Origin of the sequence: Bartonella sp. AU16XJBT (genome assembly GCF_028618665.1) — a bacterium.
Taxonomy (GTDB): domain Bacteria; phylum Pseudomonadota; class Alphaproteobacteria; order Rhizobiales; family Rhizobiaceae; genus Bartonella.
Genome location: NZ_JAQITF010000003.1, coordinates 1 through 57,671, shown reverse-complemented (window position 1 = coordinate 57,671; position 57,671 = coordinate 1). Strand labels below are relative to the sequence as shown.

Here is a 57,671-nt window from a genome sequence, read left to right as displayed (position 1 = left end):
CGTCTTAATCGAATGACGGCTGGGACTTTTGAAATGGGATCGATCATTAAAAGTTTTACGACAGCCATGGCCCTTGATTCCGATATTTTTCATTTAAACAGTATTATTGATGCTTCAAAGCCCATAAAAGCAAGTAGTGGCTATACGATTCATGATTTTCACGGAAAAAATCGTCCCTTAACGTTATGGGAGGTTTTTATTTATTCTTCCAACATTGGTTCTGCTAAAGAGGCATTAGCGATAGGGATTGATAAACATCGTGGTTTTTTGCAAAAACTTGGGCTTTTGGATCGTCTCACAACAGAGTTGCCTGAAGTTGCCCATCCTATTGTGCCACGTCATTGGAAGGATATCCATTCTATGACAATTTCTTTTGGGCATGGTATGGCAACAACCCCCTTGCAAACAGCTGTTGGGGCTGCTGCTTTAATGAATGGTGGTTGGTTGATTGAGCCAACATTTTTAAAACGGACAAAAGAACAAACTTTACACCATGCAAAACAGGTTTTGCAGGCTAAAACAAGTCAAAATATGCGTTACCTTTATAAATTAAATAGTGATATTGGTTCTGGGCGTAATGCAAAAGTAGAAGGTTATCGGGTGGGTGGAAAGACAGGAACAGCTGAGAAAGTTGAAAATGGAAAATATTCTAAGACAAAAAATTTCAATAGTTTTCTGGCTGCTTTTCCGATTGATGATCCTGCTTATGTTGTTTTAACAATTATTGATGAACCTAAGCCAGAGGAGGGGAAACATTCTGCAACAGCAGGGATGAATGCTGGACCAATGCTTGCTAATATTGTTCGTCGCTCAGCGAGTTTTCTTGGTGTAAAGCCCGATTTTAAAAAAGAATATGAGCCTCTTTTAGGTAAAAAGAGCCATTCAAGTTTCGTTAAACAACGGTAAAATGAATATAAAGGTGCGTCGTTATGTTGTTTGGAACAGTTTTTACAGAATGTCTTGAAGATCAGAAGCTTTCTTCAATGGAAATAACAGGAATCAGTGCAGATTCCCGACAAGTCTTGCCGGGCTATGTTTTTGTCGCTGTTCAAGGAAAACAAGGGGATGGAAGACACTATATCAATGATGCGATAAAGCGTGGAGCACGCGCAATCGTTACAGATTGTCAGGCTGTTCTTGAGGATTTATCTGTTCCAATTTTACGTGTTTTGAATGTTCGTCATAGTCTCGCGTTGGCAGCTGCCCGTTTTTATGGTTCTCAGCCTGAAACGGTTGTTGCTGTGACGGGTACAAGCGGAAAAACATCTGTTGTCTCTTTTATTCGGCAAATTTGGACTCATGTTGGATTGTGTGCTGCGAGTATAGGAACAGTTGGTGTTGTTTCTCCTAAACGGAATGATTATGGTTCTCTCACAACACCTGATCCAGTCGTCTTGCACCGTCTTCTTTGTGAAATTTCTCATGAAGGTGTGACCCATGCAGCTCTTGAAGCCTCTTCACATGGGCTTGATCAAGGACGACTTGATGGAGTCCGTTTAACGGCTGGGGCTTTTACCAATTTAGGGCGAGATCACATGGATTATCACAGGTGCGTAGAGGATTATTTGCGGGCTAAAATGAGGTTGTTTGATACACTTTTGCCTGTATCTGCTCCTGCTCTGATTTTTGCTGATGATGTCTATTCACAAAAAGTTATTGATGTAGTTACACAAGCGCGCCGCCGTGTCTTGACAATTGGACGTAAGGGGCAATTTATCACGATTAATCGTGTTGAACATCAACGCTCAAAACAGTGTATTGAGTGTCGTGTGGAAAACAAGATTTATACATTTGATTTGCCTTTAGCTGGAGATTTTCAGGTGGCCAATGCGCTTGTGGCAGCAGGACTAGCCATTGCAACAGGTATTTCACCTCGTAAGGTTTTTTCTGCGCTTGAAACTTTGCAGGGAGCACCTGGGCGGTTAGAGCTTGTTGGAAAGACAGAAAAGAATGCGCCTGTTTATATTGATTATGCGCATAAACCAGAAGCTTTGGAGCAGGTTTTGCTTTCTGTTCGTCCCTTTACGCAAGGGCGTTTGGTTGTTGTTTTTGGTTGTGGAGGGGATCGAGATCAAGGAAAAAGAGCTTTGATGGGAAAAATTGCAGCGGATAAAGCGGATATTGTTATTGTAACGGATGATAATCCTCGCACAGAAATGCCAGAAAAAATACGCAAGGATATTTTACAGGCGGTACCAAAAGCAATAGAGATAGCAGATCGTGGTGAGGCTATTTCTTATGGGGTGGGGCTTTTGAAAGCTGGTGATACACTCATTATTGCTGGAAAAGGTCATGAAGATGGCCAAATTATAGGGCAAACAACTTATCCTTTTTCAGATCGTCTGAAAGCAATAGAAGCTCTAGAGGACCGGAGGAGATGACAGCTTTATGGGATAAACAAGCACTTGTTACTGCAATTGATGGTGTCGTAATTGGAAGCGTGCCAGAAACTTTTCCTGGAGTCTCCATTGATAGTCGTACTCTTGCAGAAGGCGATATTTTTTTCTGCATTAAGGGACATTATCTTGATGGTCATGATTTTGCTCTGCAAGCTTATGCACAAGGTGCAGGCGTTCTTATTGTTGCGGAACACCGTTTGAGAGATATGGAAAAGATATCTGCTCCACTCATTGTTGTTTCTGATGTTTTGCAAGCCTTAGAAAAACTTGGGAAAGCCGCACGCAAACGTTCAAGAGCTAAAATTATTGCGATAACAGGTTCGGTTGGAAAAACAACAACAAAAGAAGCTTTGAAACAAGTACTGGCAACGGTTGGCAACGTTCATGCGAATCTTGCTTCTTTAAATAATTGCTGGGGGGTCCCGCTTACTTTAGCGCGGATGCCTATGGAGAGTGATTATGGTATCTTTGAAATTGGCATGAATCATAAAGATGAAATTCGCCCATTGGTCCAACTGGTTTGTCCGCATGTTGCTCTCATTACACATATTTGTGCAGGGCATATGGGTTTTTTCAAAGATCTTGAAGAAATAGCAGAGGCAAAAGCTGAAATTTTTGAAGGATTGGATGAGGAAGGTACTGCCATTTTAAATGCGGATAGTGCTTTTTTTTCTTATCTCGTTCAAAAAGCAAGGCAATGCGGTGTGAAAAAGATCTTAAGCTTTGGTGAGACTGAAAATGCTGATTATCAGGCGCGGGATATACATCTTTTAACCGATCGTTCTTCTATGATGGTGCGTATTGGAGGACAAGATAGGGAGGTCAAAATTGGTGCTCCTGGACGCCATATTGTGCAAAATAGTTTAGGAGTTATCGCGGCTTGTGATGCTATTGGTGTTGATTTGGATTCTGTTGTGTTTTCTTTGAGCCATTTTTCTTCTCAAAGGGGGCGGGGTATTCGTTATCGGTTGTCTTTACCAAATGGGGGTGAATTTTATCTCATTGATGAAAGCTATAATGCTAATCCCGCATCTATGCGTGCTGCTCTTGAGCTTCTTGCTACAGGACCAGTAGGAGAGGAGGGGCGGCGAATTGCTGTTTTAGGGGATATGCTAGAGTTAGGAGAGTATAGTGAAAAACTTCATCGTGATTTAATAAAGCCAATACGTCTTTGTGGTGCTAATCCCGTTTTTTTATTTGGTGAGGCGATGAAATCTTTAGTCAGTGATTTGTCTGCTGATGTTAAGGTGCATTATGCTGAAAATATTGAGAAAATTTTACCGCTTCTTTTGGCAGAAATTTCTCCTGGGGATCTGCTTATGATTAAATCATCCAATAGCCTTTGTTCATCAAATATTGTTACTGTATTGCTTGATCGCTATAAAGCGGTTTCTTCATAGTTTTAAGAGGTTTTTTGTCCCATGATGCTGTTTTTTTCTTCGTTTAGTGATTGGCTTCCGGGTGTGAATGTTTTCCGCTACATTACTTTTCGCACGATAGCAGCAATGCTGACTTCGGGACTCATTGTTTTTTTGTTTGGGCCTAGCATCATTGCTTCTCTTAAATTGCGCCAGGGAAAAGGGCAACCAATTCGTGCCGATGGACCTCAAACACATTTTAAAAAGGCTGGGACGCCTACAATGGGTGGATTGATGATTTTAACGGGTATTGTCGTATCGGCATTGTTGTGGTGTAATTTATCGAACATTTATTTTTGGGTATCGCTCTTGGTTATGCTTTCTTTTGGGGCAATTGGGTTTTATGACGATTATCTTAAGGTTACAAAACAAACAGACAAAGGATTTTCTGGGAAAGCACGGTTAAGCTTGGAGTTTATTGTTGCAGCAATTGCTGCTTTTGTCATCCTGCAAATTGGCTCATCTGGATTCGCTTTGCCTTTTTTGAAAGATTATCTTATCAATTTGGGTTGGTTTTTCATTCCTTTTTCTGCTTTTGTCATTGTCGCGACGGGGAATGCGGTTAATTTGACAGATGGACTTGATGGGCTTGCTATTGTTCCTGTGATGGTTGCAGCCTTATCTTTTGCTTTGATTGCTTATCTTTGTGGTAATATGAATTTTGCTGATTATCTCCAAATACACTATGTATCGGGAACAGGTGAACTTGCTGTTTTATTGGGAGCTGTTGTTGGGGCAGGGCTTGGCTTTTTATGGTTTAATGCACCGCCTGCTGCTATCTTTATGGGAGATACTGGCTCGTTGGCTCTTGGAGGATTATTGGGGACTGTTGCGGTCTCTACGAAGCATGAGATTGTTTTGGCTCTTATTGGCGGGCTGTTTGTTGTGGAAGCTTTTTCGGTCGTTATTCAAGTTGGTTATTTCAAATTGACAAGAAAACGCGTGTTTCTTATGGCACCGATCCATCATCATTTTGAGAAAAAAGGCTGGACTGAAAGCCAAGTGGTGATACGCTTCTGGATTATTTCAATTGTTCTTGCTCTCATTGGTCTTTCAACACTTAAATTGCGGTGAGATTTTGATTTCTGTTGCGTGTTATAAAGGTCAAAAAGTTGCTCTGTTTGGATTAGGGGCGTCTGGATTAGCAACGGCACAAGCATTGATGCATGGCGGTGCGGAAGTGGTGGCATGGGATGATAATCCTGTAAGCGTGCAAGCAGCTTTTGAGAAAAATATTCCAACAAGCGATCTTCATGATGAAGACTGGTCAGAATTTGTTGCATTGATTCTCGCCCCTGGAGTTCCTTTAAATTATCCTCAACCCCATTGGGTTGTTGAAAAAGCGCGAAAAAAAAATATAGAAATTATCGGTGATATTGAATTATTTGTTCGTGCGCGCCATCATTTTTTACAGCATTCTGGTTTTTGTGATGAGGATGTTCCTTTCATTGCGATTACGGGAACGAATGGAAAGTCGACAACAACGGCTTTGCTTGCGCATTTGTTGGAAAAAATGGGCTATGATGTGCAGATGGGGGGAAATATTGGACAGGCAATATTGACGCTTAAGCCTTTTGTTAAAAAACGTATCTATGTGATTGAATGTTCATCGTTTCAAATTGATCTTACTCCCTCTCTGCAGCCAACCATTGGGCTTTTATTGAATTTGACACCTGATCATATTGATCGCCATGGGAGTTTTTCCCGTTATATGCAAACCAAAAGGCATTTGGTTGCTCAGGCTTCTCAGGCTTTTATTTCAGTTGATGATGCAGCTTGTGAGATTTTGTATCAACAATTGCTTCACGAGGGGCATCAAATTGAGGCAATTTCCAAGGATCATTTTGTTGAAAATGGTTTTTATGCAGATGGAACTAAGCTCTTTTCTGTTCGTCAAGGACAGCGACATATGCTTGCAGATCTTGATTCTATGGCTGCTTTGCGTGGAGGTCATAATGCGCAAAATGCTCTTATGGCCTTGGCAACATTGCAGGCTTTAAAAATAACCGATCACTCTATGAACAAGCATTTGGCAAGCTATAAAGGGTTGCCTCACCGTATGCAGCAGGTACGTAAGATGGGGTCGGTGTTGTTTATCAATGATAGCAAGGCGACGAATGCAGATGCAACAGCGCCTGCACTTTGCGCCTTTAATGATATTTTTTGGATTGTTGGGGGACAAGCAAAAAAGGGAGGGATTGAGTCTCTTAGAGAATTTTTTCCTAAAATTCGTAAAGCCTATTTGATTGGGAGTGCGGCGGAAGAATTTGCGCGCATTATTGGTTCTGCTTTTCCTTTTTCAATGAGTTTAACTTTGGAGAATGCGGTGCGTGAAGCGACCATTGATGCAATGCATTGCAAGGCAAAGGAGGTGGTGGTTCTTTTGTCACCGGCTTGTGCAAGTTATGACCAATTTAAAAATTATGAGGTGCGGGGCGAAGCATTTGTCTCTTTGGTGATGCAGTTACAATAAAAAGAAACATCAATTATAAAAAAATATTTTTGCGTTAAGACTCCAGAATCTTTTTTTGTGTAATTTAGTTTTTAAAGTGTTTGTTAAACAGGTTGGGGAACCTTATCACTTTGAGATAATTTATAAAACGGATAAGGTGGATATAAATGATTACGCGTGCAGATAGAGACCCCATTGCGAATTGGTGGTGGACGATTGATCGCTCTATCTTTGCAGCTTGTTTAATTTTAATGGGAATTGGCATTATGCTGTCCTTTGCAGCCAGCCCCACTATTGCAAAAAAAATCGGAATTGCTGATAGTTTTTATTTTGTTCGGTGGCATATCATTTTTAGCATTTCAGCTTTTTTTATGATGGTTACCATTTCTTTTTTTTCGCTTCCTAATATTCGTCGTTTATGTGCTCTTTTGCTCATTGTAACGCTTGCTCTTATGGTTGTAACCTTATTTTGGGGTCCTGAATTAAAGGGAGCACGGCGGTGGATTTTGCTCTTTGGTTTTTCTGTACAAGCTTCAGAGTTTATGAAGCCAGCTTTTGTGGTGATGTCCGCTTGGCTTTTTTCAGAACAGATACGCAGGAGGGGAATTCCGGGTTACATGTTAGCAACTCTACTTTATGCCATTTGTTGTGTTCTTCTGGTGTTACAACCTGATATTGGACAAACAATTTTAATAAGTGCAACATGGGGGGGGCTGTTTTTTATTGCTGGCGTGTCTCTTACGGTTATTTTTTTCTTTCTCATTTTAGGCGTTGTAGGAATTGTTTTAGCTTATCTTTTTCTGCCTCATGTGCGTGATCGTATCAATGGTTTTTTGACAGGAGAAGGAGATACCTTTCAAGTGGATGTAGGACGTGAGGCTATTTTGAATGGTGGTTGGTTTGGACAAGGTCCCGGAGAGGGAACAGTAAAACGTATCATTCCTGATAGCCATACAGATTTTGTATTTTCTGTTGCTGCTGAAGAATATGGTATTATCCTTTGTTTGTTAATTATGATGCTTTTTGGCTTTATCGTTATGCGTTCGTTGTATATAGCTATGAATACACGTGATTCCTTTATACGTCTTGGTATTACGGGTATAGCCATGATGATAGGCTTTCAATCAGCTATTAATATGGCCGTTAATCTTCACTTAATCCCTCCCAAAGGCATGACATTGCCGTTTATTTCTTATGGTGGTTCATCAATGGTGGCAATTGCATTTTCAATGGGAATTTTACTCAGTTTAACACGCCGTTGGCCAGAAGCACGTCTTTCAGCTTTTTCTTCTTCTGTTTTGGATACCTCTTCATGAATGATAAAAAAGTTATTATTTTGGCGGCAGGTGGTACAGGTGGACATCTTTTTCCTGCTGAAGCACTTGCCGTTGAATTAAGACGGCGTGGATATGATGTCCATTTGATAACAGATGAAAGAGCGCGATCTTTTGTACGCAGCTTTGATGAAGAGCATACACATATCGTTTCATCAGCAACATTTACACGACGCCATCCTTTTGCTTTGATAAAAACGTTGTGGTCTTTGCTCAGGGGTATGGGACAATCGTTGGCGTTATTTTATAAATTACGTCCTGTTCTGGTTGGTGGTTTTGGCGGGTATCCGAGTTTTCCTCCTCTTTTTATTGCGGCCTTAATGCGGCGTGTAACATTTATTCATGAGCAAAATGCTGTTATGGGACGTGCCAATCGGGTGTTGGCGATTTTTGTGCGTGCCATCGCTGGCGGTTTGTTGTCGCCACATGGCGCTTATGCTCATAAAACGCTTTTGACGGGGAATCCTGTGCGTGAGGCTGTGTTGAAGGCGGCCAAAATTCCTTATCATTCTCCAGTGGGGGAAGAGCCATTTAATTTTTTAATTTTTGGGGGTAGCCAAGGGGCTTCTTTTTTTTCACATATTGTTCCAGAAGCGATTGCTTTACTCGATGATCAAAACCGTAGACGCTTACGAATTGTACAGCAAGTTCGTGGTGAAGCTGGAGAGTTAATCAAAACCTATCGTAATATGGGCGTACAAGCTGAGGTCGCTCCTTTCTTTGATGATATGGCTGAACGTATGGCACATGCTCATTTTATCTTGTCGCGTGCTGGGGCTTCATCGGTTTGTGAGATAGCGGTGATTGGTAGACCTGCTTTGCTTATTCCTTATCCCTATGCTTTGGATCATGATCAGGCAGCCAATGCTGCCCTTCTTGCACGTGTGGGTGGTGCGCAAATTATATCAGAAAAGGATTTGAACGCACAAAGGCTTGCTGCTCTTTTAAAGCAGGCTTGTTGTGCACCCCATTTATTGGAAAAACAAGCGCTTGCTGCAAAAAAAGTTGGGCAACCTCATGCAACTTGTTGCCTTGCTGATATGGCTGAAGCCTTAATTGCGGGGCGATTGTTGTCAGATATAAAAGAGGAGCTTTTTGATGAAAATGCCACTTGATATAGGCGTTATCCATTTTATTGGAATCGGGGGGATCGGCATGAGTGGAATTGCTGAGGTTTTTTATAATCTTGGCTATAAAGTTCAAGGGTCCGATCAAGTTGAGAGTGCAAATGTTGAACGTTTGCGGAGAAAAGGAATTAACATTCATATTGGTCATTGTGCTGAAAATTTAGGGAATGCAGAGGTTGTTGTTTTTTCTACTGCCGTTAAAAAAACAAATCCTGAGTATATTGCTGCAAAAGAAAGACATTTGCCGCTTGTTAGACGTGCTGAAATGCTTGCGGAGCTGATGCGATTTCGGCGTGCAATTGCGGTGGGTGGTACACATGGTAAAACAACGACCACCTCAATGGTTGCAGCGCTTCTTGATGCTGGTCGTTTTGATCCTGTGGTGATTAATGGTGGTATTATTAATGCTTATGGTACGAATTCTCGTACAGGTGAGGGCGATTGGATGATTGTTGAAGCCGATGAAAGCGATGGTACATTTTTAAAGCTGCCTGCTGATATTGCTGTTATTACCAATATTGATGCTGAGCATTTGGATCATTATGGAAGTTTTGATGCTGTCCGCGCAGCTTTTCGGCAATTCGTAGAAAATGTTCCTTTTTATGGCTTTGCTGTTTTGTGTCTTGATCATCCAGAGGTTCAATCATTGGCGGGTCGTATTGATGATCGTTGGGTGATTACTTATGGTGCAAATCCACAAGCGGATGTTCGTTTTCTTAATCTTTCGATGGATGGTCAAAAAACGCATTTTGATGTTCTTGTTCGTTCACGCAAGACAGGAAGAAAGATTGAGTTGAAAAATTTGCTTTTGCCCATGGCAGGACAGCATAATGTTGCCAATGCAACAGCAGCGATCGCTATTGCGCATGAACTTGGCATTTCAAATGAATTGATAAAGAAGGGCTTAGCGGAATTTGGTGGCGTAAAACGGCGTTTTACGCGAACAGGAAGTTGGCGTGGCATTGAAATATTTGATGATTATGGACATCACCCTGTTGAAATAAAGGCTGTTTTGCGTGCGGCACGTGAGAGTGCAAAAGGGCGTGTCATTGCAATTGCACAACCCCATCGTTATTCGCGTTTGTATCATTTATTTGATGATTTTGCTGCTTGTTTTAATGATGCAGATACAGTGTTGATTACCCCCGTTTATGCGGCTGGTGAAGAGCCTATCGTAGGGTTTGGTTCGCAAGAATTGGTAGAGCATATTAAAATGGCTGGTCATCGTGATGTGCGCTTGATACATGGCCTGGAAGATGTTGTGTCTCTTGTCTCAAAATTTGCTCAGGCAGAGGATTATGTTGTTTTTCTTGGTGCTGGCAATATCACACAATGGGCTTGTGCGTTGCCTCATCAGTTGTCGGGGCTTGATGGTCATGATGAATTTTCAGCACATTGATGGTGAGGCGCTATTGGCGCAATTGCAACCGCTGTTGGGTAATGTCAGAGGCAAGCTTACCCCTAATGTTGAGATGCGTAAGGTGACATGGTTTCGCACGGGCGGGTTGGCAGAGCTTTTTTATCAGCCTGTTGATGAAGAAGATTTGGCTCTCTTTCTTCAAAATTTGCCTGAATGTGTTCCTATAACAATTGTAGGTATCGGTTCTAATCTTCTGGTGCGTGATGGCGGCGTTCCTGGGATTGTGATTCGTCTTTCGCCAAAAAATTTTGGGCAAGTGCAGCAAGTTTCTTCAAAAGGCTTTTTAGTTGGTGCTGGTACGGCGGATAAACATTTAGCGGCTGCCGCTTTAAAGGCAGAAATTGCAGGGTTTCATTTTTATCATGGTGTTCCTGGTGGTCTTGGCGGGGCTCTCAAAATGAATGCGGGTGCGAATGGTGTTGAAACCGCAGCGCGTGTTGTTGAGGTCTATGCGCTGGATCGCAAAGGACAACGTCATATCTTGAGTTTGAAAGATATGCATTATTCCTATCGCCATTGTGATATTCCTAAAGATTTTATTTTTACGGCTGCTTTATTGGAAGGGGAACCCGGTAATAAAGAGGCTATTCGTGCTGCTATGGATGAAGTTGCCCTCCACAGAGAAACAGTGCAACCTATTCGCGAAAAGACAGGGGGGTCAACTTTCAAAAATCCTGCGAATACATCCGCATGGCGCGTGATTGATGAAGCTGGGTGTCGTGGTTTACGGATTGGTGGTGCTCAAATGAGTGAAATGCACTGTAATTTTATGATTAATACAGGGCAAGCAACAGGATATGATCTTGAAGCATTGGGAGAAACAGTGCGTGCGCGTGTTTTTGCACATTCAGCTCACCTTTTACAATGGGAAATAGAGCGTATTGGTCAATTTGAGCAAGGTCGAAGTGTCTCTCCTTTTGATCCATTTCATTGATTTATTGTTCACTAAAAAAGTATCAATAAAAAATTGAGTCATTTCAAAGAGATAATAAAAAAATACCATTAAGAATCAATAAATTAACAAAGAATCTCTTGCATCAGGCTTTTGAGTCTGATTCATTATGCAAAATGCTAGGTTATTGATTCGCAAGGATAAACCTTGTTTTTCCTGTATGTGGTGCTGATGTCCTTTATATAGACTACATATAGTATGCGAAAGAGGGTGATTTATTATGAAAGATAAACATATAGCTGTGTTAATGGGAGGTTTTTCTTCTGAACGGTCTATTAGTTTATCTTCAGGGGCGGCTTGTGCTGATGTTCTTGAGGAGCTGGGGTATCGCGTGAGCCGCGTGGACGTTGATGCTCATATTGCTTCTGTTCTTGAACAGTTGCAGCCCGATATTGCCTTCAATGCATTGCATGGTCCATTTGGTGAAGATGGTCGGATTCAGGGAATTCTTGAATATTTAAAAATTCCTTATACCCATTCTGGCGTGATGGCATCCGCTTTGGCTATGGATAAGGGACGTGCAAAAATTATTGTTGCAAGTGTTGGGGTTTGTGTTGCTCCTTCTCGTATTATGAACCGCTTTGCTGTTGGACAAACGCATCCCATGGAGCCTCCTTATGTCATTAAACCTGTGTGTGAAGGCTCAAGTTTTGGTGTTGTCATTGTTCAGGAAAATGAAGTTGCACCGCCGCATAATATTGGGGGAGCTGAGTGGGGATATGCCGATGAGGTGATGGTTGAAAAATATATTCCTGGTCGTGAATTGACTTGTGCTGTTTTGGGTAATGAAGTTCTTGATGTATGTGAAATTCTTCCCGATCAACACTTTCCATTCTACGATTATGACTCAAAATATAAAATGGGGGGGTCTATTCACATTTGTCCTGCACAACTTTCACTAAATATTTACCAAAGTGTGCAAAGAATGTCCTTAGCAGCCCATCAGGCGATAGGGTGTCGAGGTGTTAGCCGTTCTGATTTTCGTTTCGATGAGAAAACAGGAGAATTGGTTTGGCTTGAAATTAATACGCAACCCGGTATGACATCGACGTCTCTTCTTCCTGATATTGCAAAAGCGAGCGGCCGTACTTACGGTGATATTGTTCAATGGATGGTGGAGGACGCATCATGTATGCGTTGAATGTTAATAAAACAAATGTTCCGATGGAGGTGCTTTCAGTGCCGACTTTGCCACGTCTTTATCGTCGTTTTCTGCGGTTTATGTTTGAGTTTGTTTTTGTCAATATTCATATTCCACGTCATTTCGGATCTTTTGCTGTTGTCTGGTTTTTCTTTGTTACGGCTTTTTATGGACTTTCATCAAGTGGTCAGATGGCTGTGATTGTAAACTCGATCATATTGGATAGTGGTTTTGTGGTCGTCGATGTCGATATAAGCGGTAATAAGCGCTTAGCAAAGCAGGATATTTTTAAAATTTTACAACTTGATGTTGCACCCTCTATATTCACTTTTGATGTTGAAAGAGCCCGCTCTCTTTTGGAAAAACAGGCTTGGGTTCAATCGGCGAATGTTCAGAAGATTTATCCTAATAGAATGCGTATTTCCATCGTGGAGCGTGAACCTTATGCTATTTGGCAACATGATAGCGTAATGGATATTGTTGATCATACGGGGCGTGTCATTGTGCCCTTTAAAGGGGAGATTATTCGGGATTTGCCTCTTGTGGTTGGGCAGGGTGCGCAAAATGCAGCTAAAGGATTTATTGAAGCACTGTCAGTCTATCGGCAAGTGTATGATCGTGTTCGTGCTTTTGTGCGGGTGGGTGATCGGCGTTGGGATCTGGTTTTGGATAATGGAATGCGCGTTATGCTTCCTGAAAATGGTGCCCTTGAAAGGCTTTCTTCTCTTGTTTCGTCCGGTACAATGCAAGATCTTTTATCGCGCGATATCTTTAGTATTGATTTACGTCTTGCTGATCGAATTACTGTTTCTTTATCCGATGAAACGTTGGAGCGTTATAATGCTGATGTCGCAGAAGAAGAACGTATTTTAAAGGCGCGAAAGGCAGGAAACCCATGATGTTGCTCAGATCACATCATCGGGGGGGGCGTAAGACACGTTTTTTAACGGTTCTTGATGTCGGCTCAAGTAAGATTGTTTGTCTTATTGCTTGTTTGCGTCCTTTAAAGCATGCACACTATTTACATGGACGTACACATTCTATGGAAATTCTAGGCTTTGGAGTACAGCGTTCACGCGGTATTAAATCTGGTGTTATCATGGATATGTTTGCAGCAGAACAATCAATAAGATTGGCTGTTGATGCGGCAGAAAAAATGGCTGGTTTGGTGGTGGATTCAGTGATTGTGAATTTTTCCTCAAGTCGATTACAAAGTGCTTTGATTCATGGAAAGGTTCATTTGAATGGTCGTGAAGTCACCAAGCGTGATATGCGTATGGCCTTTTCAGATGTTTCGCGTAAAGCTTTTGATGCTGAACGTCATGTTATGCACTCAGTTCCAGTTTCTTATGTATTGGATGGAGATAAAGGAATTTCTGATCCTGTTGGAATGGCAGGCGAAATATTTGGTGTCGACGTGCATGTGGTAACAGCAGAAACAGCCTCTTTGCGTAATTTAGAAACTTGTATTAATCGTGCACATTTGAGTGTTGAAGCAATGGTTGCTACTCCCTTTGCAAGTGGCCTTGCTGTCTTGATGAATGATGAGGCGCATTTGGGGGCTGCATGTATTGATTTTGGTGGTGGAACAACAACATTTTCAGTGTTTTTTGAGGGGAAATTTGTCCATGCGGATGCTCTTGCTGTTGGGGGGCATCATGTCACTCTTGATGTTGCGCGTGGATTTTCTATGTCTCTAACAGAGGCCGAACGCTTAAAAGTTGTTTATGGTTCAGCACTTTTAACAAGTGCTGATGAGCGGCAAATGATTAATGTTGCGGAAATTGGGAATGAAAAACGTGAAACTCAATATCCTCGCGCGGTTCTTGGGCGCATCATTCGTGCGCGTGTTGAAGAAATTTTAGAAATGGTCCGTGATTGTTTAAATCGTTCTGGTTTTGGTCACATCATTGGTAAGCGTGTTATTTTGACTGGGGGAGCAAGCCAGTTAACAGGATTGCCGGAAATGGCACGTACTATATTAGGAAGAAATGTTCGTATCGGGCGGCCTTTAGGTATTTCGAGGCTTCCTTCTCTTGCAAAAGGGGCGGCGTTTACATCTGCTGTTGGGTTGTTAATTTATCCGCAATTGGTAGGGTTTGAAGAAAAAACAATGCAGGTGGCAGGAAATCATTTATCGATGGGCACGCGTGGGTATTTTCAGCGTGTTGGTCAGTGGTTGCGTGAGAGTTTTTAGTTAAGTCTAGTTGGATAAATTTCATCGCTTTGGCTTGCGGTGTCTTATGAGAAGGAAAAGAAAATGACGATTAATCTGCATCGGCCAGATATCGCGGAATTGAAGCCACGCATTACCGTTTTTGGTGTTGGAGGTGGTGGCGGGAATGCCGTGAATAATATGATTAATGCTGGTCTTCAGGGAGTTGACTTTGTTGTTGCAAATACGGATGCACAAGCTTTGGCTATGTCAAAGGCTGAACGTGTTATCCAGCTTGGTGCAGCTGTGACAGAAGGTTTGGGTGCTGGGGCTTTACCAGAAGTTGGACAAGCGGCGGCAGAGGAATGTATTGATGAAATTATCGATCATCTTGCAGACTCTCATATGGTTTTTATTACTGCTGGTATGGGCGGAGGAACTGGAACAGGGGCTGCTCCCGTTGTTGCTCGCGCAGCGCGTGAAAAGGGTATTTTGACCGTTGGTGTTGTGACAAAGCCATTTCAGTTTGAAGGGGCTCGTCGTATGAAAACGGCAGAGACTGGTATTGAAGAATTACAAAAGTCTGTCGATACATTGATTGTTATTCCCAATCAAAATCTTTTCCGTATTGCAAATGATAAGACAACATTTGCTGATGCTTTTGCTATGGCTGACCAAGTGCTTTATTCTGGTGTTGCTTCTATTACGGATTTGATGATTAAAGAGGGCTTGATTAACCTCGATTTTGCTGATGTTCGTTCTGTTATGCACGAAATGGGTCGAGCCATGATGGGTACGGGTGAAGCATCTGGTGAAGGGCGTGCTTTGGCGGCTGCTGAAGCTGCTATTGCCAACCCATTGTTGGATGATACCTCTATGCGTGGAGCACGTGGTTTATTGATTTCTATTACGGGGGGGCGTGATATGACTCTCTTTGAAGTTGATGAAGCTGCTAATCGTATTCGTGAAGAAGTGGATGCTGATGCGAATGTGATCTTTGGGGCTATTGATGATGAGTCATTGGAAGGTGTTATTCGTGTATCCGTGGTTGCCACCGGTATTGATCGTGAGGTTAATGATGTGGTTCAGTCTTCGCAGCCTCAGCTTCAAAGGCCGACTTCTTCAATACGCAAGAGTGATCCTGGAACGCCAAACAGTTCTTTTCATGTTCAGTCATCGCCCTTGCGTTCTGAATCAATGGTGGAAGTCATCGAATCACTTGAAATAGAAAAGAGAAAGCCAGCAGGAGAACAGTTTCGTCCCAAAAGTCAAATTTTTGCACAGCCTGTAGAAGCAATGACGACACGAAGTGCGACAAAAACTGTTGCTTATGGTTCAAATACTATACAGGATCAGATATCAAATGGTCCACGGATGCAAGTAAGCCGTGGTTCTCAACAAGCTACTATGACGGCTCCTGTGAGTATGGAGGCAACAGCGCATGTTCTTGATGAGATGACAGGAATCGTGAAGCAAAAAGAAAAGCCAGTGCAACCAAAACAAATGCAACAGATGCAAGCACGCGCTCCAATGCGTATGCCTGAGTTAAAGGATTTTCCTCCTGTTGCTCATGCACAAAGTCAAAGAACATCTGTGACTGATCAAAATCCTCGTAATCTTTGGCAGCGTTTGAAACAGAGTTTGACACATCGTGAGGAAGCAGAGCCAGAAGCAAGGTTAGAACCTGCTGTGAGATCGTCACAGCAGCAAGAGTCTCACGTTTACAATAAAAATTCTCAGGCGCTTTCTCAAGATGCTTCTGTTTATGTTCCACGCCGTTCTGGTGAGTTGCATCCTCAGGTTCCACAAGATCAGCGTACTTTTATTAGTGAAGAAGATCAGTTAGAAATACCGGCGTTTTTACGTCGTCAGGCGAATTAATTGATAAAAAATGAGGGAAAGTAAGGAATTTTACGATTTTTTTTACGGTGAGTCAGAGATTATGAAGTAAAATACACTATTATTTTGAATAAAATACTTTGTTTTTAAAAACCGCTTATATTAAGCGGTTTTTTTATTATTTACTATGAATATTTTTTTAATGGTTTTATAAATTTTGTTAAAAGATGTAAAAGAAATGCAATAAAATAATATGATGAACTTGGTGCCAAAATATCAGTCTACTCTTAAAAAAGCGGTGACATTTAAGGGGATTGGCGTTCACAGTGGCTGTTTGTCAGTGGTAAAGGTCTGTCCAGCCGATGTTGGGTGTGGTATTCTTTTTAAGCGTTGTGGATTAGACGGAACAGAGAAAATATTTCAAGCCCATGCATCACAAATGGGAGAAACTGAGTTATCAACCATGCTTGGAGATGGAGAGGTAAGGGTTGAAACAATTGAACATTTGATGGCAGCCATTGCTGCTTATAATTTGGATAATCTTGTCATTGAAGTGTCGCATAATGAGATCCCTATTTTAGATGGTTCTGCATGGCAATATTGCCAAGCTTTTGAAGATGCCGGCATTGTCCAGCAAAATGCATACCGTTCTTATTTCATTATAAAAAAACCGTTGCGGGTTGAAGGAGCTCATGGTTTTGCAGAGCTTTTGCCATTTGATGGGCGTCGTTTTGATGTAACGATCTCTTTTCCTTCTTCTGCTATTGGTAAACAACATTTTAGTTTTGATCTTACTACACGAGGATTTCGAGATGATTTGTCCCGTGCACGTACTTTTGGTTTTCTCAAAGACGTGGAAAAGTTACGGGCTTTGGGAAAGGCGAGAGGCGCTTCTTTGGAAAATTCTCTTGTTATTAGCCTTAATGACAAAATTTTAAATTCCGATGGTCCTTATTGGGAAAATGAATGTGTTCGGCACAAGATGCTTGATGCGATTGGTGATACTGCTTTGCTCGGGAGCCCTTTTATCGGATTATTCCGTTCTTATTGTAGTGGACATAGAATTAATGCACAATTGGTGAAAGCTGTGTTGGCAGACGAATCATATTATGAAAAAAGCTCTTTAGAGAAAGAATAAAAGAAAATTGACAAGACTTTTTGGTCGTTTATTTGATTTTTAAGGGGATGATTGACCTAAACTGCTAAATTGGTTATGTGCATTTAAAAGTGATATGGTATAAAAACTTTTAACAAATTGTTTTTTCTACAAGGTGATATTCTCTGGAGGCCGGAAAAACTATGAAAAAATCTCATGTGTGCATTAGAAATATGGCATATAAAAAATCTAATATTGTGCGCAAGATATTGGGGGTGGTGCTTTTGGGAAGCACTTGTATGTTAGCGGGATGTCTCTTTAAAGAGAAAAATACCCTTGATCCATCTGCTTATGTTTTGAAAATAGATCCCCCCGATGTTCTCTATAACCAGGGGCTTGCTAGCCTTGAGAGTGGGCGGCTTGGGGATGCAGCGAAGAAGTTTTTGAAGATTGAAAAACAGTACGCTTATACAGATTGGGGCCGTAAATCTTTAGTCATGGGTGCTTTTACAAATTATCGACTCGGAAAGTATGATGATTCAATTAGTATGGCTCAACGCTATATTACTCTTTATCCAGGGTCTACTGACTCGGCTTATGCGTACTATATTATTGGTCTTTCTTCTTTCCGTCGGATTCCTGACGTTACGCGTGATCAACGTGATACAAAACGTGCTATTGCTGCGATGCAGCTCCTTATAGAGCGTTATCCGAATTCTGAATATGTCAAAGATGCTAAGGATAAAATACGTTTCGGGCGCGAACAGCTGGCTGGTAAAGAAATGCAGATTGGCCGTTATTATGAAGAGGGGCGGCGTTATCTTGCTGCAAGTAGACGGTTTCGTACCGTTGTTGAAGAGTATTCTGATACAAATCAAATTGAAGAAGCGCTTTTCCGTTTAACGGAAGTTAATCTTGCTCTTGGTTTAACGGCGGAAGCACAGACGGCAGCAGCTATTTTAGGACGTAATTATCCCAAAAGTGAATGGTATAAATTTTCTTATAATCTCTTACAGAAGAATAAAATATCGCCACATGAGCATAAATCTTCTTGGATCTCAAATGCTTTAGGTAGTGATAAGAAGAGAGCACGTTGATTCTCTATGCTGGTACAGCTTTCGATTCATAATATTGTTTTGATCGAAACGCTCGATATTCATTTTACGGCGGGATTGACGGTTTTAACTGGTGAAACAGGGGCGGGAAAGTCTATTCTCCTTGATGCTTTGTCCCTTGCTCTTGGAGGACGGGGGGATGCTTCGCTTGTGCGTCATGGTACTGAACGCGGGCAAGTTACAGCTGTTTTTGATGTCCCTATTTCACATCCTGCGCGTCAGCTTATTCGTGAGAATGGTCTTGATGAGGAAGGCGATATCATTTTACGGCGTGTGCAATCGAGTGATGGGCGGAGTCGTGTTTTTATCAATGATCAGGTGGCGAGTGTTGCATTGATGCGGAGTGTTGGCCGTCAGTTGGTTGAAATCCATGGACAGCATGATGATCGTGCGCTTGTTGATGTTGCTACACATCGCCAACTATTAGATGCTTTTGGCGGGCTTGAAGATGAAGTAGAAAATTTGCGCCAGTGTTATCGGGTATGGCATGAATGTGAAGAGCGTTTGCAAAAACAGCGTTTTAAAGTGGAAAATGCAACGCGTGAGATGGACTATCTTCGTGCGTGTGTGCAAGAACTTGAAAAGCTTGATTTTCAAGTTGGTGAAGAGGAGGCTCTTTCTCTTCGCCGAGCTGATATGCTTAAATTAGAAAAAATAGCGACGGATATTAAAGAAGCGGATGATCTTTTAAGTGGTCAAAAATCGCCAATTCCGGTGCTTTCTAATTTGGTGAGGCGTTTGGAGCGGAAAACTCCTGAGGCAGAAGAACTCATTGCACCAGTCGTGAAGTCTATTGATGAGGCATTGTGTGCACTTGCGACAGCACAGGAAGGGATTGAGGCGGCAATGCGGGCATTGGATTTTGAACCTGATGAATTGGAACGGATAGAAGAACGTCTTTTTACTCTTCGGGGGTTTGCTCGTAAATATCAAGTCTCTGCGGATGAATTGGTTCAGTTGCGCGATAAAATGGATGCTGAACTTACTGATTTTGAGGAGGCTCAGAACACGTTAACACGTTTTGAAGATGAGGCAAGGGAGGCACAGAAAAATTATGATACATTGGCAGAAGTCTTAACGATAAAGCGTCGAGAAACAGCAAAGCATTTATCTGAAAGTGTTATGGCTGAGTTGCCGGCATTAAAATTAGAAAAGGCAGAATTTATTGTTGAAATGCAGACTGATGTTGAAAGGCGAAGTGCAGAGGGGTGTGATCGTATTGAATATTGGGTGCGGACCAATCCTGGAACACGGGCTGGACCTATGCTGAGTGTTGCTTCTGGTGGTGAATTGTCTCGTTTTTTATTGGCATTAAAGGTTGTGTTATCTGATCGAGGATCTGCTCCCACACTGATTTTTGATGAAATTGATACAGGCGTTGGGGGCGCTGTTGCGGCGGCTATTGGACAACGGTTGCAACGTTTGTCAGAACATGTTCAGGTTTTTGCAATTACGCATGCACCGCAGGTTGCATCGAAAGCGCATAGTCATTTTCTTATTTCAAAGATTGAAAGTGATGATAAAGGACGCTTTGTTACGGCTATTCATAAAATGGAAGAGCATGAACGTGCAGAAGAAATTGCTCGTATGTTGGCAGGAGAACAGATTACTGAGGAGGCACGGGCTGCTGCTCAAAAGCTTCTTGCCTCGTCATCATTGGAAAAAGACAAAAAGACTGACGAGCATGTGTTCATTTAAACTCACTTCATGATGAAAGAGTTGATATTTTTATGGCTATAGCCCATCATTTGGAATAGATTTTATGAACAAGGACGGAATTAAAAACCTCACTGCTCTTGAAGCAGAAAGTGAATTAGAGTGGCTAGCAAAAGAGATTGCACGTCATGATGTGCTTTATAATCGTGATGACCAGCCTGAAATTTCTGACGCAGAATATGATGCTCTTCGCCGGCGTAACGCAGAAATTGAAGCTCTCTTTCCAGAGCTTATTCGTGCCGATTCTCCTTCACATAAAATTGGAGCATCGGTTTCAGAAAAGTTTGAAAAATCTGTTCATGCACAGCCTATGCTTTCCCTTGATAATGCTTTTAGTGCTGCAGATGTTACTGAATTTGTTGAGCGTGTGCGTCGTTTTTTACTGCTTCCAGAAACACAAATATTGGAAATAACAGCGGAGCCAAAAATTGACGGTTTATCGTTGTCTTTGCGTTACGAAAAGGGGCGGCTTGTATGTGCGGCAACGCGGGGTGATGGGACTGTTGGTGAAAATGTGACGGCGAATGCTCGAACAATTGCTGATATTCCACAAGTTTTGCAAGGTGATGTTCCTGATATCATTGAGGTTCGCGGTGAAGTTTATATGGGGCGGGAAGATTTCCAAGCACTTAATATCAACCAACAAGAGAACGGAAAGTTAACCTTTGCTAATCCTCGAAATGCCGCTGCCGGTTCACTCCGTCAACTTGATTCACGGATAACTGCCAGCAGAAAGCTTCAATTTTTTGCTTATGCTTGTGGTGAAGTGAGTGAAATATTTGCACAAAGTCAAATGGAGATGATGAAAAAGCTAAAAGAATATGGCTTTATTATCAATCCATTAATAAAAGTTTTTAAGACAATAGAAGAAATTATTTCCTATTATCGTGATATCGAAGAACGCCGTCATTCTTTAAACTATGATATTGATGGTATTGTTTATAAGGTTAATGATTTGATGCTCCAAAAGCGCTTGGGGTTTGTTTCTCGTTCACCGCGTTGGGCAATAGCGCATAAATTTCCAGCAGAAAAAGCGATAGCGCTTTTGGAAGCTATTGACATTCAAGTCGGTCGTACGGGAGCTTTGACGCCTGTTGCACGTCTTACGCCTATTACTGTTGGTGGGGTGGTGGTGACCAATGCTAGTTTGCATAATGAGGATTATATTAAGGGAATTGGTCATAAAGGAGAACTCATTCGTGAAGGGCGCGATATTCGTATAGGGGATAGTGTGATTGTACAACGTGCTGGTGATGTCATTCCTCAAGTTATTGATGTTATCATTGAAAAGCGCTCCAAAAATGCTGCTGTTTTTATTTTTCCTCATCTCTGTCCTGCTTGTGGCAGCCATGCTGTTCGTGAAGTGGGAGAAGCAGTGCGTCGTTGTACGGGGGGGCTTATTTGTCCTGCACAGGCGATTGAGCGTATTCGTCATTTTGTTGCACGCAATGCTTTTGATATTGAGGGCTTAGGTAAAAAACAGGTAGAGTTTTTTTTTCATGCTCAAGATGAGGCGCTTTGTATTCATACACCAGCCGATATTTTTACTTTAGAACGGCGCCAAGAAAAGTCTCTGATACGTTTGGAAAGTATGGAAGGTTTTGGGACTGTTTCAGTTCGGAAATTGTATGATGCCATTAATGCTCGCCGCGAAATTCCTTTAAGCCGTTTTTTGTTTGCATTGGGAATTCGTCATGTTGGAGAGGTGAATGCACGTCGCCTTGCACGGGCTTATCAAACTTATACAGCTTTTGAAACTGCGGCGATGGAAGCACTTATGCCATGTGAGCAGGAAAATAATGAAGGCAATGAAGCTTGGCTGGAGCTTACCAATATCGAAGGAATTGGACCACAGGTGGGGAGCGCAATTGTTGATTTTTATAAGGAAGCACATAACCGTGAGGTTTTGTCTGTTTTGCTTGAAGAAGTAACCCCTCTTGATGAGGCGCCTATCATGATAGATTCTTCACCAATAGCGGAGAAGATTATTGTTTTTACAGGAACTTTAGCGCATATGTCACGCGATGAAGCAAAAGCATTGGCAGAACGATTAGGGGCAAAGACTTCAGGTTCACTTTCTAAAAAAACAGATATTCTTGTTGCAGGGCCTGGAGCGGGATCAAAATTGACTAAAGCACAAGAATTAGGTGTTGAGGTTATCGATGAAGAAACTTGGCTACAGCTGATTGAGGAACATAATGTTTAGGGAGATGACCCTCAAGCATGAAGAATACGCATGTCTTTATTTTTCTCATTAGATGCAATTTATTGGTATTGAAAGTTCATTTATAATTATTTTTTTATGCTGTAAAATCTTGTCTTATCAAGATAATAAGCTAATGAGGAGATGTTTTGAAGAGTTCCTCGTGTTCAGTGCACATTTTTGCTTGGAAAAAAGCAGGGATGTGCGTGTTAGAAAGCGTTAAAAAATATTTTTGTGCTTTTTACTTAAAGGGGCATTGTTGCTTCTTTCGCCCATTCCTTTTCTTCTTCATTAAGGTAGGGTGCATTCATCTGATAAACACGCGCATGGTAATCATTAAGCCATTGCTGCTCTTCTTGTGTCAAAAGCTCTGGGAGGATGAGCTTTCGATCAATGGGGCAATGGGTGAGTGTTTCAAATGAGAGCATTTCTATCTCTCCACCAGTAATTTTTTGTTCTGGTTTCACAATGAGTAAATTTTCAATACGAATACCAAAAGCACCTTCGCGATAATATCCAGGTTCATTAGAAACAATCATTCCAGGGATCAATTCTTGGCTCCCTCTACATGAAATATTTTGTGGTCCTTCATGAACAGAGAGATAAGAACCAACACCATGCCCCGTGCCATGGGCGTAATCAAAACCGGCTTTCCATAAGGCAATGCGTGCTAGAACATCAATATCTTGTCCGCGTGTTCCTTTTGGAAAGCAAGCGGTTGAAAGAGCAATCATGCCTTTAAGGACCAGAGTAAAACAGCGTTTTTCTTCTTCTCCAATATTCCCAATTGCTACTGTGCGTGTGACATCTGTGGTGCCATCACGGTATTGTCCACCTGAATCCACAAGATAAAGTTCTCCAGACTTGAGTTGTTTATTGGTTTCATTCGTTACACGGTAATGGATGATTGCGCCATTTGCGCCTGCTGCTGATATTGTATCAAAAGAGAGATCTTCAAGTTTTTTTCCCATATCTTTTGCTGTATTTATGCGAAATTCTTCTAATTTCTGAGCAGCAGAAATTTCACTTATTGTGCCTGATGTTTGTTTGTCTAACCAAGCAAAAAAACGGGTAAGAGCGACACCATCGCACAGATGTGCTCTCCGCGCCCCTTCTAGTTCTGTGTTATTTTTAATGGCACGGGGTAGAGCAGCAGGGTCGGTCAGTGTTATGAAAGATTTTTCATCTTCTTCAAGTACAATGCGTAACTTTTCGCATGTTAACTGTGGATCTAAGGCAAAAATCATGCCTTTTTGATTATAATCTTTGATCTTTACAATAAACTGTTCTGGTTCATATAATTTTGCATAACGTTCCAGATATTGTTTTTCTTCTATGCCAAGCTTTTTGCTGTCAATGAATAAGGCTGGTGTTTCTTCTACGGGTATTAGGGCAAAACAAAGAGAAAAAGGTGTATTGGAAACGTCATTGCCACGTATATTGAATATCCATGCAATAGAGGAGGGATCTGTAAAAATAAAAGCATCTGCACGGGCTTGTTGTACGTCTTTGCAAATTAAAGATAGCTTTTCATCACTCTCCCATCCTGCATATTGAAGAGGATGAAGTGATAAGGCAGATTGTGGTGATGGTGGTTGATCATGCCAAATAAGGTCAATGGGATTTTGTTGGACTGCTATAAGCTTTCCACCTGCTTTTATCTCTAAGGATTTTCTCAATGCATCTGTCGCGGCGACCGTGTGGAGCCATGGATCAAAACCAATAGAAAGTTGTTTTCCATTTCTTTTAAGCCATTGTGAGGGAGGACACTTTACGAGATCTTCATATTCAAAAATATGAGGATCAGTTTGTTGACGAACTTGGAGTTTATAGCGTCCATCTGTAAAAATAATGGCTTTATTCTTTAAAATGAGAGCGATCCCTGCTGAGCCAGTAAAACCAGTAAGCCAACTTAGGCGTTGAGCATGGGGGGGGACATATTCTCCTTGATGTTCATCACTTCGTGGAACAAGAAAACCATCAAGTCCAAGCCGATCGAGTTCTTTACGAAGAGAGGTAATACGTCCCAGGGCATGGGTGGGGTTTGTTGTTGCTTCAAAAGATTGATACATAACCACGTCCTTTTTATTTAAGATGTATCGTAACCCATTCTTGACGGTGGTATGTTTCAATGTGTTTCAGCCCCTGTTTTACATAAGCTTCCAAGACAAGATCATGTTGTTCTTCAAGAATTCCAGAGAGTATAAGTGATCCACCTTTTTGAAGGACTTGAACCATTTCTGCTGCAAGTTCAATAAGCGGATTGGCAAGGATATTGGCAATGATGAGATCAAAGGGCGCACGTGATGCAATTTCATCATGGGTAAAACCTGTTGCTGTAATTGCCGTAATATATTTTTCTACACCATTGAGTGCGATATTGTGTTGTGCAACGTTGATAGCGATTGGATCAATATCAGTTGCAAGTATAGTAATAGGTTTGAGCTTTGCTATGGCAATGGCTAAGATTCCACTGCCTGTTCCAAGATCAAGGGCATTTTGTGGATTTTCGTGTTTTATGGCTTTGGCAATCATTTCCAAACAACCGGCTGTTGTTCCATGATGTCCAGTGCCAAAAGCTTGATTCGCGTCAATTTCAATAGGAAAAACACCTTGTGGGATGTCATTACGGTTGTGACTTCCATGAAGGAAAAAAGGACCGGCATGTACTGGTTTTAGTCCTTCTAGACTTTTTTGTACCCAATCAATATTAGGCAAAACTTCATGGTTAATTTTATGAGGATCTATAGAAAGGATCTGTGCAAAACGTTTCGAAATACGCTCTTGATTATCTTGATCGATATACAGAGAAAGCTCATATACAGCATTTTTTTCGTCTATCTCTACAAGAGCCAAAGGATACCCTTCTTCTTCAAAAGCTGTTTCTATAAGCGTATAAAATCGTTCTGCTTCACTTTTAGGAGCAGTATAATACAGACGAATTTGCTGTGACATCTTGTTCTTTCTTTATAATCAGCTTTTTATTTAGTTTGAGACAAGTTTTTTGAGTCGTTCAATGGCGATTTCGTCTTTTAATTCATTATCGTCTTCTTTGGGTTCATAACGGATAACACCTGCTAACTTCCCACCTTTTTTGAGTAAAAAAATTGCTGCCGTATGGTCGTAAGTATAGTTTCCATCTGTCCCAGGCATTTTTTCAGCAACGATGTTGAAAGAATTGACCATTTTATGAACTTTTTCAGGATCTCCACTAATGCCAACAATTTTATTGGAAAAATTACTGAGATATTCATGAAGTATTTCCGGTGTGTCTCGTTCAGGATCAACAGTCACGAACCATTTTCCTAATTTATCACTCTCAGTTCCAAGGGCTGTAAGCCATCGATCAAGATTCATCAATGTCGTAGGACAGATTTCAGGGCACATCGTAAAACCGAAGAAAATAATTGAAGGCTTACTGCGAACATCAGCTTGGGTAACAGTTTGTCCATTTGAATCGGTGAGAGTGAAGTCATCACCTAAAGGCTTATTTATCAATGTATCATAAATAAAAATCCCCCCAAGAAATATAACTGTTAGGCTGAAGATGCGGATTACATTTTTCATCGCTTTTCTCTCTTAAAAGTGCCAAAAAATTCTAGCATTGGCTGATTTCTTTTGCAATGTTTGTTTCACGGTTGATTTTATGGGTTTGGTTGGTATGTCTTTCCATATTTCTTGATGAAACAATTGATGGAAGGCAATATGAATATTGAGAATGATCTTCGATTCCATGAAAGTAAACCGCGTATTCATACGACGGCACGGCTGCATGGTTGTAAATTAGGGCGCTATGTGGAAATTAATGAGCGGGTGATTTTCGGGATGTAACCGTTGGGGATTTTTCTTATTTAGAACGTAACAGTGAGGCTATTTATAGCGATATTGGGCGTTTTTGTTCTATTGCATCTCATGTACGGATGAATGCATTGGAGCATCCCATGGAGCGCATTTCAACGCATAAAATAACCTATCGTCCAAACGAATATTTTCGTTATAGAGCACTCGATCGTTCTTTTCGTGAAAGGCGTTGTGCAAAACGCGTTATCATTGGGCATGATGTGTGGATTGGGCACGGAGCGGTTATTATGCCTGGGATAACAGTGGGACATGGGGCAGTTATTGGAGCTAATGCTGTTATAACAAAAAATGTGATGCCTTATACGATTGTTGTTGGAGTTCCGGCTAAACGCTTGCGGATGCGTTTTTCCACTCATCTGATAGAAGATCTTTTAGATATGGCTTGGTGGGATTGGCCGCTTGATAAAATTCACAACGCATTGCCTGATATGCAAAATTTACCCATTGAAGCTTTTGTTCGCAAATGGAAAGGACATTCAGAATAAAATAAAGTGGTCTTTTGAAAAAACTGATTGTGGTTTTTTTCGTTAAGCTTTGTCTACAAAATTATCCAGTACACGCTTTTCTCCAGCTTTTTCAAACATTATTGTCAATTTATGATCATCTATTGCAGTGATATGACCATAACCGAACTTTATATGAAAAATTCGATCATTGATTGCAAAATTTGATGGTGCGTCAGAGACTGATTGAGCGATAACTTTGCCTTCAATATTTTTGTTTTTTTGTGCACGTTTTTGTCTTGGTGTTGCATAGTCATTATAAAAGGAGTCTTGATGTTGAAAGGAGTATTTTCCATAACCACCATAAGATGTGTCCATGGCTACGGCTTCTACATGTTCTGCTGGTAATTCATCTAGAAAACGGGAAGGAAGAGCAGGTTGCCAAAGTCCGTGAACTCTGCGGTTGGATACAAACCATATATGCAGATATTTTTTTGCTCTTGTAAGCCCCACATAAGCAAGACGCCGTTCTTCTTCTAACCCTGAACGTCCACCTTCATCTAATGAGCGCTGATGGGGAAAGAGTCCTTCTTCCCAACCTGGAAGAAAAACTGTTTCAAATTCAAGCCCTTTAGCGGAATGAAGTGTCATGATGTTGACGGCATCCATGTTTTCATTATTTTCCGTTTCCATAACCAGTGCAACATGTTCTAAAAAGCTTTGAAGATTTTCAAATTGTTCCATGGAACGGATCATTTCTTTAAGGTTCTCTAGTCGTGTGGGCGCTTCTGGTGAGCGATCTTCTAACCACATGGTTGTATAACCAGAATCATCAAGAATGATCTCGGCAAGCTCTCTGTGAGGAGTGCATTGCAGCATATTTTGCCAGCGGCGGAAGTTTTCAATGAGGCTTCGTAAAGCACTGCGTGCTTTAGGTTTTAACTCGTCTGTTTCAATGATATCAGCGGCAGCGGAAAAAAGAGAAACAGCACGTGCGCGCGCACTCTCATAAAGAATGCGCAGGGTTGCATCGCCTATGCCGCGTTTAGGTGTATTAATAATACGCTCAAAAGCTAAATCATCAGCAGGGTGGACAACAACGCGTAAATAAGCCATGGCATCACGTATTTCCATTCGCTCATAAAAACGAGGACCACCAATGACGCGATAGTTAAGGCCAAGCGTTACAAAGCGATCTTCAAATTCACGCATTTGAAATGATGCACGTACCAATATAGCCATATGATTTAATGCATGACCGCTTTGTTGGGCGCGCTCGATTTCTTCTCCGATTGCTCGCGCTTCTTCTGTCGAATCCCATGCTGAATGAATTTTTACTTTTTCTTCCTCACTCTTTATTTGAGCAGAAAAAAGGACTTTGCCCAGTCTTTCTTCATTATGAGCAATCAGATGGGAGGCGGCTTTAAGAATATGGGATGTTGAGCGATAATTGCGTTCTAGACGAATAATTTTGGCAGAAGGAAAATCTTTTTCAAATCGTAATATGTTCTCGACTTTTGCACCACGCCATCCATAAATGGATTGATCATCATCGCCAACACAACAAAGATTAACATTTTGACCTTGAGGATGTTGTGCCAAAAGGCGAAGCCAAAGATATTGTGCTGTATTTGTATCTTGATATTCATCGACAAGAATATAGCGAAATTGAGAATGATATTCGCGAAGAATATCTGGATTGTGTTGGAAGATAGAGATAGAATGAAGCAGAAGATCGCCAAAATCACAAGCATTAAGATCTTTTAATCGATTTTGATAACTGCGATAAAGTTCGCGTCCCATACCGTTGCCAAAGGAATGCGCATCACTTTTTGAGATATGTTCTGGTGAAAGCCCTTGATTTTTCCAAGAATCAATCATCATGGCAAGATTTCGTGCAGGCCAACGCTTATCGTCTAAGCCTTCAGCTTGAATAAGCTGTTTTAAAAGTCGAAGAACATCATCGCTATCGAGAATTATAAAGTTTCTTTTTAAATCAACAAGCTCTGCATGGCGGCGTAAAATTTTAGCACCAGTGGAATGAAAAGTTCCAAGCCACGGCATCCCTTCAACAACTTCACCAATGAGTTCACCAATACGTATTTTCATTTCACGGGCTGCTTTGTTGGTGAAAGTGACAGCGAGTATTTGTTGAGGAGAGGAAAGCCCAGAGCGCAGAATATGAGAAATACGGGTTGTTAAAACGCGTGTTTTTCCAGTACCAGCACCTGCAAGAACTAAAAGAGGTCCCTCAGTATTTATAACAGCTTGTTGCTGTTCTGGATTGAGTTGTCCTAAATAGTCTGTGTTATATGATTTTTTTTCTCTTAGAACATGGGAAGAAATCCCAGAGTGTTTCTCATCATGGTCTGGGGGGGCATCTTCTTCAAAGAAAGGTATGTGATCGGAAAAATTATTCATTATACCTTTTTTGTAATCTTTTTTTCATTAAAGTGCTAGGTTTAAAAAACTTTTCTTTTAAAAGCTACAATAGTCTTCATTGAACGAGAGATGTTAAAACAAAAGCAAGTATTAAAGACGTTTTGTCAGAATACTTTGAAGGGCGTAAATGCGTAACGAGGCCGAAAGATTGACTTGTTGAGGTCTTTGGCTATCAATATCAGTGATAATAAAGGCTAAAGATTGTCCTTTTTTGCGGGCTATATCTTTGAGAATATCTAAAAATGGCGGTTCTAAAGAGACACTTGTTGCGTGTCCATCAACGCGAACAGATATCTTTTGTGGCGTGACTTTTGACCAATCGATAGAATTACGTTCGTTCATTTCCCCGCCTCTTTATTCGTCGTTTCGTAAACGATTTTGATCAAGAAATTTTTGCATTTTGAAAGATTTTTGTTGCTCGAAAAGTTTTTCAGTTTTTGTTCGTCCAAAACGATAGCGATTCTCCTCAGCATGAAGCGCTTTTTCTGCACGCTTTTTTTGTTTTCGAAATTGGCGAAGATTTATCGGTTCAGTCATGAGAAAATTTATTTTTTCCGAAAAGAATCTAAAGAGACAACATCAGCACTTTGTTTTGTATCGTTATTTGAAGGTTCTTTATTGGTACTGAGATTTTGTTCTTTTGTGAGTGTATTTTCTTTTTTTTGTTTGTTTGATAGGGACATGGGCGCAGAAGGGGTATTTTCTGAATTTTCACTTTCTCCAGAGGGAAGTTTTGAGGGCAGATCAAATGCTGCTTCAAATGCTGCTACAGGGTCATAAAAGACTTGAATGGAAGTAAAAGGAATCACTAGTTTTTCGGTAATTTCTCTGAAAGAGAGGGTTACTTCGAAGGCTGTTTCTGAAACACTGAGATCTCTAAACTGATGTTGCAAGACGATTGTCATTTGCTCAGGATAGCGATTTTTTAGCCGAGGAGAAATTTTAACGCCTGGGGCATTTGTAAAAAAAGTTATAAAAAAATGATGATTTCCCGGAAGTCCTGCTTTAGCAACTTCCGATAAAACTTTACGGATAACTCCACGAAGCGCATCCTGAACGAGAATATCGTAACGGATTTGATCTTTAACCATCGAAGTTTATTCCTTTTATTTCACGTAGCAGAATGATCGTATTGATATTGTGTAAGAGAATGTATTTAAAAATGAGCAGTATTTTGTCTACGAGGCACCTCTTTGAATCGAAAAAACACGAAAAATAATGTCTGATAATGTCTCAAAGATCAATCAATAACATTTTAAAAAGTGAAGGCTTCTGTTGCCAGGTGCCTTCCAACCCCGCTTAAACCTGCGACGGTTTAAGAGTCAATTTGAAGCATTCACACTACCTTAAGCAGCGAGACGTGCTTCCGCATAGTTGTCATTTGCAACTACTCATTTAGCCCGATAACGGTGGTACAATGCCGAGTAAAAGAGCGATATTTACACCCTTGTCGATCCTATTTCGCCCCCACCAAAATATAATTTTTGTTGCTTATATTTTGGTGGAGGCGCCGGGTACCGCCCCCGGGTCCAATAGGTTTATTTCACCGTCCATTTATTACCATAGCTGGAAAGCCAGCTCTCTAAATATAGATGAAGAACAGTCTTAGGAAAAGGGGGGGTTGTTAATATTTTTAATCCTCTAATTATTTATGAAGCTATATGAGGCGGCTGTAAAGTATAGCCGCTCATTTTTGGAGAGGAGATGATGTAAAATGACAAATAATCTAGCAGATATTAAAGTATATGATTCAAACCCCGATGCAGCAGCCGTTGAACGACTTGAGCATCGTTTAGCTTTGGTGATGAAAAAGCAGGATGCAGCACTTGTTGCGACATCAGATCCAAAAGAGTTAGAACGTGTTGAAAAATGGGTTCAAGATGTTTTAGAAGCTGATGAGCAGAGTGCTAAAATGGCGGTTTCAAAAGTTGCAGAGATGATGGCTGGAGAGCGTCGAAAAAGTCGTATAACTTTTTATTATTTAGTTGCTAAGCAACTCAATGCACTTCATAAAATTTAAACAATATTAAATTTGTGATAATGATAAAAAAGCCCAATTTCTTGGGCTTTTTTGTTTATAGAGGGCGTTAATGTTTTTCATCGTCTTGGAGGTAGCCTCCTTTACGCATACTCGGGACAAAGAGAAGCGCAATGAAAGTCATGATCATCACGACGGTTATATAAAAATAAAACAGTGATTCATGACCATACTTTTTTAATCCAAGCGCAACGTATTCAGCAGAACCCCCAAATAAGGCGTTACCAATGGCATGAGAGATGCTAACGCCTAATGCACGTATGGAAGAGGGAAACATGGCTGATTTTACGACACCAGAGATGGATGTATACATGCTCATAATGAAGAGCAAGCCAATAATAACGCATACAGCAATCCATATACTATGGGTATTCCCGATTATCCAGAGTCCAGGAAAGGTAAAGATGGCAGAGAGTATACTCCAAATGATGAGTAAAGTTTTTGTTCCAATTTTATCGGCGATGATACCCGCTATGGGTTGGAAGAGGATGAAGATAAATAGTACAGCCGTCATAATCGTTGTGGCGGTATGTTTATCAAAGCCGGTGGTTGTGATCAAATATTTCTGCATATAAGTCGTAAAGGTGTAAAATGTGAGTGATCCTCCTGATGCAAAGCAGGCAATTACGACAACGGCTTTTGTATGTTTGGTGAGAAGTTCCTTAAGACTACCAGAGTGTTTGTGAGAGCGGCTTTCTTTCGTGGTCGTTTCGTGGAGCGAACGACGTAGATAAATCGCAATGAGTGCTCCACATCCACCAATCACAAAAGGAATACGCCATCCCCATGCTTTTAACTGATCTTCAGAGAGATAAGAGGCTAGAATAAATATAATAAAGCTGGCAAGAAGCTGACCTGTAATAAGGGTGGCTGATTGGAAAGAAGCAAAAAGCCCGCGATGCTTTTTGAGGGCAACTTCACTCATGTAAGTGGCTGCTGTACCATATTCTCCCCCCGCTGAAAGTCCTTGCATCATCCGAGCTAAAAGGAGAAGGATTGCTGATGTTATTCCCAATGTTTCATAGGTGGGAAGTATGGCAATGAAAAAAGAGCCACCACACATCATAAAAATGGATACAAGCATTGAGCGTTTACGTCCATAACGATCGGCGACAAATCCTAAAAACCAAGCTCCAATAGGGCGCATAAGAAAGCCAATAAAAAAGACACCGGCAGTTTTCAACAATGGCGTAATCGTATCACCATCTGAAGGAAAAAATTGTGATGCAAAATAAATCGATGCAAATGAGTAAACGTAAAAATCATACCATTCTACGAGATTTCCGGATGCGCTTGCTATAATAGCAAAAACGCGTTTTCTTGCATCCTGTGATGCTGAAGTTGTTCCATTTTCCATTAATTGTTCCCCTTTTGGATTTATATCCATATTTTCTAGACTTAATTTTTTACGATTTCCAGAAAAATTCAATTGTATAATGGTTATTTTTTATGAAAAATATTTAAAATAATATTTTGTAAATTTTATCTATTTATTATATAGTATAAAGAGTTTTATTAATGTTGTAAATCATATTTAACAATGTATAAAATAAATATTAAAGTTATTTTAAGAAGAGTTAATGAAATTTTATTGTATTAATAATCCGACTTTATTATTATAAATTATCACTTATAAATTATTTATAAAAATAAATTCAATTTTTAATTTAAATAATTCATAAATATGCGATTTTATTAATTTATTAAAATAATTTTTACCCATAGACTAATTCTTCTTATGCGTTGCAAGAGGTATCGTTGTGAGGGTGGGAAAAAGGGTAGAAATGAGAAAATCTTGCGGTATTTAGGTTTTTTATTTGATATACAAAACGATAAACAACAATTATAACTCAATATGTTATGAAAATGATTACCTGAAGATCATAGAAAGTGTTCGATAACTTTTCCTTATTGAGAGTAAGATAATGAAATAGATTTTATAATATAAAAAATTAAGTTTTTGGGTAAATAATTATAAAAAAGCCCAATTTCTTGGGCTTTTTGATCCAGTAAATAAGTTTAATGAAGTTTGTCTTTATCGAGATATCCCCCTTTATCGATATCGGGCATCATGAGAATGGAGATGAGGGCAATGATCATCATTCCAACGATGTAAAAAAAGAAAACAGATTCGTATCCCATATTTTTTAATCCAAGCGCTACATATTCAGCAGAACCGCCAAAGAGTGCATTCCCGATGGCAAAAGCAAATCCAACACCAATTGCTCGGATTGAAGCGGGAAACAATTCTGCTTTTATGATACCGGCGATGGACGTATAAAAACTCATAATACAGAGTATGCCAATAATGATGAAGAGTGCTGTCCATGCGTTATGGGTATTTCCAATCATTTTAAGGACAGGAATGGTGCAGATAATGGATAAGACACTCCAACTGATGAGTGAAAATCGTGCTCCAACTTTGTCGGCGAAGGCACCTAAAAGGGGTTGAAATAACACAAAAATAAAGAGTGCGGCAGTCATTATCGTTGTTGCGGTTTGTTTATCAAAACCAGTGGTTGTGATCAGATATTTTTGCATGTAAGTGGTATATGTATAAAATGTGAGTGATCCGCCAGCTGTAAAGCCAACAACCAAAAAGAACGCTTTTTTATGATTGCGGAAAAGTTCTTTAAGACTACCAGCGTGTTGTTCAGAGCGACTTTTGATGGTTGTTGTTTCATGAAGCAAGCTGCGTAGATAGATTGAAACAATTGCTCCAAAGCCACCAATGGCAAAAGGAATACGCCATCCCCACGCTTTTAACTGATCTTCGTTAAGGTAAATGGCTAAAATAAATATTATAAAACTCGCGAGAAGTTGACCTGAGATCGTTGTTGCATATTGGAAAGAAGCAAAAAGCCCACGACGATTTTTGGGCGCAACTTCGCTCATATAAGTGGCTGCCGTACCATATTCACCGCCAACAGAAAGTCCTTGAAACATACGGACTAAAAGGAGAAGAAATGCTGCTGTTATTCCTAAGGTTTTATAGGTGGGAAGTATAGCAATGAGAAAAGAACCTCCACACATCATAAAAACAGAAATAAGCATTGAGCGTTTACGTCCATAGCGGTCAGCAATGAAGCCAAAGAGCCATGCTCCAATAGGACGCATAAGAAAGCCAATAAAAAAGATTCCTGCAGTTTTTAACAGTTGTGTAACAATATCTTCATCTTCAGGAAAAAATTGTGATGCAAAATAAACCGATGCAAAAGAGTAAGCATAAAAGTCATACCATTCTACCAGATTTCCTGATGCACTGGATATGATAGCAAAAATACGTTTTCTTGTATCATATGGATCTAAAGTTGTTTGGTTATTCATGAAGTATTCCCCTTTTAGATTGATAACTTTTCTGCGCGTTAAAGTTGTTGACGATGTATATCATAAAAACGCCATTGTATCATGATAATTTCTGAGAAAAATACTTTAAGATCGTTTGTTATACTTTTAGTGTTTTTAAGGGATTTTATTTGGAATTTAAATAGAATAAATAATATTTATATTAATATAGATTATGTTTATATATCTTTGATGTTATCAATAAATAAAGAAAGTAAATTTGAATTGTGGTAGGAAGTATGAATTAATTTTTACTGTTGGTAATCAATAAATAGTCTTTTATTTCATGATTATATCCTTTTGTAGAGGCTAAAAATTTGAGATAGTAAAAGAATGAGCTTACCCACTTAGCGTTCAGTGGTTTCACTGTAAGATTTTTCTAGAGCGATCAATGTTGTTTTGGGCTTATGGTGTATTGATTAAATCATGCGCTTTTGGCGATCTTTTAGGGAAATATTGTTTTTTGTTTCATCGTGAATTATTTGCATATGAGAGTGTTTGTGAGGATATGATACTCTTAGTTTATAGGCTTGATGTTGTGTCGTAAAATGGCGTTATTGGCGATTACATGCGAGGTTGGTGTGTGCGTAAAATCTTTTTATGAACTATCTTAAGTATCAAGGGAGAACGCAATATTAAGGGCTAGAGAATAGTATAGAGCTAACAAATAGTATAAATGATGGTGGCTTTCACTTTTATTAAGTGTAAAGATGGTGGTGTATAATGTTAAATGTTACGCAGCTCTTAAAACTTAAGACGGTTCATAAGAGGTATTTTTAGTTCTTTCTTGTACAGCTTTATCCGCATGGCTTTTCCCCCACTTGTAATGTGCAAGCAAGTGGTTTTGATTGATTCAACATAAAACAAACTTGAAATGAGAGAATCCTACGCTGTGCGGGGTTTTAATTCAAGTTGAATGACACTAGATATATCATTATAAATCAATATCTTGTTCAATATTTACACTTTGCGGGGGCTTTCCCTTTATGCTATTCCCAGACGCCATTGTGAAATGGACTTGGGTATATTTGAGAAATGTTTCTTAAAAAAGTGCCGGAATTCATAACATAATGGTATTTTCTATTTTTCATGGGGCTTTGTTTCGCATATGGGGTCCATTAAAGAGCGTATTAAACAATAGCATGAGACAATGTATCATTTATTATTGATAAAATTTCTTGAAAGATGATCGTTTGGCTTCGGTTTTGATGAGGAATAGAAGTATTAAAATAAATCAAACGTTTCTTATCTTCAGTGAACTAAATTCAGCTAAAGAAGCATCTCTTTGATAACAATGCAGAGCCGTTTGATAACAATGCGGAGCCGTTTGTTTTTATAAGCTACCTATGCGGGAGGAGAGAAAATTTCTTCTTTAGAGTGTTTGAAGGGATAAAAATAAAAAAGTGTAAGCTTTAAATTTCCGTAGCACAAATATAAAAAAGCCCAGAATCCTGGGCTTTTTTGTTAATATCAAAAGTTAATGAATATCGTCTCCTTGTAAATATCCCTTTTTGCGAGCATCTGGCATTAAGAAAATTGCGATGAAGGCAATGATCATCATGCCGACTATATAAAAATGGAAGTATGATTCATATCCATGCTTTTTAAATTCTAGTGCTACAGCTTCAGCAGAACCACCGAAGATCGCATTAGCAATAGCATAAGAGAGTCCAACGCCCATAGCGCGTACTGAAGCAGGAAACATCTCTGCTTTTACGATACCAGAGACGGATGTATAAAAACTCAAAATACACAGCATTCCTATAACGATTAAAAGTGCAATCCACGTGTCATGGGTGCTCCCTATGAATCTAAGCCCTGGAACGATAAAAATGATGGAAAGAGTACTCCAAATAAGCAGTGAAGTTTTTGTACCAATTTTGTCCGCTAGAGAACCAAAAAGGGGTTGGAGTAACATAAAAACGAACAGTGCAGCCGTCATTATTGTATTCGCAGTGTGTTTATCAAATTCGCTCGTTGTGATCAGATATTTTTGCATATAGGTTGTGCTGGTATAAAATATGAGCGATCCACCAGCTGTAAAACCAATAACTAAAAGGAACGCTTTTCCGTGATTGCGTAGAAGCTCTTTAAGACTGCCCGTATGTTTTTGAGAACGGCTTTCTTTTGTGGTTGTTTCATGAAGAGAACGACGCAGATAAATTGCTACAATTGCGCCACAGCCACCAATCACAAAAGGAATACGCCAGCCCCATGCCTTTAACTGATCTTCTGTGAGATAGAGGGCGAGAATAAACATAACCAGACTTGCAAGAAGCTGACCGCCAATGAGTGTGGCATATTGAAAGGAGCTAAAGAAACCACGACGTTTTTTAAGAGCAACTTCGCTCATATAAGTTGCTGTTGTGCCATATTCTCCGCCAACGGACAATCCTTGGATCATACGAAGTAAAACAAGTAAAACGGCTGCTGTTGTTCCAATTGTTTCATAGGTAGGAAGGAGGGCAATAAGGAATGAGCCGCCACACATCATAAAAACAGAAATAAGTAAAGAGCGTTTACGACCATAACGATCGGCAATAAAACCAAAGAGCCAACCACCGATTGGGCGCATAAGAAAGCCGATAAAAAAGACAATGGAAGATTTTAAAAGTTCGGTAACAACATCACCATCAGAAGGAAAAAACTGTGAGGCAAAATAAATAGATGTAAAAGAATAAACATAAAAATCATACCATTCCACCAGATTACCTGATGCGCTCGATATGATTGAAAGAACACGTTTTCTTGTGTCATGTAATGCTAAAGATTCTTGTTTTTCCATAGTCGATCCCTTCATTTTACGTTCATCCATCTTTATTCATTATCCCTCTATGTTATTTTCTTAGAAGCTGTCTATAGTATTTTATTTTTTACATCAAAATTTTAGTCAGATCATGATAATTTCTTGTGTAAGATGTTTTCGGAAAAAGATTTAAATTAAGTTTGTACGGATTTTACAGTTTTTATTTTCTATAATGAAAAGAATCGGACATAATAGTCCTATGAAATCATATCTTGCTCTTTTATCTCATGTTTTAAATCAGGGTATTGATCGGACAGATCGAACGGGTGTTGGAACACGATCTATTTTTGGGTATCAGATGCGCTTTGATTTACAAGCGGGGTTTCCGTTGTTAACAACAAAGAAATTACACTTACGTTCAATTATTTATGAGCTTTTGTGGTTTCTTAAAGGCGATACAAATATTGCATGGTTGAAAGAGCATGGTGTATCTATTTGGGACGAATGGGCTGATAAACAAGGAAATCTTGGTCCGGTGTATGGGTATCAGTGGCGTTCTTGGCCAGCGCCGGATGGACGCCATATTGATCAAATTGACAATCTTTTAACGATGATTAAGGAAAAGCCAGATTCTCGTCGCTTGATTGTATCAGCTTGGAACCCTGCATTAATAGAAGAAATGGCTTTGCCTCCGTGCCATTGTCTTTTTCAATTTTACATTGCTGAGGGTAAATTATCCTGTCAGCTTTACCAGCGCTCGGCAGATATTTTTTTAGGAGTTCCGTTTAATATTGCGTCCTATGCATTATTAACGATGATGATCGCGCAAGTCAGTGGCCTTAAAGTTGGTGATTTTATTCATACGCTGGGGGACGCTCATCTTTATGCTAATCATTTTGAACAGGCAAAATATCAATTGTCTCGTATACCGAATTCTTTGCCATGTATGCGCATAAATCCAGTGGTAACAGATCTTTTTTCTTTTAAATTTGAGGATTTTGAATTGCTTAATTATGAAGCACACCCCCATATTAAAGCGCCGGTAGCAATATGACGATTTCTATTTGTTTAATTGCTGCTGTTGCAGAAAATGGTGTTATCGGTCGTGAAGGTGCAATGCCTTGGCATTTATCGACAGATTTGCAACGCTTTAAAGCGTTGACGTTGGGTAAGCCCATTATAATGGGGCGAAAAACTTGGGATTCTATCGGAAAACCTTTGCCAGGGCGCACAAATATCGTCATTACGCGCGATTGTACCTTCAGCGCTGAAGAGGCTGTTGTTGCGCACTCTTTATCACAGGCTTGTTCTCTTGCAACAAGTATTGCTTCTCAAAATAATGTAGAGGAAATTTTTATTATTGGTGGGGGTGAAATTTTTCAACAAGGATTTAGTCTTGCTGATAAAATATTCCTTACAGAAGTTTTAGCTTCTATAGAAGGTGATCGTTTTTTTCCTGTTTTTGATAAAGAAAAGTGGACTATTGTGCAAACACAAGATATTCCAAAAGGGGATAAAGATAGTCATCCGACACGTTTTGTTGTTTATGAGCGGGAATAATTTTTTGTAATATGAAGTGGAAAGGGTTTATCAGTTGCGTAATTGAGATGAGAGGAACCCTATAAGCTTTAAGTGAAGGGTTTGTATTTGAATGAATAATAGTCAGTTAAAGAGGTGACAATGCCCTGGACAAATCAAAATGGTGGTGGCCCGTGGAGTGGCGATAAAAACAAGAGCAGTGGTGACAAAAAAACATCGGCTAAGAATCTTTTTGGTTCTGGTGGCAATAATGGAAATGGTCCCAATCTTGATGATATTTTGCGTAAAGGACAGGATCAGTTTAAACAATTTAGTCGAGGGGGAGTTTTTGTTTTGTTCCTTCTGCTTGCTGTGTGTTTTTTCCTTTACCAGTCACTTTATATTGTTCAACAAAATGAGCAAGCAGTAGAATTGCGTTTCGGTGTGCCTAAGGCAGGAATTATCGGTGATGGTTTGCATTTTCATTTTTGGCCAATTGAGACTTATATGAAAGTGCCTTTAACAGAAAAAACAATTGCAATTGGTGGACAGCCTGGACAGAGACAACAAAGTGAAGGTTTGATGCTGTCGAGTGATCAAAATATTGTGAATGTCAATTTTTCTGTTTACTATCGCATTTCAAATCCAGGACAATTTTTATTCAATGTGAATGATCAAGAAGGAACTGTTCGTCAGGTTGCTGAAAGTGCAATGCGAGAAGTCATTGGTTCAAGACCAGTTGATGATGTTTTACGCGATAAAAAAGAAGAAGTTGCTGACGATGTGAGAAAGATTACCCAGTTGACTGTAGATAAATATCAACTCGGGGTTGAAATAAGCCGTGTATCGATCAGTGAAGCAGCTCCTCCTACCAAAGTTGCTGCAGCGTTTAATTCTGTTCAGCAGGCAGAGCAAGAACGGGGACGAATGATTGAAGAAGGAAATCGTGTGCGTTTTACGAAGATTGGTTTAGCAAATGGTGAAGCTTCACGGACACGGGAAATCGCAAAAGGTGAAAAAGCCCAAATGGTTGAAGAGGCAACAGGGCGTGCTGAACGTTTTCAGTCCATAGCCCGTGAGGCTGCAATTTCACCAGAGGCTGCGCGTTATCGTCTTTATATGGAGACGATGGGGCGTATTTTTTCTTCACCAAATAAATTGGTTCTCGATCAAATGAATTCTCCTGCGGTGCCTTATCTTCCTTTGAATGAATTGCTGCGTGATAATTTACCAGAAAAAGCAAAAATAAAATCAGCACATTCTACTTCTACATCGCTCTTGGATTATCAGATTTCTGGAGGATGTTAATAATGCAGCAGTCACGTTTTTTGTTTGTTTTTAGTAGCATAATAATTCTTTTGATTGTTTTGGGGATGTCATTTTTTATTGTTTATCCTCGTCAACAAGTCGCCATTAAGCGTTTTGGACAAATCGTTAAGGTAGAATCTAATCCTGGAATTTATTGGAAAATGCCTTTTGTGGATAAGATGATTGTGGTGGATAATCGGTTGTTGCGTTATGATGTTCCTACGCAATCTGTGCAAGTTCGTGGGGGGGCTTATTATGAAGTGGATGCGTTCTTTATTTATCGTATTACGGATCCTAAATTATTTTTACAGCGTATTGCTTCAGGGCGCCCGCAAATTGCAGCACGTGAAAATCTTGCACCACGCTTTATTGACGCTTTGCGGGCTGTTTATGGTAAGCGAGAGTTTAAAGCAGCCTTATCGGATGAACGAGGCGCGATGATGGCTGAGGTTCAAAAGCAATTTTCTATAGATGCAGGTTCGTTGGGTATTAGGATTGTTGATGTGCGTATTCGAAAAACCGATTTAACGGATGCTGTTTCAGAAGATGTTTATCGGCAAATGGCTGCTGAACGGGAAGCAGTTGCGGAAAATATTCGGGCTCGTGGTCAACAAGAGCGAGATCGTATTGTCGCAGAGGCAAATCGTGAATATGAAGAAATTGTGGCGGCTGCAAAGCGTGATGCTGAAATTACGCGCGGTGAAGGACAGGCTGAAAGTATTCGCATTTTATTAAATGCCCGGGAAGCTAATCCTTCTTTTTACGATTTTTGGTTAGCGATGGAACAGTATAAGAATTTAGAGAGAATACCGATGGTGATTTCACCAAATGAGGATTTCTTTTTTTATTTTCGGAATTCCCTGCAAGCAAAGAAAAAACTTTCATCAACAATGAGTCCTAGTTTGAGTAAAACTGATTCAAAGACCGGTGGAGAATAGGTGAAATAATGTATAGAGGATACTGTTTCGTATGAGAAGTATCCTCTATCGCTGCTTGTTTTATGATGAATGTAAGTGAATGCTAAGCCATACTGATTTTGCATAATAAATTGAGTAAGGATCTTTGCAGCTTTGATTTAAAGGCATGTCATGGGTAGAAGTGTCGTGAGTAAAAGTAGGTTTTTGAAGTCTTTTATCACAAGAGTTGTTTTTTGTGTGATTTTGTTTTTATCAGGATCCATGAGTTTGTCTTGGGGTGGTGAGACAGACAAGACATTGCTTTCTGTTCCTGATTTAGCTTCTGAACTTTTGGAGACGGTTGTGAATATTTCTACGGCACAGACTGTTGAAGGAACGGAACAGGATGAAAATACTTCAGTACCCGTTATTCCCAAAGATTCATTGCTGGAGGAATATTTTAATGATTTTTTTACCCCCAAAGAGGGGGAAAAAAATAGTCAATTTCAAAAGGTGCGTTCTTTAGGGTCTGGTTTTGTAATTGATGCGCAAAAAGGGATTATTGTTACAAATTATCATGTTATCGTTGATGCTGATGATATTGAAGTGAATTTTACGGATGGTACAAAACTCAAGGCAAAGCTCCTTGGCAAGGATAGCAAAACGGATTTAGCGTTGCTTCAAGTAGATGTGGGACGTAAAAAATTAAAAGCTGTGCGTTTTGGTGACTCAGAAAAAGCACGTATTGGTGATTGGGTTATGGCTATTGGTAACCCTTATGGCTTTGGTGGGAGTGTGACGGTTGGTATTATTTCAGCACGTAACCGTGATCTTAATGCTGGTCCCTATGATAATTTTATTCAAACAGATGCAGCGATTAATCGAGGCAATTCTGGTGGCCCGTTATTTGATAGAAATGGTGAAGTCATTGGCATTAATACAGCAATTGTTTCACCTTCGGGCGGATCTATTGGTATTGGGTTTGCTATTCCGTCGGATATGGCACTTTCTGTTATTAATCAATTGCGCGATTTTGGAGAAATAAGACGTGGTTGGTTGGCTATTCGTATTCAGCCCGTGACAGAGGATATTGCAAAAAGTTTAAAACTAGACAGTGCTGTAGGAGCGTTGGTGGCTGGTAAAATAGAACAGACGGAAGAAAATAATGTCGATAATAGCCAGTTGCAAACTGGAGATGTTATTCTTTCTTTTGGGAATTCCAAAATTAAGCATGCACGTGATTTGCCGCGTTTAGTCGCGGAGAGTTCAGAAGGAAGAGTTGTGGATGTTATTATTTTACGGAATGGGCAAGAGAAAACAGTAAGAGTTAAGCTTGGGCGTTTGATTGAAACCGATGCCAATGAAGATACAGAAGAAGAAGTTGATGATAAAAAAAATAATGATCTGCCGAAAGGTGTGACAATGCAATTGATGGGAATGACGTTATCTGAGCTGACAGAGGATTTGCGTCATCGTTATTCGATTTCAGATAAACTTCGAGGACTCGTGGTGATATCTGTTGCACAAAATAGTGCTGCGGATAAAAAACGTATTCGCGTTGGTGAAGTGATTGTTGATATTAATCAGAGTGCAGTCACAACAATTGATGAAGCTAAAAAACGTCTTCATAAATTACGTGAAGCTGGACGCAAAAATGCTCTATTCATCGTAGCACATCCAGATGGAGAGTTACGGTTTGTAACGATCCCAATGGATTGATGCCTCATGGGTTGATGTTTGAAGAATTCGTTTTTTTGTTTTTTATTAGCCTTAGTATATGGATATTTAGGTAACTTACTCATGAGGCATCTACCATTTTTAAGAGCCAATTTCAGGATGAAGAGTGTGGATTATATAACATAAAATCCATTGGACGGTTTTATTTTTGCGCTGAATAAAAGTGCAAGTTGGCAATAGTATTTGCCGGTTTTCAATATTGCAAAAGCTTTTTCTTTAAAATGTTATAGGTGAGATATTCGCCGTCTTTCTTATGGTGATTTTTATATCTTTAGATTGCGCAGCTGAATGGTATTGATATGATGCTTTATGAGAGAGGAGGCGAAATGAGTAAATCTTATAATATTGGGGGCATGCAAATTGCAAAATGCTTAACTGTTATAAATAATGTTTTATGTGAGTGGGGCTTTTAGCGCTTTGTAATTATACTTTTTGTGCTGTAGAGTTTTTTTCTCTTCAGTTTGAAAAAAGTCATTCCATATAAAAATCGTATGAGAATCAATCGCTTATCGGTATATTGATATCTTTCTTTATGATGAATGAAAAAATAGTGATAAAAAAGTGTGAAGAAGAAAGTTTCTGAGTCTCTTGTGATAAGCCAGAGCAGTATGCTATTTTTATAGAAAAAAATAAATCTATTTGATTGTATAGGTTTAGCTTAGTATTATTTTCATACATGAAGAAAAAAGGCTATTTTAAATGGCCTAATGGACAAGAATGATTATGGCTATGGTTTGTTATTGAAGTATGATAGCAAAAGATGCTTGGAAAATCCCTTTGATGTTGTTATTAAGCCCGTTTTTTCTTTTTTATAATTTTCATAAGGGTTTTCTTTATCTTGAAGGAGAATTCTTGTTCGTGTTTTTGTTTAAAGTTTTTACTTTATGATAATGGAGAGAAAATATAGGGGCTTTGCGGGCAGTTGTGCATATTGCAATAAGTTGATGCTTGGTAGGGATTGCTGTTCATGACACAGAGAACAATTACATTGATAGCAGGGCCCACAGCAAGTGGGAAATCAGAACTTGCTTTGCAAATGGCTCAAGAAAAAAATGCTCTCATTATTAATACGGATTCAATGCAGGTTTATGACGTTTTAAATATTTTAACGGCACGGCCGAGGGAGGCTGATACCGCAATTGTTCCCCATTATCTTTATGGTCATGTGAGTCCTACTTTGAATTATTCAGTAGGACAATGGTTGTGTGATGTTGAGAAGCTGTTGGTTACTTTTACGTCGAGATCCGTTATTTTTGTTGGTGGAACAGGACTTTATTTTCGTGCTCTTTTGGAGGGTATTTCGCAAATTCCTCATGTTCCAGATGTTGTGCGGCAGAAATGGCGTTTGCTGCTTGATAAAGAGGGAGCTGAAAATCTTTATCGTCAGTTGTTACAGATTGATGCTGTGGTTGCTGAAAAGATTTCCTCGCAAGATGGACAGCGTATTGTCCGTGCTTTGGAAGTTCATGATGCAACCGGTGAGAAGCTTAGTTGGTGGCAGAAGCAAAAAACAACGCCTCTCATTGCGCCTCATTGTGCTGAAAAAATTCTTCTCATGCTTCCACGTCCTCTGCTTTATGAACGCATTCATAAACGCTTGGACTCTATGATTGAAAGAGGTGCTTTAGAAGAGGTGGTGGCGTTGAAGAAGCTTATGCTTTCCCCTTCGTTACCAGTGATGAAAGCGATAGGTGTATCTGAATTTATGGCTTATTTGGATGGATATAGAAGCTTTGAAAATGCTCTTGAAGCGGTGAAAACTCAAACGAGGAGATATGCAAAAAGACAAATGACTTGGTTTCGTCATCAATTTGATGAAGAATGGATGCTTACTTCTTGATGAAAAAGCTAAAGCTTTATAGAAGAATTTGCAAAAGATAATTTGTAAAGAATAAATTTTTTATTGACGAATGATATCAATGGAATTAAAAATCCTTCTATAAGGAATTTTTTTATATATTTTATGCGTTGGAATAATGGGGGGTGATCATACAATATGTGTTGTGTAATAGACTCCTTAGGGGTCTTTTTTTATAGGCTCCTTTAGGGGCTTTTTTTATTGTCCTATCAAAGTAGGTGAGTGGGAAAAATGCGAAATGATCCAAAACAGCAAGAGAGTTTAGATGGAAAAATAATGTCGGGCGCTGAAATAGTGGTTCAGGCTCTTATAGATCAAGGCGTTAAACATATTTTTGGTTATCCTGGTGGGGCTGTTTTGCCTATTTTTGATGTTCTTTATCACCAAGATACACTCCAGCATATTTTGGTGCGCCATGAACAAGCCGCAGGGCATGCGGCGGAAGGCTATGCACGCAGTACTGGAAAGGTCGGTGTTATGCTTGTGACTTCTGGTCCAGGGGCAACGAATGCTGTGACACCTTTGCAAGATGCACTCATGGATTCTATCCCTCTTGTTTGTTTTTCTGGCCAGGTAGCGACAACGCTGATTGGAACAAATGCTTTTCAAGAGGCTGATACAGTTGGAATTACAAAGCCTTGTACGAAGGGCAATTGGCTGGTTAAAAATGTTGATGAGCTTGCGGACATTATTCATGAAGCTTTCTCTCTTGCTCAATCTGGGCGTCCAGGACCGGTTTTGATTGATATTCCTAAGGATATTCAATTTGCTTCAGGATTTTATAGAGCGCCTCAAGTTCAGAAATCATTACATTCTTTTCCATCGCTGAAAGGGAATAAAGGGAATAATTGTGAAGCTATCAAATCGGCTGTTTCTCTTTTAATGGAGGCAAAACGCCCTGTTGTTTATTCTGGTGGTGGTGTGATTTCATCGGGAGGGGAAGCTGTCCAGCTCTTGCGTAATTTAGTGCAATTGGGGGATTTTCCGATTACTTCAACACTTATGGGACTTGGTGCTTATCCTGCTTCTGGAAAAAATTGGCTCGGAATGCTGGGAATGCATGGAACCTATGAGGCGAATATGGCCATGCATGATTGTGATGTCATGTTAGCTGTTGGAGCACGATTTGATGATCGTATCACGGGGCGTCTTGATGCATTTGCGCCTCATGCGCGTATTATTCATATTGATATTGATCCTTCTTCCATCAATAAAATTGTCAAAGCAGAAGTGCCACTTATTGGCGATGTGGCACATGTTTTGGCAGATATAATGCAACATTTGCATGAGCATCAATTAAAGTTTGATCAAGAAAGTCGTAAAACATGGTGGCTGCAAATTAATTGCTGGAGATCACGCAAGTCATTGGCATATATGGAAAAAAAAGATGTTATCATGCCACAATATGCTCTTGAACGGCTTTATACTTTGACCAAAGATGCCCGTGCTTATATTACGACGGATGTCGGACAGCATCAGATGTGGGCAGCGCAGTATTATCATTTTGATGAACCAAAACATTGGATGACTTCTGGTGGTCTTGGAACGATGGGGTATGGTCTGCCTGCCGCGATTGGTGTTCAAATAGCCCATCCTGATGCACTTGTTGTATGTATTTCTGGTGATGCCTCCATTCAGATGAATATTCAAGAACTTGCAACAGCCATTCAGCATGACACACCTGTGAAAATTTTCATTTTAAATAATCAGTACATGGGGATGGTTCGCCAGTGGCAGCAATTATTGCATGGTAATCGTCTTTCTCATTCTTATACGGAATCGATGCCGGATTTTGTTAAATTGGCACAAGCTTATGGAGCGGTGGGAATTTATTGTTCAAAACCCGATGAACTTGATGATAAAATTCAGCAGATGATTGACTGTGATAAGCCTGTTCTTTTTGATTGTCGTGTTTATCATTTAGAAAATTGTTTTCCTATGATCCCATCGGGATGTGCCCATAATGAAATGTTATTACCCGATGAGGCAAGCGAGGAAGCTGTTGCAAATGCTGTTTCTTCTGAGGGGAAAATTCTTGTATAAAATAAATATGTTAGAAAAATTGTGAAGGATGGTGATGATGAAGTCTTTGGAGTCTTCATCTCCGTCTCTATCTTTGTGAAGAGTCTTTATTAGCCTTAGAGCTTATTTTATGATTTTTATTCTTTGTTTAAAGACATGGGCTATCTTATTATTTGTTCATCTAAAAATGTTATAAGTCGTGTCCAATTATGTTTGAATTTATTTGTACGCGCTGTTTGTTTTTTAAATTCATATGCTCACATTAATAGCTATTTCATTGCATTTTTTAGATAATACATTGAATTATCTTTTATAAATTAATTTATGTTGTCTCATATGTGAAAGATTCCGTCGTGCAAGAAAAAAGCCACCGTGCTTGAAGGGGGAAACCATGCAAACCGTCATGCTTGTGAAAACAATAGAAAAGTTTGTCACTATGTTTTGGTTTCACATTATGAAATGACTCCAAAATCGCTCTTGCAAGAGTTTGATCGGAGAATCCCCCTAGCGGCTTGAAAGGAAGGGCAAAAATAACAAAGATCAAATGCAATCATAAGAAAATCAATTGGCTACCATCGCTTATAATCAGGTCGTAACCTCACCTGATTATGCAGGAAAAATCTGTACATATGAGATATGTCGTCAATATATATAATACTCAACATCATATCATCATCAAGACATTAACATTGAAAGTCAAAGACTCTTTCTTTTATTTGTTCTACATATCTATGATTCCATAAATCTGCAGACACAAATACTCTTTGAATCCACCGCATTGGATTTTTATAACGATCAAATGATCCAGAAAATTTATCTCTAGAGTGTAGAGTCATTCTGTTATCAGTGTATAATAATCTTCCTGGTTGTACATCAATCCCAAAAGATACAGCCTTAATAGCTTCATAAAAACGATCTAAAGCGTCCTTGGCTTTTTCTGACTGTGGTTCTAACATGCCCGGATAAAAAACAGCGCTGATATCTGGGAATTCACCGTCTCCTTGAACGAGGGGTACTTTACTTGTAGAGGTTGTCCCATTTTTTCTCCATCTATAGGGAACATTGATTATATATAAATCATCTCTTAAGCTCCTCAAATCCTCCTCACTTAAAAGTTTTAAAGCGAGACGTGCATCAGATATTCTCGTTAACGGGCCATCAACATCATTGTGAACACCAGTTAAAAGTATCCCTTTAGGAGATAAATTTAAACCTTTTATAAATTTTAGTGCAGCATTTTCTATATGAAAATCTAACTCAACTTCAGATCCTAATCCTGTATAATCCTTTTTATTATCCTCTAAAGGAACTAGGTTATTTACTATATGTTCGCCTTCAAACTTAATTGAATAAGACTCTCCGATTAATAAAGAAAACATCATAATTAAATTTTCGCTTATATAACCGCTTTTACAAGACGAATCTAAATTATAAGGATTAGGTGACGTATTAATTTTTCTATCAATAGGAAGGTTTTCAAAGACTAAATATGGTCTAGGGGTAATAGACATCTTTTGATTCATAAGAATTGCCAAGATTCTATGGGGTAGTAGCGAAAATGCTATTTTTTAAGCTCAACCGAATATTCAATACCTAACGTATGGATCATACATAACATGGTCTAAAGCCTCTCAAAGTTTGTCGCTTTCGACATTGCTCAACTCAAAAGTATTTTCATTGATCATTATAATTTCCTCCCCAATTATATTTCCCTACTTTTTTATTAAGAAAAGTGAAAAAACAATAATTAAAATCAGCCATGTTCGTAAATAACTGTTTGTAAAATCTTGGATTAATCCAAATAATGGTGGAGCAGTAATAATTGCGATTTGATTTACAGACATGGCTAACCCCAGAGAAAAGCCAATGTTTTCTTTCGGGGAAGAGTCTACAATATAAGCAACTCACGGGCCATACTATCCCATTCCAAAAAAAACTAACCAGGCAGATAAAATAGTTCAATAAATTATGGATCCATTCATGCCCAAAATTAATATTAAAAATCCAAAAACGACTGCAATCATGCAAAACAAGGCAGGAAAAAATCGTCCTTTTCTACAATGATCACTCCACGCTGCTAAAATAATTCTTCCCAAAGCACCAGAAGCCTGTGAAACAGAAAACAAATAAGCACTTTTATCTAAAGCCAGGTGATAGATTCTATAAAAATAAATCGTTATAAAAATGGTTAAAACATATTGAACGATCACAAGTGAAACGCCTGAAAAAATAATATTCTTCATATGCGGTGCAGCCAACATTGCAAGACGAGATCTTACTTTGTATAGAACGAAACTCTTGCTGCTTTCTGGAACGATAGCGATACCTTTTGCTGGTGAGTGATAAAAAAATAATAAATATACATCCGCTTAAAAAAGAAACTATGGCTCCGACCAAAAACGCACCTTGTGTGCCATAGACAAGCACACTAGCTGGAAGAACTATCCCAGCTAATGCTTCACCTAATGGGAGTCACGCTTGCCTTATTCCCATTGCAAATCTGCGCTGCGGTTGTGAAAACCGATTGAGCGTCACCGGGTTGAGCAGAACTATAAAATCCCTCTACAATGAGAAACAAACCAAAAGGAAAAAATAGTTATCTGCGATTGCTCCAAACAAAAGAGCGATAGAAACGCCAACCGCGCCAACGCCAACATATGACGCTCGTTAAACTTGTCTCGTAATTCACCAGCTACAAGTAACCCAATAATAGGTAAAAACTGTGCTGCTGAAGACAGCAAACCTATCTGAGAGTGATTAAGCGAGAAATCCTTCTTAAAAAATTCAGCTAAAGGACCAATCCCTTGAACAAAGAAGCAGGCTGATGCTTGAGCGATGGTGGCAACAAGCAATACAATCCATTTATAATATTTTTCTATAAATTTATTATTGCGCGCGATGCCCCCTTCCAATTAACGTGTATTCCAATAAAGCGGCCTTTTTAAATAATGATTGCAACAATAAATGAGGGATTTTATGCTGATGACATAAAAATCTGTCAATACGATTGGTATTAATATGAAAGCTAAGAGAGATGCTTAATTTAAGGAAATAAGCTATTATGTGTCGTGCAAATTTAATACGCTAGCGCTATAAGATAAACTTTAAAATATTGGCTCAGCCGGCATTAAGCGTTCTTCATAAAAGACGCTATATTTTGGCAAGCTTTTTCAATATAATTCTCAAAGCTTTCTCCAGTCACATAGCCCAGATGCGGTGTGCAAAGAACTCTATCTGATTGCAATAATTTGCACTCATATACTGGCTCGCTGTCATAAACATCCAGTGCAAAGTAAATTGAATTTTCCAAACTTAGTATTTTTTCTATCGCCCCTTTTTCAACCAAAGCTGAACGCGCTGTGTTGACAAAAATAGCATGAGGTTTCATGTTCAATAGATCATCTAATTGAATGATTTCTCTGGTTTTATCGCTTAAACGTAAATGGATGGATATAATGTCAGGACGTGTAAAAAATTCATCTTTTGAATGCGTAAAATGATAACCTAAATCTTTTGCTTCTTGCATTGCACGCTGGCTTCCATAAACCAAAATGGACATGCCAAAAGCTTCAGCATATTGAGCAACCATTTTACCAATACGCCCAAACCCGTATATTCCAAGAGTAGCCCCTTTCATTTGGTTGCCAAATGTTGTTTGCCATCGTCCTTTTTGCATATCAGATACGGATTTACACAGTTTTCTACGCGCAGACATCATTAAGAGCCACGCAAATTCAGCAGCAGAAGTTGGATCTCCACCACCATCTAATATTTCAATTCCTAAGTCTCTACACGCTTTTATATCAATATGTGAACCTATAGGGCCGGTTTGACAGATTAATTTTAAATTTGGCAGTTTCAGGAGAAGATTTCTATCAACTCTAGTCCGCTCTCTGATTAAGATAAGAATATCGATCTCTTTGAGCTTATCTTCTAAATCACATTCTTTAGCTAAATTATTTATAACCAGCACTTCATGCGATTTCATTAATTTTGTAATAGACTGTAATGTTAGGGTGGCTTTTTGATAATCATCTGGAATTAATATTTTCAATTTAAACCTCCCGTTTCATTCATCAATATTGGCGCTCATTATTTCATTGCTAAAACAACCAAAAAGCAATCTCACCGCTGATATTTTGACATAAAGTCTATTAAAAAATTATCCCCCTTGATTCCATTATTATTTCTAGCAATAAGAATAGCATTAATCAGTTCGTTTTTATAAACTTTAAAACATTGAGACAAAAAGAAAAAGTTTGACTCAGTCGATGGAAAATTGCGCTTTTTTCATATTCTAGAGGACAAACCTGAAGTGCTACGCTGGACATGAAACCATGTCCCAGTTTTCTTATCATAGACTACCAAGAAGGCCATATTTACGAACCAGATTTTATTGTCGAAACAGAAAAAGCGACATATTTGTGCGAGATAAAGCGTGTTTCATATAAGCGTGATGTCTCTCTTTATTCGTTGAAATATAACTTATTTGTAGCATGAAGAGTAAATTTATTAAAATCATGATAAGAGGGAGATAGGATCTTTATAGGTATATTATCATAGGATTAAGTCGTTTTGTTGAGAGCTATTTCTATTTCTGCCAAAAGGTTTTTGATATATTTAATTATTATTTTTCCATAGTGGATGTACTTTATTTTTATGTGCAAGAAAGCTGATTGATTATGTAAAATAGTATTCGTAAAATTACATTATTCTTATCCTGTTAAGGACATTTTTTCTAGCGAGGGTTTTGCAATTGCAATGCTCTTTTTCTTATTCTAAATTTTGGTTAGAAAAAGCGTGTATAGGTGTTATTTTAAATTTAAGATATGCATATTCCATTGTTGGTGTTACTGTTGTAAAAATTGTTATAATAATTCGAAAAAGCAATGGGTAAATAATTGATAATTGTGCTACGAAAGTTGTTAGATGGGCGTGTGTCAGCAATTCTTAATAAAAAAGTTTTTCTTGATTGTCGTTTTTTTTCAAAATACTGCTCTTTTTATTTATGCAAATCTTAAGTTGGTAAACTATGCAGTTTTCACAGGAACAGGATAATGCATTGAAGGCTGTTGCCGCGTGGTTGAGGGAAGGGCGTTCTCCTCTTTTTCGCCTTTTTGGTTATGCGGGAACCGGTAAGACAACGCTTGCGCGCTATTTTGCAGAAACAGTTGATGGTTCTGTTCAGTTTGCTGCGTTTACGGGCAAAGCAGCGCAGGTTTTACGTTCTAAAGGTGCAAGCAATGCTTGTACGATTCATTCGTTGATTTATTGTCCCCGTGGAGAAGAGGAAATTTCCGATGAAATTACGGGAAAAAAGTCTATTGCTCCAACATTTACATTAAATCGAAGAAGTGCTGCCGCACAAGCTAAACTCATTATTGTTGATGAGTGCTCGATGGTCGATGAACAATTGGCACGTGATTTAATGAGCTTTCGGACACCAATTCTTGTTCTTGGTGATCCAGGTCAATTGCCTCCTATATCTGGTGGCGGTTTTTTTTCCAATGGAAAACCAGATTTTCTTCTTTCAGAAATTCATCGCCAAGCGCGGGATAATCCGATTATACGTCTTGCTATGGATGTGCGTGAAGGACGCGATATTACTTATGGTGATTATGGAGAAGCGCGCGTTGTGACACGTAAAGAGGTTAATCAACAATTGGTTTTGGAAGCTGATCAGGTCTTGGTAGGGATTAATCGTACACGCCACCTTTATAATCAGCGTTTACGTATGTTAAAGGGATTTACAGCAGAGTATCCGCAAGCGGGAGATAAGCTTGTGTGTTTGCGAAATGATCCTCCTAAAGGTTTGTTAAATGGCTCTTTATGGAAGGTGATGACTTCACAGAAGGAGACAGCTAAACCAAGTATTAATCTTCTTGTGAAACCAGAAGAAAGTGAGCGTGGGGTAACAAAGATTAAACTTTTAAAAGCAGCGTTTGAAAATCCTGATCAGGAAATTTCATGGCAATTAAAAAAGCGATATGATGATTTTGATTATGGGTATGCATTGACGGTTCATAAAGCGCAAGGTTCTCAATGGAATAACGTCGTTTTGTTTGATGAAAGTTTTGCATTTCGTGATATGTATGCACGCTGGCTTTATACGGGAATTACCCGCGCAGCAGAGCGTTTAACGATTGTTCGGTAGAAAAAATATGTGTATCATCCAAGTTTCAGACGGAAAATACCTTTTTTCTATCTTGTTACACACTGTAGAAAAATGGAAATGGGCATGGCGGTAAAACTTTCGGTTAATCTTAATGCTGTTGCTGTTTTGCGCAACCGACGTAATCTTCCCTGGCCAAATATCAAGAATATTGGGCATATAGCGCTTGCCGCTGGAGCGGCAGGTTTGACGGTTCATCCACGCCCTGATGAAAGGCATATTCGTTTTGCGGATTTACCAGATATATACAGTTTAATAAAGAACACTTTTTCTACTACTGAGTTTAATATTGAAGGTTATCCCAGTGATCAATTTTTGGATATAGCTGAAAACTATGCCGACCAGATTACTCTTGTTCCTGATGATCCAGATCAGTCAACGTCTGATCATGGGTGGAACTTTGCTCATGATGCAGAATTTTTAGCCCCTATTATTCAGCGTTTGAAAAAAAGAAAGATTCGTGTATCTCTTTTTGCAAATCCTACTATCGATGGTCTTGATATTGCTAAAGCAATAGGGGCTGATCGTGTGGAATTTTACACTGGACCTTACGGTGGTGCATTTCAAGACAAAACAACACAAGATCAAGAGCTCAATAAACTTGTTTTAGCCGCCAAAAGAGCGAAAGAGTTGCAGTTAGGTGTGAATGCAGGGCATGATCTGACGATTATGAATCTTCCTACTCTGGTCAAAAATGTTCCTTGGCTTGATGAAGTTTCTATTGGCCATGGGCTTATTGCTGATGCATTAGAGTATGGGATGCATGAGACTGTTCAGCGTTTTATTCGGTTGTTATCGTAATCTTTTTTTCTTTATAAAGTTGGAAGAGAAATTTTTATAAAACTTTGCCAGTTTATCTAAAAAAATAATATATGTTTAGCTCAATAACACTATTAATATGCATTATAAATATTCTATTGTCGCTCTGTTTATTGATCGCTTTCTATTTTTTATGTTTTTGAGTGCACGAGATGTTTTTTATTCGTACCGTCTATTATGAGGAAGGTTTAAAACCTTCTTTACTATAATTTCTTTGAAGCGATAAAAAATAGGGATTTTAAAGTGTTTTTATTATAAGAAGGGTGTGTAGGATTTTTAATGGATGAGTGTACAAAATTCTCTTGAGCGTAATAAAGATATTTTTCAATATGTTTGGGTTGATTTCACAATGTTATCTGCAAAGAGTATAGCACGAAATCTCCATGAATAAAAAAACTATTGTTCATCATCATTTTACGTCATAAAGATATAAGTGAGTGCCTTCATTGTTTATTTGCTTATTTAATGTTGTGCAGCTGCTTTTGCAAAATGGTTTATAAGAGATATTTGTGTGCAATTCTCCTTGTTGATGTACGAGGTTTTTTGATGATTTCATCATGAATAGATTTTTTAAAATCAGTAAATGCTTTTTATCGATAATATCAATTCAATACGCTTTGTTGCAACATTGGGAGCGAGAAAATAAAATGATGAGATCGACTGATCGCTTTATGAAGGAAAGATGGGGGGGGCGCAATAAATCTTAGACTATTACAAATCTTAAGGTAGGAATTCTTGAAAAGATCTCGAGCGCAGTGAGAAATTTCTTTAAAACAAGCGCGTGAGTAAATAACACAAGAGTGTTCTATTTTGGGCATTCTTTTTTGCGTGAGAGGCGTGGCTATTACAGAATATAAAAAGTAAAAGTTGTAAGCTAATGTATACTCTCTGTTATTTAAAAGATATTACTGTATATATATTTTTGAAGGCTGTATTAAAACAATACTTGTTATTTTGTAATTTTTCTTGCTATCCGCATTGATTTGGTTCATGTTAAAAATTGTATGTTGTATCTTAATTTTTAGGCTATAACATTTTGTGGCGCTATAGGAGAATAGAATCTTAGCAGAGATATATTTTCTTGAGAAGTCTTGTGTTTTGTAAGTATCATTTTTGTAGCACAGCAGTTGAAGTTTATTTGGGGATCCGTATATGTTTTGGGAATGTTTGGGGGCCACGTTTTTTCTATGCAATATGTAGACTTTAGAAGATTATACAATGGCTGTGTTCTTATAAGCGGTGTTTTTTATCTTTATGAGTGTGTGATGCACTGAAGATAATGTTTCTTATTTAATAAAAATAATCTGAAATCCAGTTTAAATTAGAGAAAGAAGGAAGTGTTTTTATGCGTGTTTATTATGATCGTGATGCGGATGTTAATCTCATTAAAGGAAAAAAAGTAGCCATTGTTGGTTATGGTTCTCAAGGGCGTGCGCACGCTTTAAATTTGAAAGATTCTGGTGTTCAAAATGTGCAAATAGCTTTGCGTTCAGGGTCGGAAACAGTTAAAAAGGCTACGGCCGATGGTTTTGAAGTGGTGAGTGTTGCTGAAGCAGCAAAATGGGCAGATCTCATCATGATGGCAACACCAGATGAATTGCAAGCTGATATTTATAAAGAGCATATTCATGACCATTTACGTGATGGGGCGGCGATTGCTTTTGCCCATGGTTTGAGCATTCATTTTGGCTTGATTGAACCTAAAAAAACCGTTGATATTGTGATGATTGCTCCTAAAGGTCCAGGCCATACAGTTCGTCATGAATACCAACGTGGTTGTGGTGTTCCTTGTTTAATAGCGGTGGCACAAGATGCTTCAGGGCATGCGCATAGTGTAGCATTATCTTATGCATGTGGACTTGGTGGTGGACGCGCTGGGGTGATTGAAACAACATTTAAAGAAGAGTGTGAGACTGATCTTTTTGGTGAACAAGCAGTTCTGTGTGGTGGTCTTGTTGAACTCATTCGAGCAGGGTATGAAACACTAACACAAGCAGGCTATGCACCAGAAATGGCTTATTTTGAGTGTTTACATGAGGTTAAACTGATTGTTGATCTCATGTATGAAGGGGGCATTGCAAATATGAATTATTCGATTTCTAATACAGCTGAATGGGGCGAATATATGTCTGGTCCACGTGTGATTACGGATGAAACCAGAGCAGAAATGAAACGTATATTGAAAGATATTCAAACGGGTAAATTTACATCGAATTGGATTCAAGAATATAAGGCAGGTGCTGCTCATTTTAAAAGTATGCGGCGTTTAAATGATAATCATCCTATTGAAGAGGTTGGTAAAAAGCTTCGTTCTATGATGCCTTGGATAAAATCTAATGCTTTGGTTGATAAAGAGCGTAATTAAAGCCTCTAAGAGATGTTTTTCACGTCTATAGTTTTATAAACAAATATCAAAAAAGGGTAACTTGAGTTACCCTTTTTATATGTTTTTTGCACATAGGTTTTATTTTTTAGGGGCTTTATTTTTTAAGTTTTTGCATAACTCTTTCTTCCAAAAAGAAAATATACAATGCCTAAAAATATAAACCATGCTGGTGTATATTTTAAAGCTATGGCGGTATCTGCTTCTAATGACAATAAATAAATAATGAATGCAAAGAAAACGAGAAGCGCCCAACACATCACAACACCCCCTGGCATTTTATAAGGAGAGACAGTATGCTGGAGAGGACGATTGCGACGATAAATGATATAGCTGATCAAAATGATAGACCATACAAATATAAATAAAATTGCGGCAATTGTCGTAACAATTGTAAAAGCAGCTATAAGGGTTTGAGATAACGATACAATCGCATAACCTAATAAGATACATAAACATGAAAAGAATAATGCGTTGGCTGGAACATGTTTACGAGAAAGTTTTCCTAAAAATTTAGGAGCTCCTTTTTGTGTTGCTAGTCCATATACCATACGGCTGGTAGAAAAAATTCCACTATTTGCTGAAGAGGCGGCAGCTGTGAGGACAACAAAATTCATCAAACCAGCAGCAGTTGGAATACCAATAAGTGCATACATTGTTACAAATGGGCTTTTTTCTGGACTAATTTGATCCCAAGGCATTACAGACATGATCACAAGAAGAGAGAAAATATAAAAGAATACAATGCGGACTGGTATTGAATTGACAGCCTGGGGTAAAGCTTTTTGAGGCTCTTTTACTTCAGCTGCCGCTGTTCCTGCGAGCTCAATGCCAACAAAAGCAAAAATAGCAATTTGAAATCCAGCAAAAAAGCCAGTAATCCCTCGTGGAAAAAGATTTCCACCATTCCATATATTGTTAAGGGAAGCAACCGTACCGTTTGGAGAGACAAAACCGGTGAAGATCATATAAAATCCCACAACAATTAAGACTAAAATTGCTACGATTTTGATAAAACCAAACCAGAACTCAAGTTCGCCAAAGAGTTTTACGGCGACGAGGTTAAGGATTAAAAAGGACATAAGAGCAATGATAACAGGAATCCATGGGTTGAGTTCAGGCCACCAAAAATGTGCATAAGTGACAATAGCAATAATTTCAGCAGTTCCAGTAACAATCCAACACAACCAATATGTCCAGCCGATAAAGAATCCAGCACATGGTCCTAGAAGATCGGTCGAGAAGTCAATAAAAGATCGGTATTGTGTATTAGAAAGCAATAATTCTCCCATAGCACGCATGACAAAGTATAGAGCACAACCAATAATCGCATAAACGAGGAGGATTGAGGGGCCTGCTACACTGATTGTTTTTCCTGATCCCATAAAGAGACCTGTTCCAATCGCTCCACCAAGGGCTATAAGTTGTATGTGGCGGTTATGTAGTCCACGTTGCAATTTCTTCTTAGTTTTTTTTTCTAAATTTTGTTTGTTCATTTTTGGGAAGTTCCCTTTAGTTATTTTAAGATAAAAATTACCCTAAAAAAGGTAATCCTTTCTATCGGAACATGATATGCTTAATGAGTAAAGGAATTTTTTTCTATTATTTTATATAAATAAAGAAAAAATTTTATTGATTAATGTTATAATTATTTTATCAAAAATTAATATTATATAAATATTAGTATAAAATTTTAATTTTTGGATATTTATACAT

At 39.1% G+C, this 57,671-nt stretch carries 43 protein-coding genes, 1 other RNA gene and 1 pseudogene (1 of these 45 running past the window's edge); 29 read left to right on the top strand and 16 right to left on the bottom strand.

Annotation, left to right across the window (positions count from 1 at the left end; genetic code table 11):
- The 17 genes from PVV66_RS02455 to ligA form a co-directional block, all read left to right on the top strand.
- On the top strand, positions 1-906 hold the 3' portion of the coding sequence (locus tag PVV66_RS02455) for a penicillin-binding protein 2 (RefSeq protein ID WP_273717846.1). Its footprint begins 837 nt before the window's first position; the window shows 906 of its 1,743 coding nt (coding positions 838-1,743); its start codon lies beyond the left edge, outside the window; its stop codon occupies positions 904-906.
- A 23-nt stretch (positions 907-929) separates the two neighbouring features.
- Positions 930-2,381, top strand: coding sequence for a UDP-N-acetylmuramoyl-L-alanyl-D-glutamate--2,6-diaminopimelate ligase (locus PVV66_RS02450; protein ID WP_273717844.1), 1,452 nt, complete (start codon positions 930-932; stop codon positions 2,379-2,381).
- A complete protein-coding gene (murF, locus tag PVV66_RS02445; RefSeq protein ID WP_273717843.1) occupies positions 2,378-3,799 on the top strand; it encodes a UDP-N-acetylmuramoyl-tripeptide--D-alanyl-D-alanine ligase in 1,422 nt (473 codons plus the stop codon). The genes PVV66_RS02450 and murF overlap by 4 nt, the downstream gene beginning before the upstream one ends.
- Before the next feature lie 21 nt (positions 3,800-3,820).
- Complete coding sequence (gene mraY, locus PVV66_RS02440) at positions 3,821-4,891, top strand: phospho-N-acetylmuramoyl-pentapeptide-transferase (RefSeq protein WP_273717841.1); 1,071 nt, start codon at positions 3,821-3,823, stop codon at positions 4,889-4,891.
- A gap of 4 nt (positions 4,892-4,895) precedes the next feature.
- Positions 4,896-6,290: a UDP-N-acetylmuramoyl-L-alanine--D-glutamate ligase gene (gene murD, locus PVV66_RS02435; protein ID WP_273717839.1), complete on the top strand. Its 1,395-nt coding sequence runs from the start codon at positions 4,896-4,898 to the stop codon at positions 6,288-6,290.
- Positions 6,291-6,436: 146 nt separating this feature from the next.
- Positions 6,437-7,585 (top strand): FtsW/RodA/SpoVE family cell cycle protein, encoded by a 1,149-nt coding sequence (locus PVV66_RS02430; protein WP_273717838.1) that lies wholly within the window; start codon positions 6,437-6,439, stop codon positions 7,583-7,585.
- Positions 7,582-8,718 carry an undecaprenyldiphospho-muramoylpentapeptide beta-N-acetylglucosaminyltransferase gene (murG, locus tag PVV66_RS02425; protein WP_273717837.1) on the top strand — a complete coding sequence of 379 codons (1,137 nt, stop codon included), beginning with the start codon at positions 7,582-7,584 and terminating at the stop codon, positions 8,716-8,718. Before PVV66_RS02430 ends, murG begins: the two co-directional genes overlap by 4 nt.
- Positions 8,702-10,129 (top strand): UDP-N-acetylmuramate--L-alanine ligase, encoded by a 1,428-nt coding sequence (gene murC, locus PVV66_RS02420; protein ID WP_273717836.1) that lies wholly within the window; start codon positions 8,702-8,704, stop codon positions 10,127-10,129. Before murG ends, murC begins: the two co-directional genes overlap by 17 nt.
- Entirely contained in the window at positions 10,107-11,084 is a 978-nt protein-coding gene (gene murB / locus PVV66_RS02415) for a UDP-N-acetylmuramate dehydrogenase (RefSeq protein WP_273717834.1), read from the top strand. Before murC ends, murB begins: the two co-directional genes overlap by 23 nt.
- A gap of 238 nt (positions 11,085-11,322) precedes the next feature.
- The gene (locus PVV66_RS02410; protein ID WP_273717832.1) at positions 11,323-12,243 is read left to right on the top strand and encodes a D-alanine--D-alanine ligase; all 921 of its coding nucleotides are present in this window, start codon (positions 11,323-11,325) and stop codon (positions 12,241-12,243) included.
- Positions 12,231-13,142, top strand: coding sequence for a cell division protein FtsQ/DivIB (locus tag PVV66_RS02405; protein WP_273717831.1), 912 nt, complete (start codon positions 12,231-12,233; stop codon positions 13,140-13,142). The genes PVV66_RS02410 and PVV66_RS02405 overlap by 13 nt, the downstream gene beginning before the upstream one ends.
- Positions 13,139-14,440 (top strand): cell division protein FtsA, encoded by a 1,302-nt coding sequence (gene ftsA, locus PVV66_RS02400; protein ID WP_273717830.1) that lies wholly within the window; start codon positions 13,139-13,141, stop codon positions 14,438-14,440. The genes PVV66_RS02405 and ftsA overlap by 4 nt, the downstream gene beginning before the upstream one ends.
- Positions 14,441-14,503: 63 nt before the next feature.
- Positions 14,504-16,279 (top strand): cell division protein FtsZ, encoded by a 1,776-nt coding sequence (gene ftsZ / locus PVV66_RS02395; RefSeq protein WP_273717828.1) that lies wholly within the window; start codon positions 14,504-14,506, stop codon positions 16,277-16,279.
- 211 nt (positions 16,280-16,490) lie between these two features.
- On the top strand, positions 16,491-17,375 hold the full coding sequence (gene lpxC, locus PVV66_RS02390; protein WP_273717827.1) for a UDP-3-O-acyl-N-acetylglucosamine deacetylase: 885 nt from the start codon (positions 16,491-16,493) through the stop codon (positions 17,373-17,375).
- 161 nt (positions 17,376-17,536) lie between these two features.
- On the top strand, positions 17,537-18,430 hold the full coding sequence (locus PVV66_RS02385; RefSeq protein ID WP_273717826.1) for an outer membrane protein assembly factor BamD: 894 nt from the start codon (positions 17,537-17,539) through the stop codon (positions 18,428-18,430).
- Between the two features lie 6 nt (positions 18,431-18,436).
- Positions 18,437-20,146: a DNA repair protein RecN gene (recN, locus tag PVV66_RS02380; protein WP_273717825.1), complete on the top strand. Its 1,710-nt coding sequence runs from the start codon at positions 18,437-18,439 to the stop codon at positions 20,144-20,146.
- A gap of 64 nt (positions 20,147-20,210) precedes the next feature.
- The gene (gene ligA, locus PVV66_RS02375) at positions 20,211-22,370 is read left to right on the top strand and encodes an NAD-dependent DNA ligase LigA (protein ID WP_273717824.1); all 2,160 of its coding nucleotides are present in this window, start codon (positions 20,211-20,213) and stop codon (positions 22,368-22,370) included.
- A gap of 242 nt (positions 22,371-22,612) precedes the next feature.
- Here ligA and PVV66_RS02370 read toward each other — a convergent pair whose 3' ends face one another.
- The 3 genes from PVV66_RS02370 to PVV66_RS02360 are packed head-to-tail and all read right to left on the bottom strand — an operon-like array spanning position 22,613 to position 25,934.
- Positions 22,613-24,439, bottom strand: coding sequence for an aminopeptidase P family protein (locus tag PVV66_RS02370; protein WP_273717822.1), 1,827 nt, complete (start codon positions 24,437-24,439; stop codon positions 22,613-22,615).
- 13 nt (positions 24,440-24,452) lie between these two features.
- On the bottom strand, positions 24,453-25,322 hold the full coding sequence (locus tag PVV66_RS02365) for a 50S ribosomal protein L11 methyltransferase (protein ID WP_273717821.1): 870 nt from the start codon (positions 25,320-25,322) through the stop codon (positions 24,453-24,455).
- 30 nt (positions 25,323-25,352) lie between these two features.
- Positions 25,353-25,934 (bottom strand): SCO family protein, encoded by a 582-nt coding sequence (locus tag PVV66_RS02360; protein ID WP_273717820.1) that lies wholly within the window; start codon positions 25,932-25,934, stop codon positions 25,353-25,355.
- A gap of 138 nt (positions 25,935-26,072) precedes the next feature.
- Between PVV66_RS02360 and PVV66_RS02355 the strand changes: the two are divergent.
- Positions 26,073-26,713: pseudogene (locus PVV66_RS02355) on the top strand (DapH/DapD/GlmU-related protein).
- A 42-nt stretch (positions 26,714-26,755) separates the two neighbouring features.
- Here PVV66_RS02355 and PVV66_RS02350 read toward each other — a convergent pair.
- The 5 genes from PVV66_RS02350 to ssrA all read right to left on the bottom strand — a co-directional run bounded on the left by PVV66_RS02350 (position 26,756) and on the right by ssrA (position 30,731).
- Positions 26,756-29,092, bottom strand: coding sequence for an ATP-dependent helicase (locus tag PVV66_RS02350; RefSeq protein ID WP_273717819.1), 2,337 nt, complete (start codon positions 29,090-29,092; stop codon positions 26,756-26,758).
- A 111-nt stretch (positions 29,093-29,203) separates the two neighbouring features.
- Positions 29,204-29,455, bottom strand: coding sequence for a ribbon-helix-helix domain-containing protein (locus PVV66_RS02345; RefSeq protein WP_273717818.1), 252 nt, complete (start codon positions 29,453-29,455; stop codon positions 29,204-29,206).
- 12 nt (positions 29,456-29,467) lie between these two features.
- On the bottom strand, positions 29,468-29,650 hold the full coding sequence (locus PVV66_RS02340) for a DUF4169 family protein (protein WP_273717817.1): 183 nt from the start codon (positions 29,648-29,650) through the stop codon (positions 29,468-29,470).
- A gap of 8 nt (positions 29,651-29,658) precedes the next feature.
- Positions 29,659-30,204, bottom strand: coding sequence for an SspB family protein (locus PVV66_RS02335; protein ID WP_273717816.1), 546 nt, complete (start codon positions 30,202-30,204; stop codon positions 29,659-29,661).
- Positions 30,205-30,374: 170 nt separating this feature from the next.
- Positions 30,375-30,731, bottom strand: a transfer-messenger RNA (tmRNA) gene (gene ssrA, locus PVV66_RS02330).
- A gap of 96 nt (positions 30,732-30,827) precedes the next feature.
- Here ssrA and PVV66_RS02325 point away from each other — a divergent pair.
- Positions 30,828-31,133, top strand: coding sequence for a DUF2853 family protein (locus PVV66_RS02325; protein WP_273717815.1), 306 nt, complete (start codon positions 30,828-30,830; stop codon positions 31,131-31,133).
- Positions 31,134-31,200: 67 nt separating this feature from the next.
- Here the strand turns inward: PVV66_RS02325 and PVV66_RS02320 are convergent, their stop codons facing one another.
- From PVV66_RS02320 to PVV66_RS02310, 3 genes are all read right to left on the bottom strand, one after another.
- The gene (locus PVV66_RS02320) at positions 31,201-32,508 is read right to left on the bottom strand and encodes an MFS transporter (RefSeq protein WP_273717814.1); all 1,308 of its coding nucleotides are present in this window, start codon (positions 32,506-32,508) and stop codon (positions 31,201-31,203) included.
- Positions 32,509-33,170: 662 nt separating this feature from the next.
- The gene (locus PVV66_RS02315) at positions 33,171-34,478 is read right to left on the bottom strand and encodes an MFS family transporter (RefSeq protein WP_273717812.1); all 1,308 of its coding nucleotides are present in this window, start codon (positions 34,476-34,478) and stop codon (positions 33,171-33,173) included.
- Positions 34,479-35,973: 1,495 nt separating this feature from the next.
- A complete protein-coding gene (locus tag PVV66_RS02310) occupies positions 35,974-37,281 on the bottom strand; it encodes an MFS family transporter (protein WP_273717924.1) in 1,308 nt (435 codons plus the stop codon).
- Between the two features lie 220 nt (positions 37,282-37,501).
- On the opposite strand from PVV66_RS02310, the gene PVV66_RS02305 reads away from it, so the two are divergent.
- From PVV66_RS02305 to PVV66_RS02275, 7 genes are all read left to right on the top strand, one after another.
- A complete protein-coding gene (locus PVV66_RS02305) occupies positions 37,502-38,296 on the top strand; it encodes a thymidylate synthase (RefSeq protein ID WP_273717810.1) in 795 nt (264 codons plus the stop codon).
- Entirely contained in the window at positions 38,293-38,802 is a 510-nt protein-coding gene (locus PVV66_RS02300; RefSeq protein ID WP_273717808.1) for a dihydrofolate reductase, read from the top strand. The genes PVV66_RS02305 and PVV66_RS02300 overlap by 4 nt, the downstream gene beginning before the upstream one ends.
- Positions 38,803-38,922: 120 nt before the next feature.
- Complete coding sequence (hflK, locus tag PVV66_RS02295) at positions 38,923-40,068, top strand: FtsH protease activity modulator HflK (RefSeq protein WP_273717807.1); 1,146 nt, start codon at positions 38,923-38,925, stop codon at positions 40,066-40,068.
- A 2-nt stretch (positions 40,069-40,070) separates the two neighbouring features.
- Positions 40,071-41,006 (top strand): protease modulator HflC, encoded by a 936-nt coding sequence (hflC, locus tag PVV66_RS02290; protein ID WP_273717805.1) that lies wholly within the window; start codon positions 40,071-40,073, stop codon positions 41,004-41,006.
- 150 nt (positions 41,007-41,156) lie between these two features.
- Positions 41,157-42,683 (top strand): Do family serine endopeptidase, encoded by a 1,527-nt coding sequence (locus PVV66_RS02285; RefSeq protein ID WP_273717803.1) that lies wholly within the window; start codon positions 41,157-41,159, stop codon positions 42,681-42,683.
- Positions 42,684-43,668: 985 nt separating this feature from the next.
- Positions 43,669-44,541 (top strand): tRNA (adenosine(37)-N6)-dimethylallyltransferase MiaA, encoded by an 873-nt coding sequence (miaA, locus tag PVV66_RS02280; RefSeq protein ID WP_273717802.1) that lies wholly within the window; start codon positions 43,669-43,671, stop codon positions 44,539-44,541.
- 249 nt (positions 44,542-44,790) lie between these two features.
- Entirely contained in the window at positions 44,791-46,602 is a 1,812-nt protein-coding gene (locus tag PVV66_RS02275) for an acetolactate synthase 3 large subunit (protein ID WP_273717801.1), read from the top strand.
- Positions 46,603-47,264: 662 nt separating this feature from the next.
- On the opposite strand, the gene PVV66_RS02270 is transcribed toward PVV66_RS02275, so the two are convergent.
- The 4 genes from PVV66_RS02270 to PVV66_RS02255 form a co-directional block, all read right to left on the bottom strand.
- Positions 47,265-48,104 carry a TauD/TfdA family dioxygenase gene (locus PVV66_RS02270; protein WP_273717800.1) on the bottom strand — a complete coding sequence of 280 codons (840 nt, stop codon included), beginning with the start codon at positions 48,102-48,104 and terminating at the stop codon, positions 47,265-47,267.
- A gap of 435 nt (positions 48,105-48,539) precedes the next feature.
- A complete protein-coding gene (locus tag PVV66_RS02265) occupies positions 48,540-48,824 on the bottom strand; it encodes a hypothetical protein (protein ID WP_273717798.1) in 285 nt (94 codons plus the stop codon).
- 306 nt (positions 48,825-49,130) lie between these two features.
- Positions 49,131-49,493 (bottom strand): MFS transporter, encoded by a 363-nt coding sequence (locus PVV66_RS02260; protein WP_273717796.1) that lies wholly within the window; start codon positions 49,491-49,493, stop codon positions 49,131-49,133.
- A gap of 215 nt (positions 49,494-49,708) precedes the next feature.
- A complete protein-coding gene (locus PVV66_RS02255; protein WP_273717794.1) occupies positions 49,709-50,635 on the bottom strand; it encodes a D-2-hydroxyacid dehydrogenase family protein in 927 nt (308 codons plus the stop codon).
- 978 nt (positions 50,636-51,613) lie between these two features.
- Here PVV66_RS02255 and PVV66_RS02250 point away from each other — a divergent pair.
- The 3 genes from PVV66_RS02250 (at position 51,614) to ilvC (ending at position 55,937) form a co-directional block, all read left to right on the top strand.
- On the top strand, positions 51,614-52,735 hold the full coding sequence (locus tag PVV66_RS02250) for an ATP-dependent RecD-like DNA helicase (protein WP_273717792.1): 1,122 nt from the start codon (positions 51,614-51,616) through the stop codon (positions 52,733-52,735).
- A gap of 84 nt (positions 52,736-52,819) precedes the next feature.
- Positions 52,820-53,554: a pyridoxine 5'-phosphate synthase gene (locus PVV66_RS02245; protein ID WP_273717791.1), complete on the top strand. Its 735-nt coding sequence runs from the start codon at positions 52,820-52,822 to the stop codon at positions 53,552-53,554.
- Between the two features lie 1,363 nt (positions 53,555-54,917).
- Positions 54,918-55,937, top strand: coding sequence for a ketol-acid reductoisomerase (ilvC, locus tag PVV66_RS02240; RefSeq protein WP_273717789.1), 1,020 nt, complete (start codon positions 54,918-54,920; stop codon positions 55,935-55,937).
- A 122-nt stretch (positions 55,938-56,059) separates the two neighbouring features.
- Here ilvC and PVV66_RS02235 read toward each other — a convergent pair whose 3' ends face one another.
- Positions 56,060-57,451, bottom strand: coding sequence for an amino acid permease (locus PVV66_RS02235; RefSeq protein ID WP_273717787.1), 1,392 nt, complete (start codon positions 57,449-57,451; stop codon positions 56,060-56,062).
- Positions 57,452-57,671: the final 220 nt, after the last annotated feature.

Excerpts from the sequence above, each read along its gene's own strand:
- hflK (WP_273717807.1), top strand. The coding sequence starts at position 38,923 with ATGCCCTGGACAAATCAAAATGGTGGTGGCCCGTGGAGTGGCGATAAA.
- PVV66_RS02285 (WP_273717803.1), top strand. The coding sequence starts at position 41,157 with ATGGGTAGAAGTGTCGTGAGTAAAAGTAGGTTTTTGAAGTCTTTTATC.
- PVV66_RS02320 (WP_273717814.1), bottom strand. The coding sequence starts at position 32,508 with ATGGAAAATGGAACAACTTCAGCATCACAGGATGCAAGAAAACGCGTT.
- PVV66_RS02385 (WP_273717826.1), top strand. The coding sequence starts at position 17,537 with ATGAAAAAATCTCATGTGTGCATTAGAAATATGGCATATAAAAAATCT.
- lpxC (WP_273717827.1), top strand. The coding sequence starts at position 16,491 with ATGATGAACTTGGTGCCAAAATATCAGTCTACTCTTAAAAAAGCGGTG.
- PVV66_RS02245 (WP_273717791.1), top strand. The coding sequence starts at position 52,820 with ATGGCGGTAAAACTTTCGGTTAATCTTAATGCTGTTGCTGTTTTGCGC.
- PVV66_RS02450 (WP_273717844.1), top strand. The coding sequence starts at position 930 with ATGTTGTTTGGAACAGTTTTTACAGAATGTCTTGAAGATCAGAAGCTT.
- murC (WP_273717836.1), top strand. The coding sequence starts at position 8,702 with ATGAAAATGCCACTTGATATAGGCGTTATCCATTTTATTGGAATCGGG.
- ilvC (WP_273717789.1), top strand. The coding sequence starts at position 54,918 with ATGCGTGTTTATTATGATCGTGATGCGGATGTTAATCTCATTAAAGGA.
- PVV66_RS02410 (WP_273717832.1), top strand. The coding sequence starts at position 11,323 with ATGAAAGATAAACATATAGCTGTGTTAATGGGAGGTTTTTCTTCTGAA.
- ftsZ (WP_273717828.1), top strand. The coding sequence starts at position 14,504 with ATGACGATTAATCTGCATCGGCCAGATATCGCGGAATTGAAGCCACGC.
- murB (WP_273717834.1), top strand. The coding sequence starts at position 10,107 with ATGATGAATTTTCAGCACATTGATGGTGAGGCGCTATTGGCGCAATTG.
- ligA (WP_273717824.1), top strand. The coding sequence starts at position 20,211 with ATGAACAAGGACGGAATTAAAAACCTCACTGCTCTTGAAGCAGAAAGT.
- PVV66_RS02345 (WP_273717818.1), bottom strand. The coding sequence starts at position 29,455 with ATGAACGAACGTAATTCTATCGATTGGTCAAAAGTCACGCCACAAAAG.
- PVV66_RS02405 (WP_273717831.1), top strand. The coding sequence starts at position 12,231 with ATGTATGCGTTGAATGTTAATAAAACAAATGTTCCGATGGAGGTGCTT.
- murG (WP_273717837.1), top strand. The coding sequence starts at position 7,582 with ATGAATGATAAAAAAGTTATTATTTTGGCGGCAGGTGGTACAGGTGGA.
- hflC (WP_273717805.1), top strand. The coding sequence starts at position 40,071 with ATGCAGCAGTCACGTTTTTTGTTTGTTTTTAGTAGCATAATAATTCTT.
- PVV66_RS02300 (WP_273717808.1), top strand. The coding sequence starts at position 38,293 with ATGACGATTTCTATTTGTTTAATTGCTGCTGTTGCAGAAAATGGTGTT.
- miaA (WP_273717802.1), top strand. The coding sequence starts at position 43,669 with ATGACACAGAGAACAATTACATTGATAGCAGGGCCCACAGCAAGTGGG.
- PVV66_RS02235 (WP_273717787.1), bottom strand. The coding sequence starts at position 57,451 with ATGAACAAACAAAATTTAGAAAAAAAAACTAAGAAGAAATTGCAACGT.
- PVV66_RS02325 (WP_273717815.1), top strand. The coding sequence starts at position 30,828 with ATGACAAATAATCTAGCAGATATTAAAGTATATGATTCAAACCCCGAT.
- PVV66_RS02335 (WP_273717816.1), bottom strand. The coding sequence starts at position 30,204 with ATGGTTAAAGATCAAATCCGTTACGATATTCTCGTTCAGGATGCGCTT.
- PVV66_RS02430 (WP_273717838.1), top strand. The coding sequence starts at position 6,437 with ATGATTACGCGTGCAGATAGAGACCCCATTGCGAATTGGTGGTGGACG.
- PVV66_RS02265 (WP_273717798.1), bottom strand. The coding sequence starts at position 48,824 with ATGAAGAATATTATTTTTTCAGGCGTTTCACTTGTGATCGTTCAATAT.
- PVV66_RS02275 (WP_273717801.1), top strand. The coding sequence starts at position 44,791 with ATGCGAAATGATCCAAAACAGCAAGAGAGTTTAGATGGAAAAATAATG.
- PVV66_RS02270 (WP_273717800.1), bottom strand. The coding sequence starts at position 48,104 with ATGAATCAAAAGATGTCTATTACCCCTAGACCATATTTAGTCTTTGAA.
- PVV66_RS02310 (WP_273717924.1), bottom strand. The coding sequence starts at position 37,281 with ATGGAAAAACAAGAATCTTTAGCATTACATGACACAAGAAAACGTGTT.
- ftsA (WP_273717830.1), top strand. The coding sequence starts at position 13,139 with ATGATGTTGCTCAGATCACATCATCGGGGGGGGCGTAAGACACGTTTT.
- mraY (WP_273717841.1), top strand. The coding sequence starts at position 3,821 with ATGATGCTGTTTTTTTCTTCGTTTAGTGATTGGCTTCCGGGTGTGAAT.
- PVV66_RS02350 (WP_273717819.1), bottom strand. The coding sequence starts at position 29,092 with ATGAATAATTTTTCCGATCACATACCTTTCTTTGAAGAAGATGCCCCC.
- PVV66_RS02340 (WP_273717817.1), bottom strand. The coding sequence starts at position 29,650 with ATGACTGAACCGATAAATCTTCGCCAATTTCGAAAACAAAAAAAGCGT.
- PVV66_RS02250 (WP_273717792.1), top strand. The coding sequence starts at position 51,614 with ATGCAGTTTTCACAGGAACAGGATAATGCATTGAAGGCTGTTGCCGCG.
- murF (WP_273717843.1), top strand. The coding sequence starts at position 2,378 with ATGACAGCTTTATGGGATAAACAAGCACTTGTTACTGCAATTGATGGT.
- PVV66_RS02305 (WP_273717810.1), top strand. The coding sequence starts at position 37,502 with ATGAAATCATATCTTGCTCTTTTATCTCATGTTTTAAATCAGGGTATT.
- recN (WP_273717825.1), top strand. The coding sequence starts at position 18,437 with ATGCTGGTACAGCTTTCGATTCATAATATTGTTTTGATCGAAACGCTC.
- PVV66_RS02370 (WP_273717822.1), bottom strand. The coding sequence starts at position 24,439 with ATGTATCAATCTTTTGAAGCAACAACAAACCCCACCCATGCCCTGGGA.
- PVV66_RS02360 (WP_273717820.1), bottom strand. The coding sequence starts at position 25,934 with ATGAAAAATGTAATCCGCATCTTCAGCCTAACAGTTATATTTCTTGGG.
- PVV66_RS02365 (WP_273717821.1), bottom strand. The coding sequence starts at position 25,322 with ATGTCACAGCAAATTCGTCTGTATTATACTGCTCCTAAAAGTGAAGCA.
- PVV66_RS02315 (WP_273717812.1), bottom strand. The coding sequence starts at position 34,478 with ATGAATAACCAAACAACTTTAGATCCATATGATACAAGAAAACGTATT.